This is a genomic window from Lactococcus taiwanensis (assembly GCF_017068355.1).
Classification (GTDB): domain Bacteria; phylum Bacillota; class Bacilli; order Lactobacillales; family Streptococcaceae; genus Lactococcus; species Lactococcus taiwanensis.
The window spans coordinates 1,441,788-1,499,458 of record NZ_CP070872.1; the positions used below are offsets into that span (position 1 = coordinate 1,441,788).

At 38.7% G+C, this 57,671-nt stretch carries 56 protein-coding genes (2 of these 56 cut by a window edge); 10 read left to right on the forward strand and 46 right to left on the reverse strand.

Translation table 11 applies throughout. The annotated features are described in order from the left end of the window. From rimM to JW886_RS07120, 7 genes are all read right to left on the reverse strand, one after another. Positions 1-325, reverse strand: the 5' portion of a protein-coding gene (gene rimM, locus JW886_RS07090; protein ID WP_205871694.1) for a ribosome maturation factor RimM. 191 nt of this gene lie to the left of the window's left edge; 325 of the gene's 516 nt are visible here — the first part of the coding sequence; its start codon is at positions 323-325; its stop codon lies beyond the left edge, outside the window. Positions 326-512: 187 nt separating this feature from the next. Further along, positions 513-1,358: an alpha/beta fold hydrolase gene (locus JW886_RS07095; RefSeq protein ID WP_205871695.1), complete on the reverse strand. Its 846-nt coding sequence runs from the start codon at positions 1,356-1,358 to the stop codon at positions 513-515. An 81-nt stretch (positions 1,359-1,439) separates the two neighbouring features. Further along, the gene (gene hemH, locus JW886_RS07100; protein WP_205871696.1) at positions 1,440-2,384 is read right to left on the reverse strand and encodes a ferrochelatase; all 945 of its coding nucleotides are present in this window, start codon (positions 2,382-2,384) and stop codon (positions 1,440-1,442) included. A 133-nt stretch (positions 2,385-2,517) separates the two neighbouring features. Beyond that, positions 2,518-2,757 (reverse strand): KH domain-containing protein, encoded by a 240-nt coding sequence (locus JW886_RS07105; RefSeq protein ID WP_075525452.1) that lies wholly within the window; start codon positions 2,755-2,757, stop codon positions 2,518-2,520. Positions 2,758-2,855: 98 nt separating this feature from the next. Next, a complete protein-coding gene (rpsP, locus tag JW886_RS07110; RefSeq protein ID WP_075525451.1) occupies positions 2,856-3,128 on the reverse strand; it encodes a 30S ribosomal protein S16 in 273 nt (90 codons plus the stop codon). 124 nt (positions 3,129-3,252) lie between these two features. Further along, positions 3,253-4,488, reverse strand: a complete 1,236-nt coding sequence (locus JW886_RS07115) for a hydroxymethylglutaryl-CoA reductase, degradative (protein WP_205871697.1) — start codon at positions 4,486-4,488, stop codon at positions 3,253-3,255. 73 nt (positions 4,489-4,561) lie between these two features. Next, positions 4,562-5,707: a thiolase family protein gene (locus tag JW886_RS07120; RefSeq protein ID WP_205871698.1), complete on the reverse strand. Its 1,146-nt coding sequence runs from the start codon at positions 5,705-5,707 to the stop codon at positions 4,562-4,564. A gap of 202 nt (positions 5,708-5,909) precedes the next feature. On the opposite strand from JW886_RS07120, the gene JW886_RS07125 reads away from it, so the two are divergent. Beyond that, positions 5,910-7,058 (forward strand): hydroxymethylglutaryl-CoA synthase, encoded by a 1,149-nt coding sequence (locus JW886_RS07125; RefSeq protein ID WP_205871699.1) that lies wholly within the window; start codon positions 5,910-5,912, stop codon positions 7,056-7,058. 69 nt (positions 7,059-7,127) lie between these two features. Here the strand turns inward: JW886_RS07125 and JW886_RS07130 are convergent, their stop codons facing one another. From JW886_RS07130 to JW886_RS07140, 3 genes are all read right to left on the reverse strand, one after another. Then, positions 7,128-7,835, reverse strand: coding sequence for a glucosamine-6-phosphate deaminase (locus JW886_RS07130; RefSeq protein ID WP_075525448.1), 708 nt, complete (start codon positions 7,833-7,835; stop codon positions 7,128-7,130). Positions 7,836-8,073: 238 nt separating this feature from the next. Continuing rightward, positions 8,074-9,354 (reverse strand): 2-hydroxycarboxylate transporter family protein, encoded by a 1,281-nt coding sequence (locus JW886_RS07135; protein ID WP_075525447.1) that lies wholly within the window; start codon positions 9,352-9,354, stop codon positions 8,074-8,076. Between the two features lie 16 nt (positions 9,355-9,370). After that, positions 9,371-10,993, reverse strand: a complete 1,623-nt coding sequence (locus JW886_RS07140; protein WP_205871700.1) for a malolactic enzyme — start codon at positions 10,991-10,993, stop codon at positions 9,371-9,373. Between the two features lie 162 nt (positions 10,994-11,155). Between JW886_RS07140 and JW886_RS07145 the strand changes: the two genes are divergently transcribed. Then, positions 11,156-12,064, forward strand: a complete 909-nt coding sequence (locus JW886_RS07145; protein ID WP_205871701.1) for a LysR family transcriptional regulator — start codon at positions 11,156-11,158, stop codon at positions 12,062-12,064. A 57-nt stretch (positions 12,065-12,121) separates the two neighbouring features. On the opposite strand, the gene JW886_RS07150 is transcribed toward JW886_RS07145, so the two are convergent. Beyond that, positions 12,122-14,560 carry a lectin-like domain-containing protein gene (locus JW886_RS07150; protein WP_205871702.1) on the reverse strand — a complete coding sequence of 813 codons (2,439 nt, stop codon included), beginning with the start codon at positions 14,558-14,560 and terminating at the stop codon, positions 12,122-12,124. Between the two features lie 339 nt (positions 14,561-14,899). Here JW886_RS07150 and queA point away from each other — a divergent pair, with 339 nt between their 5' ends. Together queA and JW886_RS07160 are read left to right on the forward strand one after the other, a co-directional pair. Further along, positions 14,900-15,937, forward strand: a complete 1,038-nt coding sequence (queA, locus tag JW886_RS07155; protein ID WP_075525442.1) for a tRNA preQ1(34) S-adenosylmethionine ribosyltransferase-isomerase QueA — start codon at positions 14,900-14,902, stop codon at positions 15,935-15,937. 57 nt (positions 15,938-15,994) lie between these two features. After that, positions 15,995-16,591 (forward strand): hypothetical protein, encoded by a 597-nt coding sequence (locus JW886_RS07160; protein ID WP_205871703.1) that lies wholly within the window; start codon positions 15,995-15,997, stop codon positions 16,589-16,591. A 36-nt stretch (positions 16,592-16,627) separates the two neighbouring features. Here the strand turns inward: JW886_RS07160 and JW886_RS07165 are convergent, their stop codons facing one another. The 15 genes from JW886_RS07165 to JW886_RS07235 all read right to left on the reverse strand — a co-directional run bounded on the left by JW886_RS07165 (position 16,628) and on the right by JW886_RS07235 (position 30,310). Then, complete coding sequence (locus tag JW886_RS07165) at positions 16,628-16,798, reverse strand: hypothetical protein (RefSeq protein ID WP_075525440.1); 171 nt, start codon at positions 16,796-16,798, stop codon at positions 16,628-16,630. Positions 16,799-16,822: 24 nt separating this feature from the next. After that, complete coding sequence (obgE, locus tag JW886_RS07170; RefSeq protein ID WP_200407172.1) at positions 16,823-18,136, reverse strand: GTPase ObgE; 1,314 nt, start codon at positions 18,134-18,136, stop codon at positions 16,823-16,825. A 276-nt stretch (positions 18,137-18,412) separates the two neighbouring features. Next, positions 18,413-19,543 carry a cell division protein FtsQ/DivIB gene (locus JW886_RS07175; RefSeq protein ID WP_205871704.1) on the reverse strand — a complete coding sequence of 377 codons (1,131 nt, stop codon included), beginning with the start codon at positions 19,541-19,543 and terminating at the stop codon, positions 18,413-18,415. Next, on the reverse strand, positions 19,540-20,613 hold the full coding sequence (gene murG, locus JW886_RS07180; RefSeq protein WP_075525437.1) for an undecaprenyldiphospho-muramoylpentapeptide beta-N-acetylglucosaminyltransferase: 1,074 nt from the start codon (positions 20,611-20,613) through the stop codon (positions 19,540-19,542). Before murG ends, JW886_RS07175 begins: the two co-directional genes overlap by 4 nt. A 138-nt stretch (positions 20,614-20,751) precedes the next feature. Beyond that, on the reverse strand, positions 20,752-22,113 hold the full coding sequence (murD, locus tag JW886_RS07185; protein WP_205871705.1) for a UDP-N-acetylmuramoyl-L-alanine--D-glutamate ligase: 1,362 nt from the start codon (positions 22,111-22,113) through the stop codon (positions 20,752-20,754). Between the two features lie 185 nt (positions 22,114-22,298). After that, positions 22,299-22,640: a P-II family nitrogen regulator gene (locus JW886_RS07190; RefSeq protein ID WP_075525435.1), complete on the reverse strand. Its 342-nt coding sequence runs from the start codon at positions 22,638-22,640 to the stop codon at positions 22,299-22,301. 59 nt (positions 22,641-22,699) lie between these two features. After that, positions 22,700-23,941: an ammonium transporter gene (locus JW886_RS07195; protein ID WP_205871706.1), complete on the reverse strand. Its 1,242-nt coding sequence runs from the start codon at positions 23,939-23,941 to the stop codon at positions 22,700-22,702. A 225-nt stretch (positions 23,942-24,166) separates the two neighbouring features. After that, positions 24,167-25,639: a HAMP domain-containing sensor histidine kinase gene (locus tag JW886_RS07200; RefSeq protein ID WP_075525433.1), complete on the reverse strand. Its 1,473-nt coding sequence runs from the start codon at positions 25,637-25,639 to the stop codon at positions 24,167-24,169. An 11-nt stretch (positions 25,640-25,650) separates the two neighbouring features. Then, positions 25,651-26,343 (reverse strand): response regulator transcription factor, encoded by a 693-nt coding sequence (locus JW886_RS07205; RefSeq protein ID WP_075525432.1) that lies wholly within the window; start codon positions 26,341-26,343, stop codon positions 25,651-25,653. A 159-nt stretch (positions 26,344-26,502) separates the two neighbouring features. Continuing rightward, positions 26,503-27,033, reverse strand: coding sequence for a DUF177 domain-containing protein (locus JW886_RS07210; RefSeq protein ID WP_075525431.1), 531 nt, complete (start codon positions 27,031-27,033; stop codon positions 26,503-26,505). Positions 27,034-27,164: 131 nt separating this feature from the next. Continuing rightward, a complete protein-coding gene (locus JW886_RS07215) occupies positions 27,165-27,410 on the reverse strand; it encodes a type B 50S ribosomal protein L31 (RefSeq protein ID WP_075525430.1) in 246 nt (81 codons plus the stop codon). 139 nt (positions 27,411-27,549) lie between these two features. Beyond that, positions 27,550-28,020 (reverse strand): hypothetical protein, encoded by a 471-nt coding sequence (locus tag JW886_RS07220; protein WP_200407168.1) that lies wholly within the window; start codon positions 28,018-28,020, stop codon positions 27,550-27,552. A gap of 97 nt (positions 28,021-28,117) precedes the next feature. Continuing rightward, positions 28,118-28,318 carry a hypothetical protein gene (locus JW886_RS07225; RefSeq protein WP_205871707.1) on the reverse strand — a complete coding sequence of 67 codons (201 nt, stop codon included), beginning with the start codon at positions 28,316-28,318 and terminating at the stop codon, positions 28,118-28,120. Positions 28,319-28,633: 315 nt separating this feature from the next. Continuing rightward, the gene (locus tag JW886_RS07230) at positions 28,634-29,842 is read right to left on the reverse strand and encodes an amidohydrolase (protein ID WP_205871708.1); all 1,209 of its coding nucleotides are present in this window, start codon (positions 29,840-29,842) and stop codon (positions 28,634-28,636) included. A gap of 267 nt (positions 29,843-30,109) precedes the next feature. Next, the gene (locus JW886_RS07235; RefSeq protein WP_075525426.1) at positions 30,110-30,310 is read right to left on the reverse strand and encodes a cold-shock protein; all 201 of its coding nucleotides are present in this window, start codon (positions 30,308-30,310) and stop codon (positions 30,110-30,112) included. A gap of 362 nt (positions 30,311-30,672) precedes the next feature. Here JW886_RS07235 and JW886_RS07240 point away from each other — a divergent pair, with 362 nt between their 5' ends. Further along, entirely contained in the window at positions 30,673-31,011 is a 339-nt protein-coding gene (locus tag JW886_RS07240; RefSeq protein ID WP_205871709.1) for a YjgN family protein, read from the forward strand. Between the two features lie 50 nt (positions 31,012-31,061). Next, a complete protein-coding gene (locus JW886_RS07245; RefSeq protein WP_231097857.1) occupies positions 31,062-31,778 on the forward strand; it encodes a glycoside hydrolase, family 25 in 717 nt (238 codons plus the stop codon). Between the two features lie 305 nt (positions 31,779-32,083). Here JW886_RS07245 and JW886_RS07250 read toward each other — a convergent pair whose 3' ends face one another. From JW886_RS07250 to JW886_RS07290, 9 genes are all read right to left on the reverse strand, one after another. Beyond that, positions 32,084-33,157: a carbamoyl phosphate synthase small subunit gene (locus tag JW886_RS07250; protein WP_200407165.1), complete on the reverse strand. Its 1,074-nt coding sequence runs from the start codon at positions 33,155-33,157 to the stop codon at positions 32,084-32,086. 63 nt (positions 33,158-33,220) lie between these two features. Continuing rightward, the gene (locus tag JW886_RS07255; RefSeq protein ID WP_075525423.1) at positions 33,221-34,150 is read right to left on the reverse strand and encodes an aspartate carbamoyltransferase catalytic subunit; all 930 of its coding nucleotides are present in this window, start codon (positions 34,148-34,150) and stop codon (positions 33,221-33,223) included. A 183-nt stretch (positions 34,151-34,333) separates the two neighbouring features. Then, a complete protein-coding gene (locus tag JW886_RS07260) occupies positions 34,334-35,626 on the reverse strand; it encodes a uracil-xanthine permease family protein (protein WP_075525422.1) in 1,293 nt (430 codons plus the stop codon). Between the two features lie 48 nt (positions 35,627-35,674). Further along, positions 35,675-36,196, reverse strand: a complete 522-nt coding sequence (gene pyrR, locus JW886_RS07265) for a bifunctional pyr operon transcriptional regulator/uracil phosphoribosyltransferase PyrR (RefSeq protein WP_075525421.1) — start codon at positions 36,194-36,196, stop codon at positions 35,675-35,677. 274 nt (positions 36,197-36,470) lie between these two features. Further along, positions 36,471-36,902, reverse strand: a complete 432-nt coding sequence (gene lpdD, locus JW886_RS07270) for a prenylated flavin chaperone LpdD (RefSeq protein WP_205871710.1) — start codon at positions 36,900-36,902, stop codon at positions 36,471-36,473. Then, positions 36,895-37,467 carry a UbiX family flavin prenyltransferase gene (locus JW886_RS07275; RefSeq protein WP_075525420.1) on the reverse strand — a complete coding sequence of 191 codons (573 nt, stop codon included), beginning with the start codon at positions 37,465-37,467 and terminating at the stop codon, positions 36,895-36,897. The genes lpdD and JW886_RS07275 overlap by 8 nt, the downstream gene beginning before the upstream one ends. 43 nt (positions 37,468-37,510) lie before the next feature. Continuing rightward, positions 37,511-38,986 (reverse strand): UbiD family decarboxylase, encoded by a 1,476-nt coding sequence (locus tag JW886_RS07280; protein WP_075525419.1) that lies wholly within the window; start codon positions 38,984-38,986, stop codon positions 37,511-37,513. A gap of 102 nt (positions 38,987-39,088) precedes the next feature. Further along, positions 39,089-39,961, reverse strand: coding sequence for a LysR family transcriptional regulator (locus tag JW886_RS07285; protein WP_205871711.1), 873 nt, complete (start codon positions 39,959-39,961; stop codon positions 39,089-39,091). A 52-nt stretch (positions 39,962-40,013) separates the two neighbouring features. After that, positions 40,014-40,745 (reverse strand): DUF554 domain-containing protein, encoded by a 732-nt coding sequence (locus JW886_RS07290; protein WP_200407161.1) that lies wholly within the window; start codon positions 40,743-40,745, stop codon positions 40,014-40,016. Positions 40,746-40,908: 163 nt separating this feature from the next. On the opposite strand from JW886_RS07290, the gene JW886_RS07295 reads away from it, so the two are divergent. Then, positions 40,909-41,211 carry an ArsR/SmtB family transcription factor gene (locus tag JW886_RS07295; protein ID WP_075525416.1) on the forward strand — a complete coding sequence of 101 codons (303 nt, stop codon included), beginning with the start codon at positions 40,909-40,911 and terminating at the stop codon, positions 41,209-41,211. Further along, a complete protein-coding gene (locus JW886_RS07300) occupies positions 41,195-42,124 on the forward strand; it encodes a cation diffusion facilitator family transporter (RefSeq protein WP_205871712.1) in 930 nt (309 codons plus the stop codon). Before JW886_RS07295 ends, JW886_RS07300 begins: the two co-directional genes overlap by 17 nt. A gap of 77 nt (positions 42,125-42,201) precedes the next feature. Here the strand turns inward: JW886_RS07300 and JW886_RS07305 are convergent, their stop codons facing one another. From JW886_RS07305 to JW886_RS07350, 10 genes are all read right to left on the reverse strand, one after another. Further along, positions 42,202-43,461 (reverse strand): glutamate-5-semialdehyde dehydrogenase, encoded by a 1,260-nt coding sequence (locus JW886_RS07305; protein ID WP_205871713.1) that lies wholly within the window; start codon positions 43,459-43,461, stop codon positions 42,202-42,204. Positions 43,462-43,472: 11 nt separating this feature from the next. Continuing rightward, the gene (proB, locus tag JW886_RS07310) at positions 43,473-44,279 is read right to left on the reverse strand and encodes a glutamate 5-kinase (RefSeq protein WP_075525414.1); all 807 of its coding nucleotides are present in this window, start codon (positions 44,277-44,279) and stop codon (positions 43,473-43,475) included. Between the two features lie 182 nt (positions 44,280-44,461). Further along, on the reverse strand, positions 44,462-44,818 hold the full coding sequence (locus JW886_RS07315) for a hypothetical protein (protein WP_205871714.1): 357 nt from the start codon (positions 44,816-44,818) through the stop codon (positions 44,462-44,464). A 259-nt stretch (positions 44,819-45,077) separates the two neighbouring features. Continuing rightward, on the reverse strand, positions 45,078-47,375 hold the full coding sequence (locus JW886_RS07320; RefSeq protein WP_205871715.1) for a WxL domain-containing protein: 2,298 nt from the start codon (positions 47,373-47,375) through the stop codon (positions 45,078-45,080). A 131-nt stretch (positions 47,376-47,506) separates the two neighbouring features. After that, the gene (locus tag JW886_RS07325) at positions 47,507-48,223 is read right to left on the reverse strand and encodes a WxL domain-containing protein (protein WP_082272308.1); all 717 of its coding nucleotides are present in this window, start codon (positions 48,221-48,223) and stop codon (positions 47,507-47,509) included. A 176-nt stretch (positions 48,224-48,399) separates the two neighbouring features. Then, on the reverse strand, positions 48,400-49,530 hold the full coding sequence (locus tag JW886_RS07330) for a WxLIP family cell surface protein (RefSeq protein WP_205272169.1): 1,131 nt from the start codon (positions 49,528-49,530) through the stop codon (positions 48,400-48,402). An 18-nt stretch (positions 49,531-49,548) separates the two neighbouring features. Next, positions 49,549-52,923: a WxL domain-containing protein gene (locus JW886_RS07335; RefSeq protein ID WP_205871716.1), complete on the reverse strand. Its 3,375-nt coding sequence runs from the start codon at positions 52,921-52,923 to the stop codon at positions 49,549-49,551. A 678-nt stretch (positions 52,924-53,601) separates the two neighbouring features. Further along, the gene (locus JW886_RS07340; RefSeq protein WP_205272167.1) at positions 53,602-54,441 is read right to left on the reverse strand and encodes an aldo/keto reductase; all 840 of its coding nucleotides are present in this window, start codon (positions 54,439-54,441) and stop codon (positions 53,602-53,604) included. 224 nt (positions 54,442-54,665) lie between these two features. After that, entirely contained in the window at positions 54,666-54,992 is a 327-nt protein-coding gene (locus JW886_RS07345) for an AzlD domain-containing protein (protein ID WP_205871717.1), read from the reverse strand. Next, positions 54,979-55,686, reverse strand: coding sequence for an AzlC family ABC transporter permease (locus tag JW886_RS07350; RefSeq protein ID WP_205871718.1), 708 nt, complete (start codon positions 55,684-55,686; stop codon positions 54,979-54,981). Before JW886_RS07350 ends, JW886_RS07345 begins: the two co-directional genes overlap by 14 nt. 173 nt (positions 55,687-55,859) lie before the next feature. On the opposite strand from JW886_RS07350, the gene JW886_RS07355 reads away from it, so the two are divergent. Both JW886_RS07355 and JW886_RS07360 read left to right on the forward strand, forming a co-directional pair. Beyond that, entirely contained in the window at positions 55,860-56,435 is a 576-nt protein-coding gene (locus JW886_RS07355) for an NADPH-dependent F420 reductase (protein WP_205871719.1), read from the forward strand. 122 nt (positions 56,436-56,557) lie between these two features. Beyond that, positions 56,558-57,061, forward strand: a complete 504-nt coding sequence (locus tag JW886_RS07360; protein WP_205272163.1) for a GNAT family N-acetyltransferase — start codon at positions 56,558-56,560, stop codon at positions 57,059-57,061. Between the two features lie 28 nt (positions 57,062-57,089). On the opposite strand, the gene ffh is transcribed toward JW886_RS07360, so the two are convergent. Then, positions 57,090-57,671, reverse strand: partial view of a signal recognition particle protein gene (ffh, locus tag JW886_RS07365; RefSeq protein ID WP_075525404.1) — the end only. Its footprint extends 975 nt past the window's final position; only the last 582 of its 1,557 coding nucleotides appear in the window; the start codon falls outside the window, past its right edge; its stop codon occupies positions 57,090-57,092.

Genomic DNA, 57,671 nt, shown 5'->3' on the forward strand with positions numbered 1-57,671 from the left:
CACTGCCAATGATTTCATGATAATAAAATTCACCATCTTCTAAATCTTCCTGGTTTTGCTCGGCAATTTTGACTACATAGCCTTTATATTTTTCAACATCATTAATATGATAAAAGCCTTCAAATTTAACAACATAAAAATTCTTTTGAGGGCGCCCAGACTTTACCTTCAACTCTTGAACAAAATTATCCTTATCATCAAAAAGCGCCAAAATTGCCCCTTTTGAAAAGCGTTCTTGAGCAAAATCTGTTGTGGGCATTACACGGACTTCACCTTGAAGTCCTTGCGTGTTAACAATTGTTCCTACCTTGTAAAATTTTTCCATTCTCCAATTATACCATACCTGATAGACCCTGATTTAAATGAAACTATTTTTTAAGTCTTTTTTATATTGGAAAGGATTACGAGAGAATACCGAGAGCAAAATAAATTTATTTTTTGAATCCATTAATAAAAGCGCCCTTCGAAACGAACGACACTTTTATATCTTTTCTTCCACATTACTTTAATATTTATTTTAGAAAAAAATCTTTAGTTTTTTCAATAAAGTCCTCTGCTTCAGTATCTAGATGAAGCGCATGGTAACCCTCTGCAACCTCTATTAATTCAAGATTTTCACCCGCATTGTTTGCAAATGAACGAATCGCAACGGGCGAACAAATCTGATCTGATTCACCACAGAATAATAAAGTGGGTATTTCCAAGTTTGCAGCCTGACTTTGCGCAAAACGGCCTGCTTCCATAATCTGTGAGAAGAGTCGCAAAGAAAGAAGTTCGTGGTATATTCCATCTTTAGTTACCAAATCTACTAAATCATTTCGACGGGAAATTGCTTCAATTTTTAAACCTGTGCGAACTCTAACATTTGGACTTATTTTTCCCAAGAGACCTGCCAATTTCTGAAGGAGTAGAGCTGGTGGATTAGTTAAGGCCAACCAAGGAGATTCAATTACTGCTTTTTGGTAGAGCTTTTGATGTTCAACATTTCTCAAAAGAACATTAAGAGAAATATTTCCACCCATGCTATGTCCAAACAGATAAACTGGTAATTTTGGATACTTTTTACCAATTATTTTTCTTACTTCCAATACATCACTAATTAGGCTCTCGTAAGCTCTAGCTCGTCCTTGAAGCTTTGGTTTAGCAGCTGCCAAAACACCATGTCCTCTCTGATCGTGCATTACGCAAATAAAACCAGCGTTGACTAATTCATTAATTAAATAGAGATAATGACCGGTGTATTCACCAAATCCATGAACTAATTGTACTACTGATTTTGCTTTTTGTTCTGGCTCAAAAATTCCAAGGCGAATTCGGTAATGGTCTTTCATTGAAATAATTTCATACTGTTTTTTCATTGGCTTTCCTTACTATTTTAGCATCTTAAGAACCATTATAACAAATCCTATTTTTCTTTCACATTGCTATTCTTTTATTTCTCAGCTCTTATTTTGGTCGATGATTTCACTTAACACCCTCGTAAAGTCGAAAGAATCATTGAAAGGATGAACAAAATCAAATGTTTCTCCCCCATTTTCAACAAATACTTCTTTATTTTCAATTTCTAATTCAAATAAAGTTTCTAAACAATCTGCAACAAAGGCTGGTGAACAGATCAATACTTTTTTAGCATTTTCTTTGGGAAGTTCAGCAACTCTATCAATAGTCGCAGGTTCTAACCATTTTTCAGGACCAAATTTTGATTGATAAGTATGCTCGTATTCTTCTTCCCTCAAACCAAGTTTACTTACTACCAAACGTGTTGTTTCTTTACACTGCTCTTCATAAGCATCTTTTTTCTTGGTCACGTAGGACATGGGAATTCCATGATAGCTAAGGACCAATTTATCATAGTCCTTTGCTTGCCATTTTTCTCTAATAGACTCTGCCAGTAAATCGCTATAAGATTCTACTTTGTGGAAATCTCTAATCACTTTTATCTTATCATCAATTTTTTTAACTTGTTGAATTACAGGTTCAACTGTTGTTAAAGAATATTGAGGGTAAAGTGGAAGAACAGTAATTTCTTCAACACCAGATTCTTTCATCTCAGCGATGACTTTATCAATGCGTGGCTCTCCGTAAGTCATGGCAAAACGAACATCAAAATCTTCGTGCATATCCTGTAGTTGCTTTGCTTGTGCTACTGTGTAAATCATCAAAGGGGAACCTTCATCTGTCCAGATTTTTTTATACATCTCTGCTGATTTTTGCGGTCTCACTTTTAAAATAATTCCATTTAAAATCGGCAACCAAAGCCATCTTGGTTTTTGTATAACAAGAGGGTCACCTAAAAATTCTTTTAAATAATCCCTCACATCATCTGCTTCACATGAGCGGGGAGTTCCCAAAGCTACTAATAAGATTCCTTTTTTCTTATCCATTATTCCACCTATATAAAAAATCAGTTTATTTATATTTATAACCGATTGTATCTACAATTGTTAATCAATATTTTTCATTCTAACATAATTTTTCATACAATAAAAAAAGCCCACCATGTGAGCTTTTCATTTTTTATTGATCAACAAGCAGACGAACTTTTTTACCTTCTACAGGAACAAAATAAACCACTGTACGAATCGCTTGGATAATCCGCCCTTGACGTCCAATAATCCTTCCAATGTCGCCATCAGCAACTCTGAGGTGATATTCCATGAATTCTTCTCCCTCAATAAGCTCTAATGAAACCTCATCAGGCTCGGTTACCAATGGTTTTACAATTGTCATTACCAGTTCTTTCACATCTTTTTGCATTTCTTACCTCTACTCTAACTTGTTTTAACAAGTCCATCAATCTGTGAGTTGTCTTTTCCTGTACAAAAAGCTGCTAAAAAGCAGCCTTCATAAAATTATTATTTAGAAAGTTTTGATTCGTGGAATTTCTTCATAACGCCTTCTTTTGAAAGGATGTTACGAACTGTATCTGAGGGTTGTGCTCCATTGCTCAACCATTCCAATACGCGTTCTTCTTTCAAAGTTACTTGGTTTTCAGCAACAAGTGGGTTGTAAGTCCCAACTGTTTCGATGAAACGACCATCACGTGGTGAACGTGAATCAGCGATATTAATACGGTAGAATGGTTTTTTCTTAGAACCCATACGAGTCAAACGAATTTTTACAGACATTTTTATATTTCCTTTTCTTATCTTAGTACTCTAACATTATAGCAGACAAAAAGAAGCCTGTCAAGAAAAAATCTTGACAGGGTTATAAAATAGCAAATTATCCTATACGAGTAAATGGGGTAGGTTAGTTTTTTCTTAACTCTTCAAGGATATTCTTTGCCACAGCTTGATTCATGATTTTTTCTTGACGAAGGCGTGCGGTAATTTTAGATACTTCTTCTCCTTTTGCACCTACTGATAATGCAAGTGAGCGCGCCTGTAAGCTCATATGGCCCTGCTGAATCCCTTCTGAGACCAAGGCTCTCAGTGCTGCAAGATTTTGTGCAAGTCCCACAGAAGCAATAATCTGTGCTAAAATTTTGGCCTCTTTAACACCCAAGATTTCTAAAGCAGTTTGCGCCTTTGGAAGAACTTTCACTCCGCCTCCTACTGTTGCTACAGGAAGTGGCACAATCAACTCACCATGTAACTTATCGTTGTGGGTTTGCCATGTACCGAGTCCTTGATAACTTCCATCTTTTGCAGCGTAAGCATGAATCCCCGCAGCAATAGCTCGTGTGTCGTTTCCCGTCGCCAGTACCACAGCATTAATCCCATTCATAATGCCTTTATTGTGTGTTGTGGCACGATAAGTATCTAATTTAGAAAAGCGTGATGCAGCAACAATTTTTTCAGCAACTTCCTGACCTCTTCCCTCTTTTGAGAGATTTGCTACAGGGATATCACAGCTTACTTTCACTAACGATTCCGTAGCATAGTTGGATAAGATACTAAACAAGATCTGCTCTTGGGGAAACCACTCTCGAAAAAGCTGTGACAGCCCTTCTAAAATTGAATTGGTGATGTTAGCTCCCATGGCATCTTTCACATCAATTTTAAAATCGACCGATAAAAATTTTTCTTCTTCAAAGATCCGGGTTGCATAGTGTCTTAAACCACCGCCACGTTTCACGATAGAAGGGTAGGCTTCGATAGCGCACTGAAAGATGCGTGCTTCTTCTTCTTCAAGTTTTTGCAATACTTTTTCAGGTGCTTGTATGTCATAAAAGACAATCTGGCCACGCATGAGCCGTTGTATAGCCTCTGCGGTAAACTCCCCTGCAATTTTTGCTCCATTGCTAGCAGCAGCAACAACAGAGGGTTCTTCTGTCACCATCGGTACTTGGTAAGTGTGCCCATTTACCACAAAGTTTCGTGCAAGGCCCATAGGGAGCTCAAACTCTGAAATCTGATTTTCAATGAGGTTATTCGCAATATCCGCGTCTAAGGCCATATTTTCTAAAATTTCTTGGTGCTTTTTAGAAAGGTTTAGAGTGGCACGGCGTTGGGCTGGGGTCAATTGATAAAATTTCTTTTCCATTTACAAAATGCCCAGAAGTTCTGGGCAATCCTCCATCAAAATACAAGCTCTACTTCTAAGCTTCTTCACAAGATTAATCCCTGTAATTTGGGTTCTGCAATAAGACTGCTAACCCTAAGCCGCCCCCAATACAGAGTGTTGCAATACCATATCGTTTTTCTTCACGTTGTAAGGCGTATCCTAGTGTAGTGAGCAAACGTGAACCACTTGAGCCAATAGCATGTCCAAGGGCAATTGCTCCCCCATAAATATTTACCTTACTCTCATCAAGCTGAAGTTCACGATTAACAGCCACGCTAGATGCCGCAAAAGCTTCATTAATTTCAAAGAGATCGATATCCGCCAATTCAAGACCTGTACGTTTCAAAAGCTTTTGAACTGCTTTTATTGGTGAAACGCCCATAATTGCTGGATCAATTCCTACTTCAGTACTATCAACAAGCTCCGCTAAATAAGGAATATCATGAGCTTGTGCATAGGATTTTGTAGTCAAAATTAAGGCAGAGGCTCCATCATTAACAGGCGAAGAATTACCAGCGGTCACGGTGCCGTTTTCTTTAAAGGCGGTACGAAGTGTTGCTAATTTTTCTAGGCTTGAGGTAGGCCGTGGTGCCTCGTCATCTTTAAACTCCCCAACAGGTACAATCTCCTCTTGAAAAACACCAGCTTGTAGGGCCGCAACAGCTTTTTCTTGTGAATTTTGGGCAAACTGATCTTGATCAGCTCGGCTCACTCCAAATTGTTCGGAGATGGTTTCACCGATGATTCCCATAGAAATACCAGAAAATGCATCAATCAAACCATCTGATAACATGCTGAGGCTTTCTTTGTCAGTTTTTCTATCTTTGAGAATAGGGGCCTGTGACATCGACTCGGTACCACCAGCGATAACTACTTCAGCCTCTCCCAGTTGTAAAAGTTGTTTGGCCAATATAACAGCTTTCATTCCTGAGCCACAGACTTCATTAATCGTAGAAGCTGGCACTTCTGCGGAAAGTCCACTATTAATAGTAATTTGTCGGGCGACATTTTGCCCGTTTCCTGCTTGAAGGACATTTCCGAAAATGACTTGATCAATATCTTCTTTTAGTTGTACATGTTTTTTTAGTAATGCTGAAACGACATGCGTTCCAAGGTCTGCTGCTGTATATTCAGCGAGCGCACCATCGTATTTTCCAACGGGTGTGCGCAAAGCGTCAATGATTACAATTTCTTTCACGAGTAAACCTCCGAAAGCCATTATAGCATATTTTAAAAGACATTTGTCAAAGTCTCTTTACAATAGTAAGATAAATTAGAATCAAACAACAAGGTAGCACAGCTATGATTTCAGCCATTTTTATGATAAAATTGAAGCATTCTGAAAGACATTTTGAAAGGAGTTTCTCATTTTTTTAATTAGATGAGAAAATTTTTATGCTATGAACGTTGGTATTGATAAACTTGCCTTTTTTGTTCCAAACACTTTTGTGGATATGACAGATTTGGCTTTAGCGCGGGACGTGGATCCTGCTAAATTTCATATTGGGATTGGTCAAGACGAGATGGCTGTTAATCCGACTACTCAAGATATTATTACTTTTGCCACAAACGCTGCCGCTCCTCTCTTGAGTGAAGAAGATAAAAAGGCGATTGATATGGTGATTGTTGGTACTGAGTCAAGTGTTGACGAATCAAAAGCATCTGCGGTGGTCGTTCATGATCTGTTGGGAATCCAACCTTTTGCACGCAGCATTGAAATGAAAGAAGCGTGTTATTCTGCAACTGCAGGTTTAGCCTTAGCTTGTGACCATGTCCGTTTAAATCCTGATGTAAAAGTGCTGGTCATCGCTTCAGACATTGCCAAATATGGTTTAAATACTGGTGGGGAACCTACACAAGGCGCTGGGAGCGTTGCCATGGTCGTCAGTGCTAACCCACGTATTTTGAAATTAAATAATGATAACGTTGCGCTCACACAAGACATTTACGACTTTTGGCGTCCATTTGGACAGGCTTATCCTTCTGTCGATGGACAATTTTCAAATGCGACCTATATCAATGCTTTTGCTCAAATCTGGGAAGAATATGAACGCCGTACCTCTTTGAGTTTTGAAGATTTTGCAGCACTCGCTTTCCATACTCCTTACACCAAAATGGGTAAAAAAGCACTCATGCCGATGTTAGAAAAGAAAAAACCTCAAAACGCTGATGAGTTGATGGTACAATTTGAAAATGGCATCGTCTATAACCGCCGTGTAGGGAATCTTTATACAGGTTCTTTATATTTGAGTCTCATCTCACTTTTAGAAAATGGTGAGCTAGCAGCAGGCAACCGAATTGGACTTTTTAGCTATGGCTCTGGCACTGTTGCTGAATTCTTCTCTGGTGAGTTAGTAGAGGGTTATGAGCAACAACTAAGAAAGGTGGAACATCAATCTATGTTGGATGCTCGTAAACGCCTGAATATTGCTGAGTATGAAGTCATGTTTGAAGAAAAGTTAGATTTGAACCACAACAAAACTTTTGATGATCCTACACCTTATTCCGTTTCAGAGATTTTGGATAACCATCGTTTATACAAAAAATGACAATAAAATAAAAATACTGACAGCTCTGTCAGTATTTTTTATAAGAAAAAACCTCCGAAGAGGTCTTTTTTATTTGCTTAATAATGAAGCGGCTGCTTCGTCAGCAATTACTGTCACATTGTCACGTGTTTGAAGAATTGAAGCTGGCAGATCTACTGTTACTTCACCTTCGATCATGCCTTTGACTGCTTCAGCTTTTTCTTTACCGTAAGCCATCAAAACAATATTTTTAGACTTCATAATTGAAGCTAAGCCCATAGAAATGGCTTGGCGTGGAACATCTGCTTCAGATTCAAAGAAACGTGCATTGGCTTTGATTGTGCTTTCTTCGAGGTCTACCACATGTGTGGTGATGTCTGCAGGTGTACCTGGCTCATTGAAACCAATATGTCCATTTTGACCGATACCAAGAATTTGCCAATCGATAGGATGTTCAGCAATAATTTCATCGTAATGTTTCACTTCAGCATCTAAATCCGCAGCTTTTCCGTTTGGTAAGAAGTTTTCTTTAAATGGTTTTTCTTCAAACAAATGTTTGTTCATGAAGTAACGGTAAGATTGGTCATTTGAACCATCAAGCCCTACATACTCATCCAAGTTGACTGAGGTCATATCAGTAAAATCAAGATCTGAATTCACAACTTGATTATAAAATTCAACTGGTGTTGAACCTGTAGCAAGTCCGAGTGTTTTCGCCCCATTTTCAATCGCTTCTTTCAAAAGATCAAAGCCAATTTTTCCGCCTTCAAGTTGGTTTTTAACAACAATAACTTTCATTTTTTTATGCTCCATTCCTAAATTGGTATATATCAATTTATCTACACTTTTATTATAGCACAAAAAAAGCTGATGTCAACACAAAAATACTGACAAAATTCGCTTTTTTTACTGACCAAATGGTCAGTAATTTCTATGTACTCTCAAAAGCTCCAAAATAGAAAAAACCTACTGACATAAGTCAGCAGGTTGGTTATTTTTCAAAAATAAATTTGACATTTTATCACTTTAGAAAAACTCATCCATAGAAGAAACGGATCAATATTCCACCCATAATCAAAACAATAGCTCCACAAAGGCGATTAGCCATTTGCGCAAAGGCAATCATTTCCATACGGTCAGACGCTGATAAGACAGCGATGTTTCCTGTACCACCCATAGAGTTGTTAATCATACCAGCTCCAATGGCTGTTTCAACAGGATACATGCCAAGTACCAAGCCTAAGAACCAGCTTGTCAAGCCCATTGCAACAACACTTGTCAAGCAAAGGACGATGAACTGCCATGTCAAAGCTGACTCTAAAGTTGTTAAGTCAATCAAAGCTAAACCAATCCCAGCTAAAACAGCATGGGTCAGATTTGTCATGATGACTTGATTGAACATTACGACAGAATCTTCCAATTCTTTAGGGACAGCATTGAGTGCTTTGAGCACAAAGACAATAATGATCATAAAGGCATAAGCATGGACATTAGGAACAAATTTGTTAAGAATCATTCCGACCATCAGGAGGGAGAAGGCAAAAAGCATACCCACACCGATTTTTGTAGCGTCAAGCTTAACTTTTGGTTTTTCCAATTCTTCTTTCGTAGCTTCTACTAAGGTACCGTGACCATTGTATTTGCTCTTAGCGAAAATTTTCGCAATAGAAAGCGCACCAATAATCGCGATGATATTACCAAAAGTTACTGCAGGAGCTAATTGAGAGAAAATAGCTGCTTGATTGCCATGCGCTAAACCGTCAGCATAGATTTGAGAAAGGGGTGTAATCCCTGCACCCATACCACCTGACATCATTGGCATTGAAACATACATAACAGAATGGGCAAAACCTTCACCAAGCAGCATTCCCATTCCACCAACAGCAAAGAACCCAACAACCATTGTTACTAATGCAACTGGGATGAATTTAGCTGATGCTTTAACCAGCAAACTTCTGTTCATTCCCAAGATAGAACCACAAATGAGCGCAGCGATGTAGAAATCAAGGAAGCCAAATTGACCACCCATGAAATCTCCTACAGCACTAATTACATTTGAAGGAATAATATGGAAAAAGGATAGAAGTGTAGCACCAATCAGTGTAAAGACTGAACCCCCTCCAAGATAGGAGTTCATAATCGGTAACTTTTCACCAATGAAATAGAGCAAGTGCCCTAAAGCCACCAAAAGTAAAGTAATCCCGACCATATTAAGTGGTAATTTTCCTAATGCAATCGTTACAATAATAACAATCATAAAGAAGGCATAGAGGGGGAGACTAATCCCTGAAATTTTAATATCTTTTAATTTTTTCATTTACTCCGTTAACCTCTTAGTATTTTGGTTCCCATTTAAGATCACGTACAGCTTTAGCCATATCTTGTTCTTCAGCACGAGCCAAACCTTGTTCTTGAGCCATTTTAGCTACAGCTTCAGCCACTTTGATAGAGACTTTAGCAACATATTCAAATGGAGGAAGGACAGGAGCACCTGCAGCACCAGGATCAACCAAACCACTGAGTGAGTGAGCCGCAGCCCCAATCATTTCATCAGTCAATAGTGTTGCTTCAGAAGCCAACATACCAAGACCCAAACCAGGATAAATCAAAGCGTTATTCGCTTGACCAATTTGGTAGTCTACCCCTTTGTATGAAATTGTTCCAGAAGGGACACCAGTTGCAACAAAGGCTTTCCCATCAGACCATTCAATCACTTGTTGCGCAGTCGCTTCAAGTTTTTTGGTTGGGTTTGAAATTGGGAAGATAACTGGACGTTCTGTATTCGCACACATTGCTTCAACAACTTCTTTCGTGAAGGCACCAGCATCTGTTGAAGTCCCAACAAGAATCGTTGCTTTAGACACTTTAATGACATTTTCAAGGTTTGCCATATCGCCAGCATTAGCGAAGTCAGCGCGTTTTTTAGCAAATGGTTTTTGGGCAGGAGTCAAGTCTTCCATATCATCAAACAAAAGACCTTGTTTGTCCATCATGAAGAAGTGTTTGTAAGCTTCTTCTTCTGAAAGGCCTTCGCTGACCATTTCAGCATGAACACGCGCAGCAATCCCAGCACCAGCAGATCCACCACCATAGCAAAGGTAGATTTGGTCGGTCAATTTTTCACCAGTGATGTCAAGTGAACCAAAGATACCACCTAACACAACGATACCAGTTCCTTGAATGTCGTCGTTGAATGTTGGGATAACTTTTTTGTATTTATCAAGAATCGTTGCGGCGTTTGAACGACCGAAATCTTCCCAGTGCAAGTACAATTTAGGGAACATCTCTTCCGCAGTATTTACAAATTGATCAACAAAGTTGTAATAAGTATCACCATAAACACGTTCATGACGATTACCTAAGTACATTGGATCTTCCAAAAGTTCTTTGCGATTTGTTCCTGCATCAATCACGATTGGTAAAACAGAGGCGGGATCGATACCTGCTGCTGCTGTATAAATCATAAGTTTTCCGACAGAAATATCTACACCTTGTGTACCCCAGTCACCAATACCCAAGATTCCTTCAGCATCAGTCACAACAATCAAGCGGATGTTACGATCACCAGCAGCATTTTTCAATGTAGCTTCAATATTTTCTGGATGATTAATGTCCAAATAAGCCGCATATTGTGGATCTACGAAAAGATGGCTGTAGTTTTCAATAGTTTCAGCGATAACTGGATCATAAACAATCGGGTTAAATTCTACGATATGTTGGTTGAACAAATAGTAGAATAATGTACGATTTGTATTGAAAATTTCCATAAGGAAATGACGTTTTTCAAGATCTGATGGTTTTGTAAGGTAATGTTCATAAGCTTGAGCCGCTTGTTCTTCAATTGTTTGAACATAAGGGGGCAAAAGACCAATTAAGCCAAGTTCTTGACGTTCTGCCTCTGTAAAGGCTGTTCCTTTATTCGTAAAAGGGTTATTTAATATTTCATGTGCACGCATGTGTACGTCCTCCAAATAAATGATAATATAAGTTTTCTTACAAGACGTATTTTAATACTTATAAAAAATTATAGTCAAATTATAGTGTTATAATAAATTTCACTTATAACAAAAGTAACTTTTTATGTTAAAATATAAAACATAAAAGGAGCTCTTAAACCAATGAACTTGCATGATTTCGAGTATTTTAACGCCCTCGGGAACCTTCTTTCCTTCACCGCTGTTTCCAACTATTTCGGTGTCAGTCAGCCAACTATTACCTACGCTGTAAAAAGATTGGAACAATATTATAACTGTGATTTAATATATAAGGATCGATCCCATCGTACTGTGGTTTTAACAAATGAAGGAAAAATCCTCAAAACACATATTGAAAATATCTTGGATGAACTGGCACTGACACAACGCGCCATTGAACACTCCAAAAATCGTCAGCTCCATGTGGGCTTCCCTCCTATCATTCGAGCAAAAATCCTTTCCCAACTCTTACAAAAAAAAGAGGCCATTTCTTTTCTTGCTCATTTTGACTTGATTTCAGGTGGTTCTGAAGAATTATTATCGAAACTTCTAAGCGGACACATCGACTTTAGCCTAATTGGTAGTATCACCCCATTGTCATTACCTAATTTAGAAGTCAAGCGCCTTTACAAACGAGAATTTTACATTTTTGTATCTAAGGAGAATCCTTTAGCTAGCCGTAAAGAAATTTCTTTTGAAGAAGCATTAGAATATCCCTTCATTCTTCTCGATGAAAGTTTCGTTCATATGGAAGCCTTTAAAAATCTCAATGATAAATATAAAAGAAAAGCAAAAATTTTGCTAAATTTTTCCGATATCCAAACTATCGGTCAACTGGTCAAATCCGACGTAGGAATCACTTTAATGACCGATTTTCTCCCTTTTTCTGATATGGAAAGTATTGTTAAAATCCCACTTATCCCAGAGGATAAACAAATTTTTTATGTCCAATATGCCTACCTTAAAAATACAATTATCGGTGAGAATTTACAAGCATTGATGGCACTGCTAGATGAGCTAGATGAAGAAGGCTCCTTATCAACGCCTTTGTAAAAGCTATAAAAAAAGAAGTTGAATCAACTTCTTTTTTTTGTGTTCATCACTCCAAGTTTATTGTTTTTTTCTTCGGTTTAAGATAAGAAGCAATGCTCCAACGAGAACAATCATCCCTCCTAAGATTGACAGTAAACGATAACGACTACTCTCTCCTGTACTTGGCAATTGTTCTTTCGTCACACTTTTCGAAGTAACTGGTGTGGTAGAAGCGTGCTGCGTTTGTGAGATTTTAACAGTGGGATATTCCTTCCGGATTTCTGTAGAAGGTGTTGACGTCGAACTCACAGGTACACTCGGTCTTCCGGGGATATTGGGAAGATCAGGGAGTTGCGGTACCGTTGGAATCTGTGGTAAAGTCGGAACCTCAGGTTGATCTGGGAATTGTGGTATAGCTGGAATATCTGGTATAACCGGTGGCACAATAATTGGTGGATTCTTCCGATAGACTACTATTTTTTCAATATTTGGTGTATCAGCTGTAATTCCAGTGATTTCTGAAATCACTTGTTGGCTAGGGGTGTAACCAGTTATTTTTGGTGAGCTTACTGCTGAAAAGCTTGTTCCATTATCTGCTTGCCACGCTCCGTAAGTAAGTTGACCTGTTACCTTATCTGTAGTAACTGTGCGCGTGAAGCTAATCGGAAGTGCTTCATAATCCGTTGCCGCTGGGCTACCATCGTCATAAACATAGTGAATTTTTTCGTTCACTACTTTTTGCTCAGTTGTACTATCAGTAGCATGGGTCAAATGGACCTCGAAAACTTGCGGTGTATCTGTAAATTTAACATCGCCAGCCGCTGTGTAAGCATCAGAAACTTTCTCATAATTCTGTTCCAGATAGCTTTGAATTGTTTGTGCAGTGGTGTAATCTACTGAATCACCTGTTCCACCAGTTAACTCTTTTGTTGTTAAGCGTTCGCCAGTTACATCATCAAAATAATTAACTGTGATGGTCCCTTGATTACGCTTATAAGTGACTGTTTTGACAATGTCTGCTGTATCTGCCGTGATATTTGAAATTTCAGCAATCACTTTAGAATCAGGGGTATAACCTGTCACTGTGGGTGAATTTACGGCTGCAAAGCTTGTTGCTCCATCTGCTTGCCATGCTCCATAAGTGGCTTGCCCCGTCACTTTATCTGTGGTTACTGAACGGCTAAAGGTAATCGGAGTCGCAATATAGTCCACAGGAGCTGTTACTGCATTGTCCTCAATAACATAATGAATAGTTTCATTGACTTCTTTTTGTTCCGTGGTTTGGACCTTTTCATGTGTTAAGTGGACTTCAAAGTGTTGTGGGGCATCTGTAAAATGAGCATCAGCAGGATAATTATCGGAAACTAATTCATACCCTTGATTAAGGTAACTTTGAATAGTGTCCGCGGTGCTATAATTTGCGGGATCGTTAGTGTTACCCGACAAGGGCTTGGTGCTTAAAATTTGTCCTGTTACATCATCATAATAAGTTACATCTATTGTCCCTTGGTTTCGTGTATAGACGTAATTAACCACTTGATCATTGGGGGTATAGCTTCCGGTGGTCGAGGCACCAGTGACTTCTTTAAAAGTATATCCAGGAATTTCTTGTTGTTGTGTTGTATAAGCTGTCGCAATATCACCATTTGTTGTGATAGGATCAGCTATGGGATTTCCTGCTTCATCCACATAATTAGCAGTAACCGTACCTTGGGCAACGGTGTAGCTAAATACGATATTACGTAACTGTTGCAAGTTCCGATAAGCGCCTGTAGAAGCCGCTATAGCAAAGGACATTGAGGTGTTATTGCCAATCCAATCCGATACATTCCGGGACCACGTTTGATTATTGTAAGTCACGGTCATCATTTTAGTCGCTCCAGTATACGTAATTGTAAATGGAATAAAAGTATTATTTGTAGGTTGTGCAATGGCTTGTGAACCAGCTGATTGCGTCACAGCTGTACCTGTTGTTCCGTCTACAAAGGCACCAAAAGATTGACCATTGGCGTATTGTTGGGGGTCAGCTAGTGCGCCAGAGGAAGGTGTACCATTATAGTAAGTGTCTAATTTAAAACCAAAGGCTCCTGTCAAAGAAGCAATCCCAAGACCAGCTCCTGTGCTCCCCACATCATTGGTATTGCCTGGGTGAAACAGGAAGCCGATTCCGTCTGCACCCCCTTGGGCACTGGACTTATCCCCCAAATTTACCAATCCCGTGAAGCTAAAATCTTCTGCCATGTCAATCTTCGTTTTTAAGGTCACATTACCAGATTGATTCACTGTATTTGAAGTAAGGGTTTGAGTATAAGTTGTAGTATCGTAGGCAAAATTTGCTGCTGAGCCATTTCGTTGAAAGTACTCTAAAAAGTTAGTGGGTAATACTGTCACTTCTCTTGTCGTTGCTGCATAAACTTTAGTTCCCCAAAGGGGGGTGGGGGATTGATTGACTAGAATTCCTCCTCCACTTAACAATGAGACTGTCCCAATTGTCAATAAGATCGACTTCTTTTTCATTCGTTTTTTCTCCATTAAACCGTATGTTAAATATTACATCAATTTAATATTATTCTACTACAAACGAAGACATAAAATGGAAATTTTGTACTGAAAAAATTACGTGTTTTATTCTTACGTAATATTAGAAGCGTTTCCAATCTTATTAAGGCTTAGCGAGCACTGCGCTTTTTATATTTTTAAAGCATGGCTGCTATCAAAAAAGATTTCATTGTCTTCGTAAAAAAAGTGCTATAATTAAAGTCGAGTTGTCATTTGAAACAGGAAAATTTTTACCAGACCAACTGCTCAGATGATAAAAATGTAGTAACGAATAAAGAATGGAGTATAAATAAAAAGATGAATATAAATGATTTTGACTTTGATTTACCAGAGGAGCTCATTGCTCAAACCCCTTTAGAAAAACGTTCAGAATCTCGCCTTCTGGTTTTAGATCCTAAGGATCATGGACTTCAAGACAAGCATTTTTATGATATTATTGATGAACTTAATGCAGGAGATGCGCTTGTTTTAAACAATACACGGGTACTGCCTGCGCGTCTTCATGGTGAACGCGCTCATACGGGAGGACATATCGAACTCCTTTTGCTCAAAGACTTGGGCGGAAATCGTTGGGAAACCCTTGCTAAACCTGCGCGTAAAATGAAAGTTGGCGAAGAAGTAACTTTTGGTGATGGGCGCTTGAAAGCTGTCGTGCTTGAGCTTTTAGAACACGGTGGTCGTATTGTAGAGTTCAAGTATGAAGGGATTTTCCTTGAGATACTGGAAAGCCTAGGTGAAATGCCCCTCCCACCCTATATTCACGAGCAACTGGAAGATCAAGAACGTTATCAAACAGTTTACGCGAAAGAAAACGGTTCAGCTGCTGCCCCCACTGCTGGTTTACATTACACCCCTGAGCTTTTGGAAAAAATTGCCGCTAAAGGGGTAAAAATCGTCGAGTTGACCCTTCACGTTGGTTTGGGTACTTTCCGACCGGTCAGTGTTGATAACGTGGATGAGCATCATATGCACAGTGAGTTTTATCGCTTAACCGAAGAAGCTGCTGCTGAATTGCGTGCTGTAAAAGCTGCCGGTGGAAAAATTGTAGCTAGTGGAACAACCTCCATTCGTACTCTAGAAACAATCGGAAGTAAATTCGATGGCGATATTCAAGCTGACTCAGGCTGGACTGATATTTTTATCAAACCAGGCTATGACTGGAAAGTGGTCGATGCTTTTAACACAAATTTCCATTTACCTAAGTCAACATTGGTTATGCTAGTTGCCGCTTTTGCTGGGCGTGATTTTGTTTTAGAAGCTTACCAACATGCGATTGATGAACGCTATCGTTTCTTTAGTTTTGGTGATGCAATGTTCGTTCGAACAAGAAAATAAAAAATTTAGCAAAAAAATTACTGACAAGTCTGTCAGTAATAGGAAAGAATATTTTCTATGAGTTTTCTTAATTTGGTCATGATGCCTGACTTTATCAGCGTCATCTCTGATGGACAAATCACCACAGCAGATAATATGACCCAAAGTCATTTTAAAAAATTTGAAACAAGTCCTGCTGGCTTTGTCGTAGGAATTACAGGATTTGAACAAATCACAAATCGGATTCGTAAAAAATTTTTTTACCAACCCAATTTAACATTTAATCAAGCAAAAGAATTATTACAAAACGAGCTTGACCACCTGAAAACGAAGCAGATAAATTTTGGACAGGATCTTTGTTTCAATGCCTTACTGGCGGGATTTCCTCAGTCACTGACAGGCCCGTCAGAGCCTGAAGCCATTAGTTTTCACATTGCTCAACAATCCATCCAAACCAAAACCTATCATAAAGCAGCTGTGCTTTCGCTTCTGCCCGATGATATTGACTTTAATCCTAATAAAATTATCACAGAGAATCTACCAAAACATAGCCACGCAAGCTTAAGCCTTCACGTTCAAGGCCTTCAACGCAATGCTCTTTATAAGGTTGCGGAGGCCTCTGCCACAGTAAACAAAGTGGTTTTTCAAGAACTGATCAGACCCTCAGCGCACTGATAGAACTGTCAGTAAATATAAAAATAAAAAGACTGCTTAATCAGTCTTTTTTTCATCATTTTTTGTTTGTTGAGCTTTTGACAAAGTTAATTTCCCATGCGGATTATATTTTTTTAATAACGCATCGATACGTTCATCCGTCCAATAGTCCGCTGAAGCAATAAAATTTCCGTCTTTATCTCGGTCACCAATAATCTTAAATCCCATTATTGTTCTCCCAAATTACTTGAATTAATCTACGAATTCAAACTCAAATTTTTGAATGCGTACATAATCGCCATCCTTGGCTCCCATTGAACGAAGGGTTTCATCAACACCCATTGCACGCATTTGGCGAGCAAATTTCATGACTGATTCATCGTGGTCGAAGTTAGTCATGATAAAGAGTTTTTCAATCTTCTCACCAGATAAACGCCAGCCACCATCATCATCACGTGAAACTTTAAATGGTTTTTCTTCTTCTTCAAAGCCGTAATAAGCTGTCTCATCCGCTAATTCATCTTCGTCATAAAGTAAGAATTCTGGTGTTTGTGCAAGTAATTCACTTGTGCGTGCAAGTAAACCTTGAAGTCCTGTTTTAGTCAAACCAGAAACTTCAAAAATTTCAGGCATTTCTTGATCAGGCCCCAGATCGGCAGCCAATTTTTCTTTAAATTCAGCTAAACGTTCGGCAGCTTCTGGCATATCCATTTTGTTGGCAACAATAATTTGTGGACGTTCCATCAAACGTAAATTGTAAGATTCTAATTCATCATTGATTGTTTTGTAATCTTCGTATGGATCGCGGCCTTCCAGTTCTGACATATCAAGAACATGAAGAAGAACGCGTGTACGTTCAATATGGCGCAAGAATTGAATTCCCAGTCCTGCACCAGAATGTGCGCCTTCAATCAATCCTGGCATATCTGCCATAACAAAGCTATCTCCATAACCGACTTGAACCATTCCGATATTAGGAGTGATGGTTGTGAAGTGGTAAGCGCCGATTTTAGGACGCGCATTTGAAACAACGGATAATAACGTTGATTTACCAACAGATGGGAAACCAACTAAACCAACATCTGCTAAAACACGAAGTTCCAAAAGTAGAATTTTATCTTCTCCTGGTTCGCCATTTTCTGCCACCTCAGGTGCTGGGTTACGTGGTGTGGCAAAACGAATATTTCCACGACCACCGCGACCGCCTTTAGCAACTACAAACTCTTGATCTTTTTCAATCAAGTCAACTAAAACATCACCAGTTTCGTTATCTTTAACGGTCGTTCCTTGAGGAACATGAACAATCAAATCTTCGGCTCCACGACCGTGCATTCCTTTGTTCATCCCTTTTTCACCTGGTTTACCACGGAAAATGCGGTTATAACGGAAATCCATCAAAGTTGACATTCCTTCATCAACTTTAAAAATGACAGAGCCACCTTTACCCCCATCACCACCGGCAGGTCCACCATCTGGAACATATTTTTCACGACGAAAAGCAACGGCTCCATCGCCACCTTTACCTGCTTTTACCTCAATTCGTGCTGTATCTAAAAATAAAGACATACAGTTTCTCCTCTAAATTCTCTTTAATATTTCGTCATTTTCTTTATCTGCCTCTCTCAAAAAGGGATAGATTAAGAAAACGGATTGAGCGAGGCTGAAGACAAAACCTTCACTCCCCGTCGCACTGCGCTAATTTCTAATAGATCATACGCTTAGAAATTACTCTAATCCTTACTATTCACAAAAATGCGTGCTCTCTATTATAGCATTTTATCTGTTGTTTTTATAGCCTGCCTTATAATAAAAAGTGATAAAGAAGATTTATCACTTTTACTTTTATTCTGAAGCGGTGGTAGTTGAGGCTTCTGTTGTATCTGTAGAACTTTCTGTTGTTTTCTTCTCTTTTGCTGAAGAGGCAGCTGCTTTTGAAGAGGAAAGTTGGGAGAGATAAGCCTGATAGGCTTCTTTTGGTTTTGTATAGATACTTGCTTCCATATCAACTACTTGTGGCGCTTCAATTTGTTTCGCGATACTCGGATAATAAGGGAGCTTTTCAGACATTTGGCTGAGCGGAACACGCACTTGGTTGCCATCACTCATATCAATCGCAATAAAGTCCGGTGTCGCATCTGTTGGCGTCTTTGTGACCGTGGTCATGAGCGCTCTTAACTCTGGTTTGAGTTTTTCAGAAGCTTTGACAAAAAGCTTCACTTGCTCATCTGAAAAATCCTGTAAAACAGGGAGCTTCTCAAGTTTTGAAGTATCAACAGGTGTCGGAATAACATAACCGTTGCTCAAAACAATATAGTCCTTATCATTGCGTTTCACATAAGCACTATTAGAATACTCCGTTACAACAGCTTCAAAATGGTTGGGAAAACGAAAGGTGATGTTAACCGAAGCAATTCGAGGAAATTCTTTTTCAATCTTTGTTGCAATAAGCTCTTTATTTCTTAAAATACTAAATATGCTATCTCCAGTTTTAAGTTGAGAGGCGACAGCAACTTGCTCTGGTGTCTCGCTTTTGTTGCCGGAAACTGTGAAACTCCCTATCTTGCTTAAAGGTGATACCGCATAGACTGCACCTAAAAAAACAAGCAAAGCAATCACAAAAGCAGGCCACAATTTTTTAAAAACCTGACCTGAACCCGCAAAGAAAGAACGGCGGGGCTTACGTAATTCTTCAACTTCCTCAGCAGTTTGTTCTAATTTTGAAAAAATAATTTCTTCTTGGCTTGCTGATGGTGCAGATGTAACTTCTTCTTCAGACAGGGCTTCATCAGAGCTTTCCGCTTCGTTAGTTTCCGAAGTCGTCGCAGAAGCTTCTTTCTTTTGAAAAGGCGAAGTAAAACGACTCTTCTTCGGCGTATTTTTCTCTTCTTCTAATTTTTTTTCTGCTGCTTTACGGCGCTGATATTCAAGATTTTTTTCTTGCCAAGGGGTTAATTTATTTTCATTTTCACTCATCGACTTATTTCTTTCACAAGTTGGTAAAGGCGTTCACTTGCATCAGGAACACCTGCTTTGCGGCTTGCAGCTTGCATTTTTTGGTAACTTTCATTGTCTTCAAGAATCGCTGATATAGCCTCCACCAAGCGCTCCCCAGTCAGTTCGCCATCAGGAATAATCTGAGCCGCGCCTTGATCAACATATTCTTGCGCATTTTTGGTTTGTTGATCAGCAGTTACGTTAGGGCTTGGGACATAAATTGCTGGTAAACCAAGAGCGGTCACTTCTGCAATGGTGGTTGAGCCAGAACGTCCTAAAAAGAGATGACTCTTACTTAAAAGTTCGGTCATATTATTAATGTAAGGCCGAATATCAAGGTTAGCCGCCGTTTTATATTGCTCAAAAATAGCTTTGTAATCATCATAGTAAATTTCGCCTGACGCATAAACAGTCTTAAAAGGGCGTTTAGCCAGTTCTGGCAATGCTTCAATGAAAGCTTTGTTAAGTTGCAAAGCGCCACGTGAACCACCAAAAATAACAACGGTAGGCTGTTCAAATTTTTCAACTTGCGAAGCGGCATCTGCCACTTCTTGTGCCCGAGGATTTCCTGTAAAAGTCGTTTTTTCAGCAGGGAAGTACTCTTGTGCGGCGTGAAAACCTACAGCAATTTTATCGACACGTTTGGCCAAAAAACGATTGGTAATTCCTGGGAAGGAGTTTCCTTCGTGAATAATTGTTGGAATTTTCAGCTGCGCAGCGGCATAAACCACTGGACCCGCCACATAACCACCGGTTCCCAGCACCACATCAGGTTTAAATGCTCTCATAATTTTTTTAGCATCAGAAACTGACTTTACAAATTTATAAGCTGTTTTGAGATTTTGAGGGCTTAGTGAGCGACGCAATCCTTGAATATCTACCGTTTTCAATTCAATTCCTGCTGCAGGGACAATTTTAGCTTCTAGTCCTTTTTTGGTTCCAATATAGAGAACCTCAGTATCTGGTTCTTCTTGTTTTAAATACTTTAAAAAAGCAAGCGCTGGGTAAATATGGCCGCCTGTACCGCCGCCTGTAATGATGATTCGCATATTTATTTTTCTCCAATAAGGTTGGGGATATTGAGTTTAACTCAAAACTCGTTTTTCTTTAAAAATAGCTTACTGACCACTCTGTCAGTAACTTTTAGTTAAAAGAAAACTATTCTACAACTTTGATTTTCTTAACACTTAAGCCTTTTTACTTTTTATGGCTTCAAAAGTGTTAATGAACAAGTCTCCTCGTTCTTCGAAGGTTTTGTACTGATCCCAACTTGCACAAGCGGGGCTGAGTAAAATCGTATCACCTACTGAAGTTTTCGGGAAGATTTCTTGCAAAGCCGTAGCGACATTTTCGCTCTCCATTACTGTAAGATTAAGCTTTTGAGCGGTTGCTTCAAGTTTCGCTGCAGTTTCGCCAAACACAACCATCCCCTTCAAGCCTTCCAAGTCTTTTTCTAACGCTTCAAAGCCATTGCCACGATCTAGGCCTCCTGCTAAAAGCCAAAGCTTACTGTTGTCAAAGCCTGAAAGTGCTTTTTGCGTGGCCAAGATATTGGTCGCTTTGCTGTCATTATAAACTTTGCGTCCTTGGACTTCGCCGAGGTATTGCAAACGATGTTTAACACCAGCAAAAGTGGTCAAAACTTCCACAATTGCTTCGTTTTTCGTGCCGCGTAATTTTGCAGCAGCGAGCGCTGCTAACGCGTTCTCCAAGTTATGTTCTCCTGGCAAAGCAAGGTCAGCAACTTTCATAATGAGTTCATCATGATAGTAAATATTGCCCTCTTTGGCATAAGCGCCAGCTACCTGCTCTTTGGTTGAAAAAGGCACAACAGTGGCTTTTGTTTGGTCAGCAAGACGACGACACTTTTCCTGATTAAAATTCAAAATTAAATAATCATCAGCCGTCATGTTCTCTTGGATGCGCCATTTTGCTGCTTCATAAGCTTCTTGTGAGCCATGATAATCTAAATGAGCAGAAAAAAGATTAGTGATCATCGCAATTTTTGGACGGAAAGTCTCAATTCCCATCAATTGAAAACTTGAGAGTTCCATGACCAGCGTATCCGTACTGACAGCCTTGTCAGCAACTTCTGAGGCTGGGAAGCCGATGTTACCTGACAATTTAGCAGACTGACCATCAGCATTGAGCATATCAGCAATCAAAGTTGTAGTCGTCGTTTTGCCATTTGTCCCCGTGATCCCAATGATTGGCGCCTCACTGATTAGATAAGCAAGTTCTACCTCAGTGATTACTGGAATATGGAGGGCTTCAGCACGCTCAACCATCGGATTATCATAACGAATACCTGGATTTTTAACCATCAATGCAAAATCTTCATCAAGTAAATCAATCGGATGACTGCCTGTAATAACCTTGATTCCTTCTTCCAAAAGGCGTTGTGCTTCTTTATTTTCAGCAAATGGTTTTCCGTCATTAACCGTAACGATTGCTCCCAATTCATTTAACACCAGCGCCGCAGCCATACCTGAACGAGCCAATCCTAGCACTAAGACTTTTTGATCTTTAAATTTCGTTATTTTTTTCATTTTCTATTCCTTTTTAAGTTGAAAGCTTGCCAGACAAATTGATTAGCTGGTATCTACTGCCAACTTTATCTTATCTATTTTACCCCTAATTGACCTTTTTTTCAACAGTCCTCTTTACTGACAGAGCTGTCAGTAAGATTTTAACTAGGAAATAAAAAAGCTGACCACTGGTCAACTTCTTTTATCTACAACGCTCGGCGATCTTCCTCTCCTGTCCGAATTCGAACCACACGCTCTATCGGTTGGATGAAAATCTTTCCATCTCCCACTTCACCCGTCCTCACCGCTTGAGTGATGACCTCAACAATTTCATCGACATGCTCATCAATAGAGACAATTTCTATTTTTATTTTAGAGAGCAATGTCGTTTCGATACGCTGACCTCGCAAATATTCAGTAAAACCTTTTTGCTCACCGAAACCTAACACTTGCGACACTGTCATTCCATGAACCAGGTCATGATCGCCCAGTGCCTTTTTTAAGTCTTCTAATTTTTCTGTCCGAATAATGGCTTCAATCTTTTTCATTTTTTTCTTCCTTACTTTTACCTAAAAATTTTACTGACCGCGCCGTCAGTAAAATTATCTTATGAATCCAAACCTAAGAAGGTTGGATAAGCAGTTTCTTCGTGTTCACTGTCGTCAAGTCCAATCGCTTCAGCACGGTCAGATACACGAATTGGCATAAACAAGGCAATTACTTTAATAATGATCCAACTCACAAGAGCAGTGAAAATAACGGTGAAGACAACCGCAGATACATTAGCCAAAAGTAATTTCCCAGAGCCATAGATTAAACCAGCGTATCCTTTTTCTGGTGCCAAAGCCGGCGTTGCAAAAATTCCTGTCATAATTCCGCCAAACATCCCGCCAATACCGTGACAACCAAAAGCATCTAAAGCATCATCATATCCCAATTTCTTTTTAACGACAGAAATCATAAAGTATGACAAAGGACTGACCAAAAGACCAATAATCAATGACGACCATAAAGAAACAAAACCAGCGCCTGGAGTAATGGCCACCAAGCCAACTACCGCACCAGAACAAGCACCAACAATTGAAGGTTTACCAATCAATATTTTTTCAACAATCATCCATGAAAACATTGCTGCTGCAGCTGCTGTATTAGTCGTCATAAAAGCGTTAATTGCCACACCATTGGCAGCAAGCGCTGACCCAGCATTAAAGCCGAACCAACCAAACCATAGGAGACCAGCGCCCAAAACAACAAAAGGAATATTATGTGGACGATAATCTAAACGTTCGTAATCTCGACGTTTTCCAAGCACTAACGCAAGTACAAGTCCTGTCACCCCACTTGAAATATGAACAACATCTCCACCTGCAAAGTCAATCGCATGTATTTGAGCCAAAAATCCACCGCCCCAAACCATATGAGCCAAAGGATAATAAACTAAAATTAACCAAGCAGTCATAAAAATCAAAATTGGTGTAAATCTCATTCTTCCAACAACAGATCCCGTAATTAGAGCTACTGTGATAATTGAGAACATCATTTGAAAACCAGAAAAAAGGCCATCTGGAATATGATTAGCAGGAAAAAGTGAATTTTTAGCCATATCCACGCCATTCATAAACAAATGGTTGAAATTACCAACCCAACTATTACTTCCTGAAAATGAAAATGAAAAGCCGATAATTACCCATAAAATAGAAGCCAGAGCCATTGGTGCGAGCGACATCATCATGGTGTTTAACACGTTTTTTCGGCGTCCAAGTCCGCCATAGAAAAATGCTAATGCAGGCGTCATCAAAAATACCAATGCCGCACAAATTAAAATAAATGCCGTTGAGCCTGTGTCCATAAAAATACTCTCCTTAAAAGAACGCCAAAATAAATTTATCCAATTTATTCAGAATTTATAATGATGTAATAAAATATAACATAAAATTCCAGAAAAGGCAATTTTATTTATCTGTTCATGTTAGATAACCTGACACAGGCAAGAAAAAAAAGAGTTACCCTAACGATAACTCTTTAATCTACACGTTCTCCTAAAACCAAACAATGCTCCTACTTTTCTAGCAGATTACATTATTTTAGGAAATCTTAAAGTAAAGGTGGAACCCTTACCAAGTTCAGAAGAAACTTCAACCGCCCCTTGATAATTTTCAGCTAAGCGAGCCAAGATTGATAAGCCAAGACCCGTACCACCAATCTCCCTATTGCGCGCCTTATCCGCTCTAAAGAAACGTTCAAAAAGATGTTCAATATCTTCTTTGGCAATCCCAATCCCTTGATCAGTTACGCTGGTGATCACGTAGTCCTCATCTTCCGTAAGTTTGATCACTACATTCTTACGATCATCAGGCGAGTACTTCACAGCATTATCCAACAAGATTCTTAAGCCCTGTTCATAATGATTTTCAGAGATTCGTGCATGAGTGGGGTAAACCAATTGATTATCAAATAAGATTTCAAAATCTTCATGTAACAACTGAAAATTTTTCACAGCCTGCTGACAAACTTTACTTACATCACTGTCCAACTCACTGCTAGACAAGTCCACATTTTCAAGGCGTGCTAAAGCCAACATTTCTTCTAACATTTTCTTCATCCGTTGCACTTCATCCAAACTCGCTTGAAGTGACTCATCTAGGATCTCAGGATCATTTTTTCCCCAACGATTTAGCAAATTAATATGACCATCTAACACAGCTAGTGGCGTTCTAAGTTCATGGGAAACATCCGAAACGAAGCGTTTTTGTTGCTCCAGATAATCTTTCATCTTCTGCATCATATCGTTATAAACATTTGCTAACTCCTCAATCTCGTCTCCACTCGTTATAAGAATCGGCTCGAATTCATTTTTAGGATTATTCGCCATCTTTTGCATTCCCTGATGGAGTTTTTCAAGAGGTTTCATAAAATAATTCGCCATGAAATAGCCAATGATTTGCGCAATAATTAAAGCCACGATTTCCAAAATAAGCAGTGCAATCAAAAGAAGATTAGAAATCCGGTGATAGGTGGTTGTATCATAGAAGGCCTGAAGATAACCCACTACTTTACCAGTAGATTTTGATATAATGCGTCGCTCCACCAAAAATCCTGGGTGGGAACCTTCCACCTCTTTAATTTCATTATCCTTCAGATTTTGTTTTTCAAAAATATGTCGATTTGTAGCATATAACAGCTGGCCATTAACATCGTAGATATAGAAAGCCTTGCGTGTTCCCACAAGGCTTGTCAGAGTCATCCCCGTATCATCTCCTTGAATCTGTGCCGTATATTCAAAAAAATTATTTAAATTATCGGCATCTAAAGGAACTTTGGACTCTTCCAAAATCTGGTCTACGCTATCCATTGACTTCAGTAAAATACGCTGCTCTTCTCTGATGAATGAGCTGATGGTCAGCTGATAAGTCAGAGTAGCAAATAAAGTAAAGGTGATAAAACAAAAAACGGTATTAGCAAAAGCCCACCTAAGCATAATACTTCGCTTAGCCGCGCTTTCCTTTACCGTTTTCTTTTTAGTATCAAAAGTGAATATTTTTTTCATCATAACTACGATTACTTACGCTCACGCATTACATATCCTAAGCCACGCACAGTTTGAATATAACTATCTTGACCTTCCACATCAATTTTATTACGGAGGTAACGAATATAAACATCAACGACATTTGTTTCCGTTCCTTCTTCATAACCCCAAACTTGCGATACCAAGTGCTCACGAGTTACTACGTCACCAACATTTTGCATCAGCGTCAAAAGGAGATCATATTCGCGACGTGTCAAGTCTATAACTTTTTTTCCACGGTGAACCGTACGATTTGTTTTATCAATCACAAGATCACGGAAAGAAGTATTTTCAGCTCGCTCTACTGCTTGGCTATGCTCTTCTCGACGGAAGAAAGCCCGCACACGCGCCAACAGTTCTTCAATTGCAAAAGGTTTTGTAATATAGTCATCCGCTCCAATATCAAGACCAGCCACGCGGTCCATAGTTGAGTCACGTGCTGTCATCATGATAATTGGGGTGTCTTTTTCCTTACGCAAACGACGAGCGACTTCAAATCCATCCAACTCTGGCAACATCAGGTCAAGTAAAATCAAGTCATAATCTTTAGAAATGGCTTCTTCAAGTCCCGCACGCCCATTATCTTTGATTTCCGTTGCATACCCTTCATGCTCTAATTCAAGAGAGACGAAGCGTGCTAAATTCTTTTCGTCCTCAATAATTAAAATCTTTTTTGATGCCATATTTCTCTCCTTTGTTAAAAACACTGTCTATTTTCTATCTTATAATCCTATTATAATATAAATTTAATTTATCTACAACCTTTTTGCTATATTTTTTGCTATAACAACGGTTACATCAGCTACCCACACCTTGTCATCTATAAATGAGATTACTCTCATCTAATCAAACAAACCATCCAAACCAGAAAATGGCGATTTTTTCTCTACTTTTTTCTCTTCTTGTTGCCTTTGATAGTCTTCCTCAGTAAGGACTGACCAAAATTTACCCGCAGGAAGTGCTTCATTTTCTTCATTTTCTGCCAAAATCTGGAGAGGAATTTCTAATAAAATGTTATCTACTACCGATTCATCTAAATCGATTAGCTCTTTTTCTAACACTATGATTAAATCATTCTCAAGCAACTCTGGATTTTGAGCCAAATGATCTTGAGTCGTAAAGATTTCACTAACTACTACATCCAGAGGATAGTCTACAGGTTTAAGACTGCGCGACGAAGGCAACGTCAGCACTGTCTTTAGATGATAGTTTAGGTAAAATAACCCATCATCATAACTTACTTCTCCTTGAGTTTCTACTGCTGTACTATCCAATACTTCAGTAGACCGTGTTGCAAGTACCTCTTGTAATTTTAGTTTTTCTATAAACTCAATCTGTTTTTTCTTTGTTAATTCATTTAAAGACCATTTCATTCTTAATACTCTCCCATCTTTTAATCACTTTTTTCTATATTTTATCTTATTTTTCCACTTTATCATAATAAAAAGCCGCCAAAAGACAGCTTCCTTTTGCAAAAATAAAAATGGTCGAATGACCATTCTTATTATTGTTTGCCGTATTTCTTTTCGAATTTGGCAATACGTCCGTCTGCTGCTTGGAATTTTTGACGGCCAGTGTAGAATGGGTGTGAATCAGAAGAGATTTCAACACGGATCATTGGATATGTGTTACCGTCTTCCCATTCGATTGTTTCTTTAGAACCTTTAGTTGAACCAGTCAAAAATTTGAAACCAGTTGAAGTGTCCATGAAGACTACTGGTTGATACTTTGGATGGATGTTTTGTTTCATCGTTAGAATTTCCTTTCTGCCTTGGACTGTTTGCCAGACCAAAGTTGTACGAATACTTAAATATTCTATCAAAATAAGGATTAAATTTCAAGTTTTAATTTTATTTTGTCAAGAAAAAAACTTTACAAAGAAAAAATTTTTAGGAATGAACTTTAAAGTATTTCGTTTTATATAATTTACCCGTTGTATCAATGACATAAAATGCAACCTGGTTAGCGGAATACGTAAGATCTTGTAGTCTTTCCGCCCACTCTTCTTGCGCTACAAAATAGGTCGCATCCTCCTGGGGTTGAATGAGAACAGGCAATTTTGAACTTTCTTGTTCTAAATCTCGCGGAACTAAAAATGGAATGCTCCTTCTTCTCTTGAAAAAATTACTTCTCTGATAAACTCCAATTTCATAAATTTTAACAGGAATTACACCAGTATTCGTTACATCAATACACCAAATCGGAAACTTTTCGCCAGAAAGTATTTTATAAGATACCCAATAATCTATCCGCAGCTTTTTTTTGTAATCTTTTCTGGTGAGATAAAGAGAAATAATCACAGCTCCCATCGTTCCTATAGCAGTAAGCGCATCCCAAACATTTCCAAAATCAACTATCATTTGCACTCCATTAGCTTTTTTATTTATTTTATCATATGAAGTGACGTGTTCGGAAATGTTATGGGGAGGTAATAAAAAGAACCACTAAAAAATCCTTTTAAGGAGTAGAAAATTCCTTCCGATTGCGTAATTTGCAAAATAGATAGTAAACCACGCCACCAATAAAAGAAAGGGCTAGCCATAAACTGATAATTGTACCAATAACTAACAATGAGCCGACTATCGGATATGTTGCATTCCGTACCTCACTGAATCCCTGATCAAACTGCTCTGGATGAAAGAGCGCATTTTTAGTCACTCTAAATACCAAAATTAAACCGATGATTTGCATTGATCTGCTGAGACAGTGCTTAAAGCTTCCTTTATTATGCATTAGTTTCCTCTTAAAACGTGTATTTTATTTATTATTCTAACATAATCTCCTAACTCGAGGCAAGCCTTTGTCGCTTACTAAATTGTAAGTTAGTCGGCACATTTCTTTGTTAAAATTGCTCCTCTTCTTACTTATAATCAATGGCCACCTTCTATATCATGGAAGAGTGGTCAAGTAGCAATGCGCCACAAGAGGCAAAGCATCGACTTTGTGGAGATAAACGCAAAGAAGAGCGTTTTTTTAAACTTGAGATGGATCATCTTGATTTTCAAACAAATCGTGTAAAGTAACTACACCTACAGCTTGTGCTGCAATAAGCAAACTCTTTTCATTGAGTTTAAAACGCGGACTATGATGAGGATAGTCTCCTTCTTCGTCTGGATGTGCCCCAATATAAAAAAAGTTACTAGGCACTACCTGTCCATAATACGAAAAATCTTCAGAAGGAGTTTGTGGTCCCAGGTCCACTACTTCTGTGACGTCTGCTAACTCCTCTTTTTTAAGAACCTCAACAAGAAATTCTGTCAATTTTTTATCGTTATAAAGGACAGGATAGTTATTATCGTACTCTACTTTTGTTGAAACCCCAAAAGTCAGCTCCAGTCCTTTTGCCATCTGCCTAATTTGGCGCTCAATCATTTCTCGCGTAGATTCTTTCATTACCCGAACATCTCCTTTTAATATCACGCTATCTTTAATCGCATTAAACGTTCCTACTCCATCAAAAGAGCCAATAGTTAAGGTCGCTGTATCAAAAGGATCCACCCGCCTTGAAACGACAGTTTGAAGCTGCGTTACGAAATAACATCCCGCAATGATAGCATCATTACTAAGTTGAGGAATTGCAGCATGCCCTCCCCGACCCTGTAGCTCAATCGTAAAGTTAGACCGCCCTGTTTGGGTTTCGGCGGAATGAAAAGCAATCGTTCCAGTTTCCATCCCTGTCATGACGTGGACGCCAAAAACATGATCAACTCCCTCTAGAGCACCATCTTCAATCATCCCCTTTGCTCCTCCAGGAGCGACTTCCTCCGCAGGCTGATGAATAATTCGGATGGATCCAGGAAGTTGCTCTTTTAGCTGAATTAATGCCTTTGCCAGAATCATTATGTAAGCTGTATGCGCATCATGACCACAAGCGTGCATCACGCCAGGATTTTGCGATTTAAAAGAAAGATCATTTTCTTCATAAACCGCCAACGCATCAAAATCAGCCCTTAAAGCAACTTTTATGCCTGGTTTGCCCCCTATTATATCTACAACAAAACCATACCCTTCTCCTTTTTGTGTTAGGGTACAATCTAAAGTTTTATAAAATTCTTGGATGTATTTTGAAGTTTCCTTTTCCTGAAAGGAAATCTCAGGATGCTGATGAAAATAGCGCCTTAGATTAATCATATCCTGCTCATTGCTTTTTAGAGTTTCAAGCAATTCTTGAATGATTTGCATACCACCCCTCCCTTCTATCCTCTTTATCTAATATCTTAACACAGTTCTAGCTCTTAAGTTTTTCTTAGACCCAAGAGAACTATTAAAACTTTCTTTCATAAAGTCCTCGTTTATTTTTATAAATAAAAGAATACTTTTTAACCTTTATATCAAACAAGACACTATTTATCTTACTCACTAAGTAAAATGATTTTCCTTGATTTCAAAATCGATACAAAAAAGCCAAGACAATCGTCTCGGCCTTCTATCTAACTCTTAGATAAGTCTTTATGCTTTTGTGATGTTAACTGCTTGAGGTCCGCGTTGACCTTCTCCAACATCAAATTCCACTTTTTGACCTTCGTCAAGTGTCTTGAAACCATCAGTTTGAATTTCTGAGAAGTGAGCGAATAAATCTTTACCATTTTCATCAGTAATAAAACCGAATCCTTTAGTAGCGTTAAACCATTTTACTGTTCCATTTGCCATAATGTTTATTTCCTTTCGACAAAATTGTAAATTTTATTTTGCGAAAAGTGAATCTAAAAAACATTTAACTCATGACAAAATCTACCCTCTCATAGTAACATTAACCTCTCCTATTGTCAAATTTACTCCTTGATTAATAAAAAATACTCTACAAAGCAAGTACCAGAGAATATTAAAACTTTTTTATAATAATGGTATAATTATAAATGAGAAATTCGCCAAAATGTGTGAAAAATTAATAGATTGTGTTAAAACTTCTAATTCTCTAAGGAAAACTACTCGTAGTAAAGCATCTAATAGATTTTTTTAACAAATTAACGAGCAATATCTTGATTCTCGTTAAAAGCTAGTAGGAGAATTTTATGAATAGTGGATATGGGCCCGAAACTAAATGGGGTCGACAATCCTTTTTTGATGGGGGATTACTAAGTTTTATCGGATGGACTATACTAGGAGCAGTCATCACTGTCATAACCTTCGGTATATGTTACCCTTGGGCTTTGTGTATGGTTTATGGTTGGAAAATTAATCATACAGTTATTAATGGTTACCGGATGAGATTTGATGGCTCAGCCATTGGACTCTTTGGAAACTGGATAAAGTGGTTGCTTCTTTCTGTCATTACTATAGGAATTTATGGATTTTGGGTATCTATCAAACTTGAAGACTGGAAAGTAAAACATACAGCATTCATTAACTAATTAACAATGAGCAAAACTTGATCCTCATTAAAAGCTAGTAGGAGAATTTTATGAAAAAATTTTTGGTATTCCTAGGAGCATTCTTGTCGCTAGGCGTAGCTGGAGCAATTACTGCCCCTCAAACCTATGCAGCTACGAGTTCACCTGTTTATCGTTTGTACAACCATAACACAGGTGAGCATTTTTACACATTAAGCCAAGCAGAAAAGAACAATCTACAAAATGTAGGTTGGAGCTATGAAGGAATTGGTTGGCAAGCTGCCAAGCAAGGTAAACCGGTCTATCGTGTCTATAATCCTCAAGCAGCAGGTGGAGATCATTATTATACTTTAAGTAAATATGAAGCGCAAACTCTTGTAAATAAGGGATGGCGTTGGGATAATGGTGGGAAAGCTGCCTTTTATTCTGGGGGTAAGGTGAATCTTTACGTTGCGTATAACCCTCACGCGCAGTCTGGTTCTCATAATTATACGACTAATTCCTTTGAACAAAATAGTCTTCTAAAAGGGGGCTGGAAGTATGGTGCGGTAGCATGGAAAGTCCAAGGTGGCGGTTCTTCTGCTAGCGGAAGTAACTCCTCAAATGGTAATTACACGACTTCTGGAGGTTGGACCATAGCTGCAAATGGTTACTGTTTCGTTTCAGACTCTAATCTTTATTATTCGAAAGTCAAAAATCCTAAAAATTATCGCTACATGACTCGAGCACAAGCGAACAGTAAGGGATATCATTTAGCTCCAAAAGGTAACGGATACGCGCAACCGTAAATCTATACTTTTATTAAAATAAATAATCCGCCCAAAGTTTAGTGAAACGCAGGCGGATTTATTTTATATTCAACATCAAGTTTTTAAACAAAGTGCTTTTATTTTTTTAAAATCAAATGAAGAGGCAATAAGGAAACAATAGCTTCTAAGGGAGATCACCATGTTAATAACAAAGTGAAAAAAACATTCTCGAGGCACTTAATAGCTGATAAAAAAGAACCTGCTCTGAAAACAGGTTCTTATTTTTGCTACTTTTTCTGATTTTAGGAAAGCTCAACATCAACAAAGTGAGTCCTAACAATACTTTATTTTTTAAAATTATCCATCAAATCCATAAAATCATCAAAAAGATAGCTTGCGTCGTGTGGTCCTGGAGCAGCATCTGGGTGAAATTGTACAGAAAAAGCGGGATAATGGCGATGGCGCACTCCTTCAATGGATTGATCATTAATTTCGATATGAGTAATCATCAAATCCTCGGGTAAATCCTCTGAGGAAACCGCATAGCCATGGTTTTGAGAGGTGAAATCCACACGACCCGTTGCGATTTCTCTAACCGCATGGTTAAAGCCTCGGTGTCCAAATTTCATCTTGTATGTTGTGGCGCCATTAGCTAAGCTAAAGAGTTGGTGGCCTAAACAAATCCCAAATAGGGGAACCTTCCCTTGAATCTCTTGGATCATGGCGATGGCCTCGGGTACATCAGTAGGATCCCCTGGACCATTGGTCAGCATCACTCCATCTGGTGACATACCCAGAATCTCTTGGGCTGGAGTGTTATAAGGAACTACAGTAAGGTCACAATTTCTTTGAGAGAGTTCTCGTAAAATACTGTGTTTGAGTCCAAAGTCAACGACTACAACTTTTTTTCCTGAATTTGGTGAAGAATAGGCGGTGACTGTACTACTTGTTTCTACTTGATTAGTAGGAAGAACAGTTGCTTGAAGTTGACTCATTTGGTGTTCTACGCCATCAAGTGGTTGTACTAATGAGGCTTTCATCGTGCCATGCTCGCGCACAATTTTTGTAATAGCACGCGTATCAACCCCTGTAATTCCTGGAATATTTTTTGATTTTAAAAAGTCATCTAAAGACATTTTCATCCGCCAATTTGAAGGGCGGCGTGCGGCTTCTCTCACTACAACTGCTTTACAGGTTGGATGAATAGATTCGTAATCATCCCTGTTAATTCCATAATTGCCAATCATTGGATAGGTAAAAGTCAAGATTTGCCCATTATAGGATTGGTCAGTAATCGATTCTTGGTAACCAGTCATCCCCGTATTGAAGACCAATTCACCCGTCACATCAAGTGTTGCACCAATCGCTTCCCCTTCAAATATGGTCCCATCTTCTAAGATTAAGAGTCTTTTATTCATTTTTCTCCCTTTTCTTTTTCGGCCCACTACATTATTTTAAAGCATAATCTCAAACAATGCGTGCTATGCTTTTTTTCCGGCAATAATAGCTTCTAAAATGGCCATGCGAGTATAAACGCCGTTGCTCATTTGTTGAACAATACGACTTTGAGGACACTCCACAAGTGCATCTGCAATTTCTACATCGCGGTTAACGGGAGCTGGGTGCATGATAATAGCTGTTGGTTTCAAGGCGGCTGCACGATCTTGCGTCAGACCAAATTGACTGTGATAAACAGCTTTTGAAAAACTTTCGCTGCTGTCATGACGTTCATGTTGAACACGTAAGAGCATATGAACATCTAACTCTGGAAGAATCCGGTCAATATTAGCATAGCGGCCATATTGATCGAATTCTTCACTGTACCAAGCAGCAGGTCCTGTAAAGTAAAGCTTCGCGCCGAGTTTTTTGAGCATCATCATATTTGATTTAGCAACGCGTGAGTGTGTCAGGTCTCCAGAAATGGCAATGTTTAATCCTTCAAATTTGCCAAACTCCTCATAAATGGTCATCAGATCAAGAAGGCATTGGCTTGGATGCTGTCCTGATCCATCACCTCCATTAACAATAGCACAATGGATATTTTCAGAATTAACCAATTCTTCATAGTAATGCTCCACTCCTGAGCGGATGACACAGATTTCCACACCAAGAGCATCAAGGGTCAAAATCGTGTCATAAAGCGTCTCCCCTTTACTGATAGAACTGGCTTGTGCATCAAACTCAAGAACATCAAGTCCCAATTTTCGTTCAGCGATATGAAAACTGTGGTGCGTTCTTGTGCTATTTTCAAAGAAAAGATTGGAAGCAAAAGTCTGTTTTTCTAATTCAAAAACTGCTGTCCCTGCTTTAAAAGCAGAAGCTCTTTTGATTAAACCCATCACTTCTTCTTGAGTGAGTGCTTCCATGCTTGTGAGATTTGACAATTGGACTAAACCATTTTTAACTGACATTTTAGGTCTCCTTTACCCTAACCGTGTGCTCTCTGTCACATCGATTTTTTGACAATATCATTACTGACAATTCTGTCAGTATACTGATGAACATTTTTTTCTGATGTCTTAAACGCTTCTTTAGTTACACCAAAATTTTTTTAATCATGAATTTACTGACACGTCGGTCAGTAAATCAAAACTTTAAACTTCCTGCGTTTCTTTTGGCAAGACAAGATTTAAAACAATCCCAAGAATTGTCGCGATGGCTACTGATGAAATTTGTAAATTTTGAGTGATATTAATAATCATTCCGCCAATCCCGATAACAAGGACAACTGAACTGATTAGTAAGTTTCGTTTAATATCAAAATTAACTTTATTTTCAACCAAAATTTTCAAACCAGAAGCTGCAATTACTCCAAAAAGGGCAATTGATGCACCACCAATCACGGGTGCTGGAATGGATTGTAAAAGCGCCGTGATTTTCCCAATGAAGGAGACAATGACAGCAAGTACTGCGGCACCGGCAATAACATAAATCGAATGAATTTTTGTAATTGCCATAACTCCAATATTTTCACCGTATGAGGTTACAGGCGGTGCCCCCAAGAAACCTGCAATAATCTGAGCAGCTCCATCTCCAGCCAAAGTTTTTTCAAGACCTGGTTCTTTAAAGTAATCTTTTTTCGTTAATGAGTTCAAAACCATAATGTGGCCAAAATGCTCCGTCATTGTGACAAAAGCAATCGGTGCCATGGTCAAAATTGCTGACGGATAGAAGGCCCATTTGTAATTGGCAAATGGAATTTCCATTGGCGGAATGGTCAGCCATTTAGCATGTGAGATTCCAGTGAATGAAACAATATTCATCCCTGTAATCTTACCAATAATCAATGCTGCAACATAACCTGTGATGATTCCAAGTAAAATGGGAACAACTGACAGAAATCCTTTGCCATAAATACTGTAAATGACAATAGATAACACAGTGATGAGGGCAATAATGATATAAGCTAAACTGTATCCTTTTAGATTTGCAACGTCCGTGTACATGGCATCATTAATTGCGGTTGGCGCCAGCGATAAGCCAATGACCATAACGATGGGCCCAACGACGATTGGCGGTAAAACTTTGTCAATCCAGCCTTTACCTGCAAATTTTACAATTAAAGCGACAATCAGATAAACCAATCCACCGGTCATTGCCCCTTGAGCAATGGCTGGCATTCCACCATTTTTCATCAGTAAGGTCATCGCACCAATATAGGCAAAGCTTGAACCCATGTAAGCTGGCACTTTAAATTTTGTAACACTCATGTGTGCAAGTGTACCAAGTCCAGAACTCAAGAGGGCAATCGCTGGGTTAATCCCAACTAAAATTGGAACTAATACGGTTGAGCCAAACATGGCAAATAAATGTTGAAACGAGAGTCCAAACCACTGACTTGGGGCTGGTTTCTCATCTACCTTTAAGATAATATCATTATCGTTCACTGTTTTCTCCTTGCTATCCGTCTACTGACAGGCTGGTCAGTGCGTTTTTTAATCTTCACGTTTGATTAAAATACTATCTGCACCATCATGTTCGTTCATCTGAACAATAATGGCTTCGCCACGAGCTGTTGGGATATTTTTACCAACATAGTCTGCACGAATCGGCAATTCACGATGTCCCCGGTCTACAAGCACGGCCAATTGAACGCGCGCTGGGCGACCAAGTTTGACTAAGCCATCAATGGCTGCACGGATTGTCCGCCCAGTGTAGAGCACATCATCAACCAAAATTACATCTTTATCAGTGATATCCATGTCAATTTCTGTCGTATCTTCCTGAGCTTGTTTATCATCACGAAATGGACGAGTATCTAGCTCTCCAAATGGAATTTCCAAGCCTTCAAGTTGTTGCAAGCGTTCTTGAATGCGTTTAGCTAAATAAACGCCACGGGTTTTGATTCCAATAAGGACTAATTTGTCTAATTCTTTATTACGCTCAATGATTTCATAGGTAATCCGTGTAATTGCACGTTTCATCGTGATTTCATCAATAATCTCTTTCTTAGCCATCCCGGCTCCTTTCTTCTGACAGCTCTGTCAGTAACTGACAGAACACTATTAATTATGTGGTCTTGCTTCAAAAGTGTTTTGGCTGACTTCTCCATAGGCAAGCTGCTCATCAAGCATAAAAAAATCCTGCATTCCAAGAGAATGCAGGTATAGTATCAGAAAGTGGATAGTCTCCACCATTAAATTACATGTTTATTTCTGACCTTGCCTGCCTCTCTGGACACTCTTAAAGGTTAGAACGATTATAGCAAAGATTTCAAAATTTGTCAAAAATTTATTTTTCAGAGCACTGCTCTTTCGGAGGAAGCTTTTGATAGAGCGGAGCACTTCCTCCATACTCGTACGCTTGAAGATATGTCCTGAGCTGCATCCCAAGTTTCTTACTTAACTCCAGACAAACTTGGATTCCTTCCCAAGAAATACCATCAAAATGAACGCCCGCAGTTATCGTTGCACTTCCCTGCAAAACGTCTTGCAAAATATGGGCCACATTCTCTCCTAAAGCACCATCTTTATGACGGCGCCCATCATGGCTTGGAAAGGTATGCGTTGTTAATTTTTCGCTAGCAGTCAGCATAGTAACCGCACCAACATGGGGGTGAGTTCCTCCTTCAATACTTATCACAACATCAGTGCCGATCACCCTAAGGTTAGCTGTGAGGATAAAATCATCCTCACTTGCTTCAAACTGTTTCATTTCAGGCATCTTCTGTCCACCTTCTTGATAAATGATTTTCAATTTCTAACTGATCCATAATCTTCATAACAGTATGGTTAACAATGTCCTCAATCGTTTCAGGATGATTGTAAAAAGCAGGCATTGGAGGAATAATACGAACCCCCATTTGTGATAGTTTTAATAAATTTTCCAAATGAAGTGTAGAAAGTGGTGTTTCTCTTGGAACAAGGAGCAGTTTTCTTCCTTCCTTTAAACAAACATCCGCACTTCTTGCAATCAAATTATCTGAATAACCATGCGCAATCGCAGCAACAGTTTTCATACTGCTAGGTACTACTACCATCCCATCATGGAGAAAACTTCCGCTCGCAATACTAGCTCCCATATCGCGTGCATTGTAATATACATCAAACAAAGCCTTAACTTCAACTTTTTTCAAATTTGTTTCAAGTCGAATATTTTCATAAGCCCAGTCACTCACTGTTCCATGAACCTCAACTTCAGGTATTTCTTTTAATACTTGAAGCAAGCGAATCGCATAAATAGATCCCGAGGCACCTGAAACACCAATAACTATCTTCTTTTTTTTCATTCTTTTACCTTAAGAGAAAGCCTATCGCTCTGCTCTCCCCCACTTATTTCAAGTATTTTTCCCAGTCCTCAACTTTCATGAAAGGGGCACGCTTAAAGACCTCTTTCATATCATAAGGATATGTTCCATCCAAAATTGTTTTTGAACTCATTCCACGCACCCGAATAGATTTCGGATCGTACTCTGGACGCTCTGAAGGATCTAGTGGGTGATTACGCATTCCTGGAATGACGATTACATCTTGATCCCCTTGGAAACGAGTATTAAGTGTCCATACGACATCATTCATGTCAAAAATATCCACATCTTCATCCACTAAAATAACCGTTTTTAATTCTTTAAAAGCAGAGAGGGCTAGAATAGCCGCTTGACGTTGTATTCCTTCATCATTAACAGAGAATTTTTTAACTTGCATGATGGTCATTAACTTCCCACCGCCTGCTGGTGGATTGTAAACATTCAAAACATGACCTGGGATTGCTTTATCCGTCAGCTCTAAAATTGAGGCTTCGGTAGGGATACCAGCCATAGAAACGTGTTCTTCTGATGGACCGATGGTTGTTTGCATGATAGGACGATCTTTTCGATGCGTTACAGCTTTTACTTTTAAAACATTAACCGCAGGATTGGCTGCCCCGTTGTATCCTGGAAACTCTGGCATCGCATAGCCTGTATTTGTATTAATATCCTCTTGCATGGTGGTGTTGGGTAAAATCTCTGCTTCAATGACATATTCTGCGCGAGCAAGTCCCACTTCATTCACAGCCACACCATCTACGGTTTGAACAGGTTCTTGCCGTAGAGCTCCAGCACACCACAACTCATTGTAACCAAGTGGAGTTGTTGGTGGTTCAAAAGTTGCTCCGATATAGATAGCGGGATCCAAACCAATATTAATTGTTACTGGCATGGGCTCATTTTTAGCCTCAAACATTTTTTGAAAGGCCCCAATATGTCGTCCACCAGGCATAATATACATCCCGATGGTATCCTTGTCTTCCAAAACCATCCGGTGAATGGTAACGTCAGACATTGTCTTTTCTGGGTCTGAGCCAAGTACCAGCCCCATCGTAATGTAAGGACCAGCATCATCAGGCGTATTTGTAGGTGCCGGAATCAATTTTCGAATATCAAAATCAGCATCTGTCGCCAAATGAACAACCTCTTGGACAGGAGCCTCGTTTTTCGAAACCTTAACGGGTTTAACAGGATTTTCAACCGCTTCTTTTAAATGACGTCCTAACGTTTTCCAATCACTGTGAAGGATTTGTCCTACTCGGCGACGACTAGCCATGGTACCGATAGAAACACGGGCACCTGGAAAACCTTTGATTTTATTGAACATCATCGCAGGTCCTTCTTTTGTTGGACGTTCAACTGTCCCCCCTGCTCCAATATACCGAAAGACGCCTGATAACTCTGCTTCAGGATCAACTTCCACATCTGTTTCATGATATTGATCTGGAATTTCTTTTAATTCATCAAGGACTTTGCGCAAGTCCCAAGGTTGATTGCTCATTTGAACCCTCCATTTATTTTGATAACTTTATTTTAAGGGCTTTATGAAGGGAAATCAATTCAATTTTGGGAAGGCCTTATTCCATTTTGGAATAGTTGAGATTTAGTGGGTTTGAATATAGTCCCAAAATGTTTTAAGCACCGCAACTTCTTGATTTTTCTTTGCAATGAAAGATAAATGGCTTGTTTTATTAGGAGTGAGCGGACGGAGTACAACTTTATCACTAAGTTGGTGCTCAACACTTTTTCTCATCAATATACTTACTCCCATCTCTTTTTCCACCATTTTCATGAGAATTTCCACTCGAACGCCGGTATAGGCGACCTCGGGTTCAAAATGAGCTTGGTGGCAAAGTTCTTCGACTTTCTGGTAGATCAAAGAACTTTCATTTTGAAGCAAAAAAGGCATCCCTTGAAGCTCTTCAATTTTAATTTCCTCATGCTCAGCAAGGGGGTGAGTTTTAGGAAGGATAACAGCAAATTCATCCGCTTCTGTTTTCAAAAGCCACCTATCTTTTGGCGCAGACTCCCAAGTCCTTGCAAAAGCAACTGCGTTGTTTTCCTGTTCTAAACAGTATTCGATAGCATTGGCTTCTGTTTCCTTTAATTCTACATCAATTTCAGGATGAGCTTTAATAAATGCTGAAATTTTTCCAAAACCTTGATAATCAGGTGCCGTAGGAATAAAAAAGATTGTCAAGTGCTGTTCTTGTTGCTTTTTATAGCCTTTGAGTACTTTTTGAAGCTCCTGATAATCTTTTAAAAGGCGTTGAGCATAACCTAAGGCTAGGTTTCCTTCTTCTGAAATCGTAATTTTTCGATGAGCACGATCAAATAAACGCACACCAAGCTCTTTTTCCAAGGCAATAATTCCTTTCGAGACATTCCCTTGCGTAGTAAAGAGCCGTTCTGCGGTTTCTGTATAATCCAAAGTCTTTGCTAAATCAACAAAAAATTCTATTTTTCTTATATCCATATGCCTATTATAGCTTAAAATTTTTATAAAAAAAATGAGCTTACACTCATTTCTATTTTAAAATCACATTAATCACATTTGTCCACAACCAGCTCAATGGAAAGACCAAGATGAGCGCTGGAAGCATATCAGCCAAGGGAAACATCTTGAGTTTTAACATTCTAAATCCTGTTGCCAACATCAACACCCCACCAGCTGCCTTGAAGTCAAAGATCATCGTTGGAGTAGTCAAAGGATAAATCCAGCTTCCTGCAAAAAACAGAATCATGAAGAAAATAAATTGGGGAATTGCAATAAAGCCTGCTACATAGCCGAGTTCAATAGCAAAGAACATTGCTGTGAAAAAGTCAAGAATGGCCTTAGCCACTAGTATTGAAGAATCTCCAGTGAAACCATTGAGAATCGATCCAAAAATACCTGTTCCCGAAGCACAAAAGAGGACTGTAATTGTGACAAGCTGAGCTTTGAAATCCTCCTCATTTAAAGTAGAACCGCTATTGGGCATGATTTTTGAAATCAAACCTTGCATAGCCATTGCCCCTTTATCAACTAGATGCCCCAAATGGATAATTACTCCGAGTAATGTTCCTAAAATTACAGCAAAAATAACTGCCGCCATGTTTTTCATTGGAGCGATAGCATAAGTTCCCATGACGAGAGAGGAGACTCCAAAAATCATGTTCATCTTGACTTTAAAATCATCTGGAATATATTTTCCAATCCCACCCCCAATTAATCCACCGAGTAAAACGGCAAGCGCATCAATAATGATACCTGTTGGCATAATAAGCCCCTTTCGAATATTTATTAATAAACGTTATTTAACAACGTTTAAATTGTAGCAATTTTATTGAACGCTATCAATTCAATTTTTCCTCCTTTTTATTCCTTTCTGGAATAGTTAATTCTCGCTTGACAAACATATTATAATATTATAATATGTTTATATGATGAATGAAAAAGCACTTGCTGATTTTTTTAAACTTTTCTCAAATGAAGGGCGCCTGAAGATAATTTCCAGCCTCGCCTCTGATAATTTGACGGTAAATGAAATAGTCCAGCAGACAGAACTCTCACAATCTTTGGTGAGTCAACAGTTAAAACTACTTAAAAGTGCCCGTATTCTAACTAATGAAAAACAAGGAAAGACTGTCACTTATTGTCTATATGACCGTCATATTCTTCATCTTTTAAAAGATGTTGCCGAGCATTTAAACGAGCAAGGAGGAGAAAGTGAGAAAGAAATTTAAATCCGTTAAACCAGAAGAACCCCAGAATGAAACACTTGAACATCTGGTTTCGCAAAATGTAACGATTGTTTTTATCCTGAATTTTTTCTTTGCTATCCTCGAATTTATCTTCGGTTTTTTGTTTAATTCGACGGCTATCCTGTCTGATGCAGTTCATGATACGGGGGATGCTGTAGCAATCGGTCTGGCGTGGTTTTTCCAAAAATTTTCAAAACGAGCAGAGGATCGTCACTTTTCATTTGGTTATCAGCGCTTTAGTCTTCTAGGCGCCAGCCTAACGAGTGTCATCTTGATCACCGGAAGTTTTATCGTCCTTTTTGAATCTGTTCCTCGCTTTTTTGAACCTCAACCCGTCAAAGCGACGGGGATGTTAGGACTCGCTATTTTCGCCATTGTAGCGAATGGTTTTGGAGCTTGGTTATTAGCCAGAGGCTCCTCACGCAACGAAAGCATTCTTAATCTTCATGCGTTAGAGGATGTACTAGGTTGGTTAGGCGTTTTGATTGTCTCTATTGTCCTCCATTTTGTTGACTGGTATTGGCTTGATCCGTTGCTCTCAATTGCAATTGCACTTTTCATTTTGACGAAGGCCATCCCTAAATTTTGGGGGACGCTGCGTATTTTATTAGAATCTGTTCCTGAAGATATTGATTACAGTCGTTTGTTGATTGAACTGGAACAATTACCAGAAGTTCGCGCAGTAACACAACTTATCATTTGGTCAATCGATGGCGAACAAAATGCTGCGATGATCCATATCCTCATCCCTGATGACGTCGAATTTACTGCCGCAAAAATCGCAGTACGCCAAGTTCTGGAAAGCAATAAAGTCTGTCAGTCAGCTATTGAGCTTGACGAAACAACATCTGAACATTTGACCCACCTCAAATATGAAAAAGGCTCAGTTCTTTAAGCTACAAAGTTACTGACAGCTCTGTCAGTAAAAAAAACTCACTTTCTAGTCGAAGTGAGTTTTTGTTTTAAGAAAATTTAACGAACTTGTCCCGTTCCATCGATGTAAAATTTTGTTGAAGTCAGGGCCTCAAGTCCCATCGGACCTCGTGCATGCAATTTCTGAGTGGAAATTCCGATTTCTGCACCAAGTCCAAAAACAAAACCATCCGTAAAACGTGTTGAGGCATTCACATAAACTGCTGCTGCATCAATTTCATCCTGAAACTTTTGGGCATTAAAGTAATCTCGAGTGACGATTGCTTCTGAGTGTCGACTTGAATATCGATTAATATGTTCAATAGCTTCTTCTAAAGTATCGACCGTTTTGACAGATAAAATATAATCAAGAAATTCTGTACCATAATCTTCGTCAGTAGCTGGCACAATATTCTGAGGATTTTTCACTGCTGACAGGGCGGTCAGTGCCCGCTCATCAGCCCGAAACTCTGTGGGATGAACTTGCCTGATCGCTTCGTATAATTTGGGTAGAAATTCATTCAAAACTTGACGATGGATCACCAGACTTTCTGCCGCATTGCAGACGCTCGGACGTTGTGTTTTTGCATTAATAACAATATTAACAGCCATCTCCAGATCAGCAGATTCATCCACATAGATGCTACAATTTCCAACTCCAGTCTCAATTACAGGGACTGTGGCTTTCGCCTTGACCGTATTAATTAAGCGGGCTGAGCCTCGCGGAATGAGCACATCAAGAAATTGGTCCGCTTGCATCATTTTTTCAGCTTCTGCATGACTTGTATCAGCTAAAAGTTCTACTGACGAAGCTGTCAGTCCACTTTTAATAAGATTTTCCTTAATAATCTCAACCAAAACAAGATTCGTGTGAAGGGCATCAGAACCACCTCGCAAAAGAACTGCATTCCCTGTTTTAAAACAAAGCGAAAAAGCATCAATGGTGACGTTCGGACGACTCTCAAAAATCATGCCGACTGCTCCCAGAGGCACGCGCTTCTGTATGATTTTTAAATCTTCTAAATTTGTGAAACCTTGCATCACTTGCCCGATTGGATCTGGCAGATCAGCTACTTGACGTAAACCTATCGCCATAGCCTCAATTCGTTTGTGATCTAAACGTAACCGATCTACCATAATCTCTGAGATGCCATGCTCTTTTGCGCGCGCTAAATCTTTTTGATTTTCACCTAAAATCCGTACTTCATTAGCAAGCAAAGCTTCTGCTAATTGGCGCAAAAAATTATTTTTATCAGCAGTAGGTAACTTCGCAAGGCGCTTGCTTGCTTCTTTTACTTTTGCCCCAAGTTCTTCTATCATCTTCGTACCTTTTATACCTTTTGTGAAAAATAAGTCCCAATCTCTTTGCCAGCTACGATCTCACGAATTTCTCGGATACGTGCCCCATTAGTCAAAACCATTTCTTGGCCATTGTCAAATAAGATTTGCGCAGCAGCAAGCTTTGATGTCATTCCCCCTGTGCCAAAGCGACTACCAGCTCCACCTGCCATCTGACGTAATTCATCAGTAATGTCATGAATTTCCTTAAAAATTGTCGCATCATCATAGATGTTGGGATTTTTATTGAACAAACCATCAATGTCCGAAAGCATAATTAACAAATCAGCACCCACCAATTTAGAAACAATGGCGCCCAACTTATCATTATCACCAAACTTTGTCTGATGATCCATCTCATCCACTGCAATGGCATCATTTTCATTAATAATAGGAATAATATCCAGTTCTAATAAAGCATTTAAAGCATTTTGAGCATTCTCACGGCTCGTCGGGAAGTCAGTAACATCACGTGTCAGAAGTAACTGTGATACTTTTTGAGAATAACGATGAAACATCTGTGTGTATAAACTCATCAGTTCTACTTGCCCAATGCTGGCTAAAGCTTGCTGTTGTGCAATCACTGTTGGCCGCTTCTCCATCCCCAAGACATTTAAGCCAACACCGACGGCACCAGAAGTCACTAGAATCACTTCATATCCTTGATTATTCAAGTCGGCTAGGACAAATGCAAGTTCATCAATATTCGATAAATTAATTTTTCCATTCGGCAAAATGAGCGAACTCGTCCCAATTTTAACTACGATACGCCGAGCTTTCAAAATATTTCTTCTTGTCATAATGACCTAGTATACCACACTCTACCACTAATGTTCAATATGGATTTTAGAGAAACATTTTCACTCTCTTTGTCCTCCTCTAAAAAAATAGAATCAGCAACATTAGCTGCTAGTGAAAAGCAACCATTCATGAGCAAACCTATTGCTATGTCCTGAGTTTATACCAATAAATCTGTTTTCTCTTATTTTTTTGAATAAAAACCCACACTAGCTTTAACATGCGTTATAGAATTTGATTTTTGATTTCTCCCCTGTGGATTATTATGATTAAGTACGATTTTCAAATCCTGTTTTAACTCATTACTTGCCTGGGCAACATCTTTTGCCGTATACGAATTTTTATCTTTTAAAGCTGTTGCAGTTACCGCAGTTGATTTATGCTCAAGAAATGTTTCCAATTGTTGCGCGTTTGCCTTGTCTTCTAATACTTGTTCGCTGTAAGCGTGCTTGTTATAGATAGCTAAAGATATACTGATAACGAGAAATCCCACTACCGTCAAACTGATAAAATATTTTTTATTGTGTGTCCCTAAATTCATTGCATCCTCTTGTATTTCAAAGTGGTTAGCTTTTTACAGAAATAACTGCTTCTATCCAAGCTTCCCTCTACGTTATATTGTTATTCTACATCAAAAAAAAATGTCCTGCAACACGTTATCGTTTTCACAAGCAAAATACTTGCAAGCTTTTGTTTTTTATGAAAGCTGTAAAATATCATGTTAACTACAAGCTTAGGCTAAAAATTAATTCTTAAATTGAATAAAAAAGAACTCTAATAGAGTTCTTTTTTATTTCCCCTTAAGATGGCACATCATTAATCGACCATTCAATGGTTGCTTCATATGCTTTATTTACAGAAAGTGAAGCACCGTTTGTTGCTAACGAAACATTAGAGAAATCGAGGTTCCAAGTCCCCTGCCCTGTTTCTTTCGGGGCATAAAAAATTGACACCGGTCCTGCTCCTTCATCCAAAGTGAAATTTTTACTTGTACTAGGTGCACTCGCGCTGTTCCCCTCCTCAGGTGTAATGCTTCCAGTGGTAAAGTCAAGAGTGGCGCCTGATAAAGTTGAAGCATCTTCAGCGGTAAATTGTTGTGTCATTTGAGCTGTGACAGACCACCCCTCATTCGTGTAAGTGTCATCTGTGACCTGTAAGACATCATTTGGAATCATCTCGTAAATCCCATCAGCTTGTAATTCCTGAAAACCAAAATCAAGGATAGGAACCTGATTAACCAGAACAGAAGCGGGAGGAGCCTCTACATTAAAAATAAAATTAAGCGTTGAAACTTGATAATATTTGTTAGCTTCTTGTGCAAGCGCTACAGTAAGACTACTATAAGACTTCCCGTCGGGACCCGTCACACTCTGTACCGTCGTCCCCTTTGGAACTTCTGGCAAACTTTTGCTCACATCATTAATAACACCACCTGTGACGCCTTCCTCGCTAAAAGCAGAAGGCAAATTTGGTACATTTGATTTTGTTTCATCTATATAGTGATAAGAAAAGGTTACTTTAGCTTTCTTAGCCTTAAAGTACAGACCAAAGTAATTCGCCCAGCTATTTTCAGTAAGATCGGTATAGTCAGGATTTGCTGCTAATGCGGCAGCCAAATCAGAGTAAGTTTTTCCCGCTACCCCGTCTGGTCCAACAACATGATCAAGTTCGTAACCATCAGGCACTTTTATGTCGGGTACCTCATCAATAGTTGAATCATAATAACCTTGTACCGTTTGTGTTTCAGAAAGTTCAGGAGCGATACCATTCATCACGGATTGAGAAGCGCTTGGTAACCCTCCAAGCAAGCCAGTCACCTCATCCTTCACTTGTCCAGTTCCGGGAGTTTCACTCAAATAGTAACTTTTAAAGGTTGCCGTTTCTTGGTCCGGTGTGTAATAAACATTAATAACGTTATCCACCTCAGTAGTGGAATCATCATTTAGGACCTTCAAAGACTCTCCTTTTGAAAAAGTATAGTGACTAATTTGAGGAGCACCATAGGTGTAATCGTCGGTGCTGTTAGCATCACCATTAGTGACACCTATAGTGTCACCCGTATTTGCTATAACCGTTGACTCACTAATATTCTTGATCGGCTGATTCGTCGTTTCATCAATATATTTTATGGTAACATTTTCGGTCCCACGAGTAGCACTAAAGGATGCTGCGGATGTCGCATTCCCTTCTTGAATAACCCCTGTATTAGTTCCAGTAATTGCCAATGTTCCAAATGTCATATTGCGGGATAAGGTAGCACTCCGTGATATTCCTGCATTATTATAAGTACCATTATTATTATAGTCTGCATCAGGTATTGATTGTAAGTTTAAATCTCCCGTATAAGTTCCATCACCGTTATCGATCACATTGTTCCAGGTCAAACGAAGAGTCTCAGCCCCTTTATAAGCAGTGGAGGTCAATACCCCACCAAGAATACCATTACCTTTTAAAGCAAGTGGAGCCGAAAATTGTTTCCATGAAACACTTGAAGTCGTTGAATATTCTAATTTACCTTCCTCATCCGTCTTACGTATTTCTGCGGTATTTTGACCAACATTTGTACTCGCAGTTCCATCAAATCCCCCATTATAATAAAGATCACGCCCTAGGAAGTAGGAATCTTTTAATCCCTGTATACCAAGATATTGACCTGTAGCACTCGGCGCGTTACTTTTTATCTGTTCAGTGCTCGCAGGCGTAAGAAAGAAACCGGCCGCATCACCATATAGCCACTGCAATGCGTTATCATAATAGAAAGGGGTGCTGATGCTTACCGGTTTAGAAAAATCAATGGTTGCATCTAAGACATGATAAACCCAAGAATTTTTTTTGGTATTAGCTAACCAGAAATAGTTATTCCCCGAAGGATCCCACTTATACCAGCTTCCATCTCCAGCGAGCGGAATCCAGCTATCTACATTTTGTTGAAAACTACTATCAAGTTCATGATTACCTGTATCCAAACTTTGTCCAGGAGATAAATTTCCTGAAATAGCAGTTGCTGCCTCTACTTCACTTGACTTAAAATGGCTTGCTAGAAAACCAGATATGACTACACTCGCAGCTATCAAACTAAATTTAAATCTTTTATTCATTCTTTGCCTCTACTGCTCTCTTTAGTTGGCTTTCCTTTTTTGAAAAAGGGAGGATCCATCCCCTTTTTCAAAAAAGGAAATAACTGGTTATATCCAAATTATTTCACTTCAAAATTATTTTTTATTACACCTTATGCTTCAGGAACAACGCTAAGAGAATATTCTAAAGTTGTTGTATAAGTTCCCGCCTTAGCAGATCCTGCAGGGACACTCAATGAAATAGGACCGCCTGTTTCATTACCTGTATAGTCATCTGCTGTACCGTATTTTGTAGCATATGTTCCGTAACTACCTTGGCTATTTGAAGTCATAACCGTTTCAGGAGTTCCGACTGCTAAATTTAAAATATTATTAGATGTAGGCATGTAAGCACTTGTTCCTGATGTTTCTGCAGTATAGACTGGTGTTGCAGAATTAAAGCTTAATTGCGCACCGCTCAACTCATTTGTACCATTTGTGAATTGTCCGAGTTGAGTTACAGTAACTGCCCATGTTCCTTCACCACGGAGGTCATGCATTGCTACGAAATCAGCATTGCCTGTATTTTCATCTTTTGAGGCATAATATGTCGAACTAGAAGTTGAAATTTCATGAGAACCAAAATCTAAATTTGAAGCATAATCCAAAGCAATAGTTCCTTCAACACCAGGGATATTTGGGTCTACTTCCCCACCAGGATTTTCTGGGTCAATAACTCCTGGGTTAGAAGTTTCTGGCGCTTGAGTAAAGCTTACAGTTCCCTCAGAATCATAAGTGTTTTGATCAATACTATCTGCTGATACAGAAGCAGCTCCAAGTAATGCAAAGGCAGACAATGTCATTGTTGAATAAGTAATAAGTTTTTTCATGATATTAAGTTCCTTTCTTAAGAACAATTGTTTTTATTTTTAAGTATTTTTGGGTTCAAATCCAAATACTCTGCAACACGATGGGCGAATTACCCTGACGATTTTATAAATTTAAATTGTCGGTACTTTCTCCATTCTGTTTAAAATTTATATTCTCAATTTATTTAAAATTGTGATTATCCTTTTTTAGTTTCTTCCTTATCTTCCTTTTTTCTTTTTTTGAAAAGAAGAAAAATTAAAATAATAAGTAAGATGATAATGATGATACCAATGATAATAAGCCAATTGAAGTTTTGTTTTTCAACTGTTGGATCAGTCTTATTCAATTTTTCGGCTTCTGAACTTGTCACCTCAAAGTCCTTATCAAATTCCCACTTGTACTTATATTTCACCTTATTGCCATCAACAGTTGTTTCATATTTTCCATCTGTTGATTTTTCACCATAGGCAATGAGATGTAAATGATACTTACCAGGTTTTAAGGCTGCTGATGAGCCACCATTTAAATCACCTTGTTTAGAAACAGGGATAGCTAGATCAAAGTTTGAGTTTGGTGCCATCTGCATCGCAGAGTTATTGTAAGTATAGCTTAGTTGAGAATCTGTCTTCGAAGTTACTGTTGAGCTGACGTTAAGTTGACTTAAATACGCAGGAGCCGAATTACTAAGATTGGCTTGGATCACATTTCTGCTATTGACTTGAGAGGCTTTTACTGTATTGAGGGCCAAAGATGGCGCTACACTTTCTTCACTTTGCCGCATGACCAATGCAATAACATAACGATATTCATTCTTCACTGTAACGGAAGTCTTTTTTGAAGAATTAGCTTGATCTGTTTCACTTTCCACTTGTTTGAACGTGAATCCACCCGCCATCACACCTTTGAAGCTTTCTTCAGGCATCTTCACTTTAGCTTTAACTTCCACCGTTGAATCGGCAGGTATTTTAACTTGTTTATCTATTGTGACGTAATCTGAGATATCACGGACCAGTGATTTATCTTTAGGTTTAGTACTAGGAACATATACCGCAAGTCCTGAATCGGCAGTAGTGGCATTCGAAAACGTTGTATCAACAGTAATTGCTTTTGAAGTCGTATTGGATAATTTGATTGTCAGATCTTGACTCTCTCCTGGCTTCATAAGGAGATCAAAGTACCCAGAATTTTTTGAAATTTGATTTTCTGGTAAATTAGGAACGACATTAAAGTTGGCCCCATCAGCAAGAGCAACTCTTGTTCCAAAAGCGACTATCAACAGTGTCATTAGAAATAAATATATTTTATATTTGTTGTATGGTTTACTCATTTTTTCCTTCTTTATCGATTAATTTGGCACGACATTGAGTGAGTACTCTAACGTACTTTGATAATCCCCAACCTGTGCAGCACCTGCTGGAACACTTAATGAAATTGGACCACCCTCTTCATTACCTAAATAATCACTTTTTGTACCATATTTTGTAGCATATGTCCCATAGCTCCCTGCTTCATTAGAGGACATAACCAGAGAAGGTGACCCAATCATAAGATTTGTAATATTAACGGCACTCGGCATATCTGCACCAACACCTGTCTCAATTCCCGTATTCACTGCAATAGCTTTTTCAAAGCTGATTTGTGCACCACTAAGCTCTACTGCTTTTTGATTAGTAAATTGATTGCTTTGCGTTACTGTGATCGACCATTCGCCTGCTCCTCTAAGGTCATGCATCGCTACAAAATCAGCTCCTCCAGTCGTCTTATCTGTTGAGGCATAATAAGTCGAATCTGTGGTAGAAATCTTATGTGATCCAAAATCCAAATCAGAAGCATAGTCTAAAGCGATAGAACCAGCGACACCTGGGATTTCAGGCTCCACACCCCCACCAGGATTTTCAGGATCTACAACTCCGGGATTAGTTGTCTCATCACCAGGAATAAAGGTAATCATACCCGTTGAATCAACACGGTTCCCTCCTTCAGTTCCGGAGACAGTGACAATTTCTGAGAGTGAGGTCTTATCCTCTTTTCCTTCTTGATGTCCTATTACTTTGGCTTGCACCTCATCGCCTTTTGCCAGTTGAAGCGCTTTGGTAGTAAAAGTACCGTTTTCGAGCAAGGTTGCTTGGCCTTTCGAATTACCGTTGACGAAAATTTCCACCTCATAATTTCGATCGAAATCTTTATTCTGATTACCGATATTACCACTAATTGTAACTTTTCCAGCTGTAAGCTCATGGATAGTTGCTTGTTCAACCTTCCAGTCCTCATAGGCTACTTTATACACAACAACCACTTCATCAGAAGTTTCAGACTTGTCTTCTTTCCCTGTTTGATGTCCAGTTACCTTAGCGGTTACCTTATCACCTTCGGATAAGGTTAACTTATCCGAGGTAAATGTACCATCGGCTTCCACTTTAGCTTGGCCTTTAGAACTTCCATTCACAAAAACTTCAACGGTATAATTACGGTCATAGTCCTTATCTTGGTTACCAATATTCCCCGTAATTACAGTATCCGTGGTATCCAAATCATCAACGGTTGGTTTCTCAACTTTCCAACCCTTATAATTTGTAGCATCTCCGACTGTAGCTTGCGTTTCTTCACTAACCTTATCTTCGCGTTTGTCTTGATGACCAATCACTTTTGCAGTGATAACTTGTCCTTCTTGCAAGTGCACATCATCTAGCTTGAATGTCCCATCTTCCGCTGGTGTCACATAAATAGGATCTTCATCATCAACAGATAAAGCCACTTCATAGGTTCGACCGGCATCTGTATTTTGCTTTCCGATATTTCCAGTAATCACTGTATCGGTATCTTTCATAGGGTCTAAGGTAGGACTTGCTACTGACCAGTCTTCATAACCAGTAGTTTCAGCAACTGTGAGAGTAGAAGTAGCTTGCTTATCAGGGTAAGTGGCCGTGACGTTGCCTTTTTCATCTGTATCATCAGGTTGGTGGCCAATCACTACTGCCTTAATCTTATCCCCATAAGCCAAAGCACGTTCTTGATCAGTATCTAATTCTGACAGGGCGTAGCTAAAGTAATAAGTCTTCAAAGCTACGTCTATATTCTTTTGATCAATGATCAGTTCATCACCAAGATAAACTTCTAAGTCATAGTTACGTCCAACTGCACGGTTTTGAATAGGAACATATCCCGAAATCGCCGTTCCTCCCTCATATAATGGACCATTAATTACCGCATCTTGAACTTGCCAGTTATCATAAGTTTCATCGGCTTGGGTAATAACCGTGGTGCTAATTGAGCTGCTATCTTTATCTTCTTCTCCGTCCTGTGAGCCTACAATCTTGGCTTTGACCACATCACCTTTTACCAAACCACTAAGATACGGAACATTGACATCCATATCATCTTTCACTGGTTTGTTATAAACTTCTTCATCATTTACGGTGACAATTAATTTATAAGTTCGACCAAGTTGTTGATTTTGTACAGGAGTATGAAGCGCTATAATCAAGTCATCCTCATAAAGAATAGGCATTGTAGGTTCTTCTACTTTCCAATCTTTCCAAGAGATGATGTTAGTTGCATCAGTCGGATAAGCAATTGTAGAGTATTTGGTTGGTTTAACTCCACTACTATTTTCTTCGCTTTCACGTCCCCGTACTCGTGCTGTGACCACATCACCTTCATTCAGATAACTCCCGAAATCAAAGTCCCAGTCACCTTTTTTAATGGTTTCACCTCGCGCATTGGTTCCACCGTCTGCAGTTGCCATTTGAACGTATTTATAAGGAATACCATTTACAGAAAGTTCAATATCATAATCTGTAGGGTGCTCATTACTTTCATCTTGGAGACCATTCCCATAAAAGTAAGAATTTTTCTCGGTCAAGTAATAGAGTGTTGTAGGCTCAACAGGGTTTTCAATCCAGGAATCTTCAATCCCATCACTTGCCACCGATCCAACAACCTTACTCGTGAATCCTAGCGCTGCTGAGTTCGCATCTGTTTTAGTTTGAATACTATAGTTGTCTTTTCTTTCAATCAGTTTTCCTGTATCTTTTGACCATTGACCTAAGTCGATGTACATATCCACTTCCATATCTACACCGGAAGCAAGCTGTACTGTATATTGAGAGGTTTTAAAGTAAATACAGCCTGCCTTACTATCGTAATTCATTGTATCACCAGTGTAAATCCAACTGCCTTTACCCCACAGTTCCGTAGCAATATCATACTCTTTTGTCCCATTAAGAGGCCAAACTGCATCTTTAGTTCGATAAGCTTTGCCATGAATATATTGTTTATAATTATCTGTACTAAAGAATTCCTTTGCAATCTCAGGATCAATCGTTATTTCTTGACGATATGCTTGCAGTACTCCGGTACCATTACCATGAGCTTTCGTATGAATATGAAGTACATCACTATCTGCTTCTAATTCACTGTAACTATCTTTAAATGTTGAGACTGCAATAGCTGGACTAATTCCTGAAAAGTCATTCTGACTAGATGACGTTTCACTACTACTTAAACTAGAGACTTCTGAGGTAGCAGTAGCATCAGACGACTTATCCTCGAAACTAGAAAAGCCCCCTATAGGAACAACAACAGGTTGTAAGGTTTTTTGTGTCGTTTTGGTACCTGCTTCGTCTTCACTCGCTGCTTTAACAACGGTATATCCAACCGCGCCTAATAGGCCTGGGATAAGCAACACACCAGCAAGTTGTTGTTTTATAACTTTTCTCATTTCTCTAGCCCTTCCTCATTTCAAAAAGATGTCAAATTTATTTACCTTATTTACCATTTAGCTTTATTAGTAAGCAAATTTTATTTTTTAAAAATGGTTAATTCGAATTTTCATTGGCTGAACGCCTTAACAGTAACTTATTCTAAAGGATAATTTTATGCTATTCAAAAAAGTTGTTTGGTTTTAAAATTCAGAAATATATCTCAAATAAAGTTATTAAGATACCATAAAGTAATTCTAGTAATTTTTCTGCCAATTTAAACATCCAAAACCCTTATTTATCAAGCTTTTCTTAACACCGTTACAGCTTCACATTAAAAAATGTAATATATTACGTATATGTTTTTTTTGCATATTCTCAATAGAGCTGGAATTTGTACTTGGGTAGGCGCATATTCAATCTTTTAACCTGAGCTAAATTACCAAAAATGAGAATTTTTTAGAGGGCTATAAGCGATGTAAAGAAGTATTTTTAGTGCTAAAATTGAAGGGGAGAGTCTCATTTGTACGAATCCTAAAATTTTGTGCTTCTGAATTAATCATATCTCGGAGCTTTTAAAAATCGGTACACTAAAACGCCTTATTCTTTTTGAGAATAAGGCGTTTTATTTGATTTTATATGTAAGTTTTATTTTAGAACGAAAAGACTAAAACTTCCAAAAATCGGAGAGTAAGTCTTTATTCAAATTCTTCATACTCATTTGGGTCTTGATTGTCAATGCGCCCATCTGATTTTTCTAAAGAATTGATTTGTTCGATTTCTTCTTGGGTCAGCTCAAAGTCAAAAATATTAAGATTCTCACGTTGGTGGATAAAATCCCTTGACTTAGGAATAGGAAGAATTCCCCGGTCTATATGCCAGCGTAATACAATCTGACCAGAGGTTTTTTTGTACTTTGTAGCGAGCTCTGTAATAATAGGTTCTTGCAAAGCATCGTTCCCCCGTCCCATGGGGCTCCAAGCTTCAGTGAGAATGCCTCGTTTTTTATTTTCCTCTAGCATTCGCTTTTGTACCCAGTAAGGGTGAATTTCGATTTGATTGACAGCAGGAGTAACCCCAGTTTTATCAATAATTTTATCTAAATGTTCTGGTTCGAAATTAGAAACCCCAATGGAACGAATAAGACCCAGCTTTTGTGCTCTGATAAGGGCTTCCCACGCTTCTACATAAAGGCCACGCTTTGGCAAAGGCCAGTGAATGAGGTACAAATCAAAGTACTCTAATCCCATGCGAAACAATGATTCTTGTATCATTGACAGTGCATCTTCATAGTGATGATATTTTCCTGGTAATTTTGTTGTTACGAAAAATTCGGAACGTGGTATACCCGAACGTCTGATTGCTTCTCCCACTACTCCTTCGCTGTCATAGTTTGTGGAGGTATCTAATAGGCGATAACCGCTTTGGATGGCCGTAAGAACTTGATCCAAACCGCTGCCTCCTCGAATCTGATAAGTCCCTAAACCAATAGTTGGTATTTCATGTCCGTCATTCATTGTCAATAATGGTGCTTTCATTGATAAAACCTCCTCGTATTTGAACTTTTCGGTGAGCGCGTTTACGCTTCTATACATTTTTCATTCTAACATAAGATAATGGCTCAATAAAATTTCCTGTTCGTTAACCTATAAACCCCTACTTTTAAAACCCATAGCTTTACTGACAGCTCGGTCAGTAAAGCTACGGGTTTCACTATCCTCATAATTTGATCCTTCCATTCTAAATGAAGACAGCAAAATTCTTAAAAGACGAGCTGAATTAAAGCTAGAGAAAAAATACCAACAAGTACGATAACTAGTAAGTTCTTAGTCAAAATGGCTGCCAAAAGCGTGGGAAGTGACGCCCCAAAATTATCCCAATTAATCATCGGAAGATGTCCCAAATCTTGTATAAATAGATTTGAAATCCATAGCGCAGACATAATCACGATAGGAACAAAGCTTAGATATTCCACAAGCAGTTTTGGTAATGTCATTTTCTTTAATAATAAAAAAGGAAGGACACGAGACAACCAAGTGACAAGACCACAACCAGCGATCGTCAACAAAATATATTCAAAAGAAGACACGTTTCCCCCCCACACCTAAAGCACATGCCACCAAAGTAACCACCAATACAAGTAGATTTTCTGGAATAAAAATAAGTCCCAGGTAGAACAAAATAAACGTTATTCCAATCATCAATAGCTGCAAAGCTCTTCCTAAAGTTTTATCACTTATCAACTGAAGATACATCAATCCGATAAACATTGCAATAACTGCAAAGCCTAAGCCAAGTTTTCGGGGATCGGTAAGTAGACGTCCTAAAAGTGCTCCCATTACACTTGCTAAAGCCCAGATAGTATAGGCAATCAAGTTGGCAGCATTAAACCAAGAGAAACTAAGTTTTCCCGCTGTATAATTTCGCTTATTCATTCCTAAAGCAAAACTTTCATCCGTTAGTAGAGTTCCCAAAACAATATTTTTTAGCAATTTCTCTTCTTTAAAAAAAGAAGCCGTAGTCATGCTCATAAGTATCATCCTTGAATTAACTAAAAAAACGCTCAACATAATAGATAATATCGGACTATGCGTTGCTAACATCGTTATCATAATAAATTGTGCTGATCCCGCGTAGACAATTGCTGACAACAAAAAAATGAGTCCAACGCTAAAACCAGCGCTGTGCCCAATCATCCCAAAAGCTATACCAATCCCAATATAGCCAAATACAGTTGGTAAAGTATCGATTAAACCTTGTTTAAATGTTAATTCTGAATTCATCCTACCCTAATTTTTCTAAAAATATAATATCTTTTTATTATCCCACATTCTATTCCTTCTTGTCAATTGACTACAAAATGATAATCCGTAGAATTAATACGAGCCTTTTTGATATCCCTCGAATTTTTCTAATGTTATAATAAAGGTATTAGAAAAATATAAAGGAGACTCATATGGCAAAAATCACTATTTTTGGACAAGGTAACATGGGACGTGCAATTGGGGGATTATTCTCTGAAGGTGACAACACCGTAAGCTACCTCGTTTCAGACTCACCACATGATCAACTTGGTGAAATTATTGTTCTTGCTGTTCCTTACACAGCGATAGCGCATATTCTTAGCGATTATAAAGATGAATTTAAAGGAAAAATAATCGTTGATCTTACGAATCCAGTTGATTTCACGACTTTTGACGAACTTGTAGTCCCTGCTGATCGTTCTGCTGCAGCTCTTATTGCTGAACAAGTTCCTGAGGCAGATGTGATAAAAGCTTTTAATACCAACTTTGCTGCCACACTTTCTTCAAAAAAAGTGGCTAATAATTTGAAAACAACTGTTCTTATGGCAGGTAATAGCGCTGAGGCTAAACATAAACTCGTTGACACATTAAAAACTAGTGGTATAGAAATGATGGATGCGGGCAATCTAAAACGAGCTCGTGAGCTAGAAGCGATTGGATTTTTGCAAATTTCCTTAGCGAATTCGGAAAAAATATCTTGGAATGAAGGATTTGGACTCTTCAAATAAGATATCATAAGCTTAAGTTAAGAAAGTTCTTCTAATCTATTAATAGAAGGCTTTTTAATATTGAGAGGCTTTTATTTAATTATGAGTTACTTTTAAAAACGATAAAGAACAGGAAAAATAAATTGGAAATTAGAGCATTAGAACGTACTGATTTAAAAAATATTCACATTATCAATAATAAAGCAGAAACAATGCGCCTGTGGTTTGAAGAACCTTATGAATCCTTGGATGAATTAACAAGCCTTTATGATAAACACATTCACGATAATGAAGAACGTCGCTTCGTCATTGATATAGAAGGTCAATTTGCTGGCATTGTCGAGCTTATGGCTATTGATTATATTCATCGTACTTGCGAAATTCAAATTGTCATTATGAGCCAATTTTCTGGTCAGGGATATGCTCAAAAGGCCCTCAAAAAAGGAGTTGATTACGCATTTAATACTTTGAATATGCATAAGGTTTATCTCTGGGTCGATGTCGATAACGCTCCAGCAGTTCATATTTACAAAAAATTAGGTTTTGAAATTGAAGGTACAATTAAAGAACAATTTTTTGCAGGGGGAAAATATCACGATAGCTATTTTATGGGAATATTGAAATCAGAATATTTAAAGGCAAAATAAAAAACAGGTAAATCACCTGTTTTTTTATTTATTTTTTCTTTTTGCCTTTTTTCATCTTTTTTTGAGCACGTTTCATAGCTTGCTTCATCGCAAATTCAGTCGCCTTACCTTTGAGACCTCCTCCAAACATGGAACTCATATCAGGTGTACTACCATTATTCGAACCCATCATTCCTTGTAAATCGCCAAGTGAAGACATATCAGGCATGTTTGAATTCATACCTGGCATGTTGGGCATTTTTCCGCCAGCGCCACCCATCATTTTTTGCATCATCGCATTCATATCACCATTCATGATGCCTTGCATCATTTCTTTAGATTGATTAAACTGCTTGATGAATTTGTTAACTTCGATAAAAGTATTTCCAGAACCTGCAGCAATACGACGTCTGCGCGCTGGTGAAAGTTCTACTTCCAGATGTCTTTCTTGGGGTGTCATAGACAAGACCATTGCTCTTTTTCTGGCAATATCTTTTGGATCAACTTTTACTTGATCTAAACCTGGCATCTGAGACATTCCTGGAATCATCTTCATGATATCTTCCATAGGGCCCATATTTGTCACTTGATCTAACTGTTCCACAAAATCTTCGTAGTCAAACCGATTTTC

What these genes read in the sequence shown, in the direction of transcription:
- JW886_RS07315 (WP_205871714.1), bottom strand. Translation starts at nt 44,818, where the DNA reads ATGAATTTAGGGACACACAATAAAAAATATTTTATCAGTTTGACGGTA.
- lpdD (WP_205871710.1), bottom strand. Translation starts at nt 36,902, where the DNA reads ATGCCTGAAATGAAACAGTTTGAAGCAAGTGAGGATGATTTTATCCTC.
- JW886_RS07305 (WP_205871713.1), bottom strand. Translation starts at nt 43,461, where the DNA reads ATGATAGAAGAACTTGGGGCAAAAGTAAAAGAAGCAAGCAAGCGCCTT.
- JW886_RS07175 (WP_205871704.1), bottom strand. Translation starts at nt 19,543, where the DNA reads ATGAGTGAAAATGAAAATAAATTAACCCCTTGGCAAGAAAAAAATCTT.
- JW886_RS07215 (WP_075525430.1), bottom strand. Translation starts at nt 27,410, where the DNA reads ATGAAACAAAACATCCATCCAAAGTATCAACCAGTAGTCTTCATGGAC.
- JW886_RS07115 (WP_205871697.1), bottom strand. Translation starts at nt 4,488, where the DNA reads ATGGAAAAGAAATTTTATCAATTGACCCCAGCCCAACGCCGTGCCACT.
- JW886_RS07240 (WP_205871709.1), top strand. Translation starts at nt 30,673, where the DNA reads ATGAATAGTGGATATGGGCCCGAAACTAAATGGGGTCGACAATCCTTT.
- JW886_RS07220 (WP_200407168.1), bottom strand. Translation starts at nt 28,020, where the DNA reads ATGATAGTTGATTTTGGAAATGTTTGGGATGCGCTTACTGCTATAGGA.
- JW886_RS07195 (WP_205871706.1), bottom strand. Translation starts at nt 23,941, where the DNA reads ATGGACACAGGCTCAACGGCATTTATTTTAATTTGTGCGGCATTGGTA.
- JW886_RS07245 (WP_231097857.1), top strand. Translation starts at nt 31,062, where the DNA reads ATGAAAAAATTTTTGGTATTCCTAGGAGCATTCTTGTCGCTAGGCGTA.
- JW886_RS07135 (WP_075525447.1), bottom strand. Translation starts at nt 9,354, where the DNA reads ATGAAAAAATTAAAAGATATTAAAATTTCAGGGATTAGTCTCCCCCTC.
- JW886_RS07330 (WP_205272169.1), bottom strand. Translation starts at nt 49,530, where the DNA reads ATGAGTAAACCATACAACAAATATAAAATATATTTATTTCTAATGACA.
- JW886_RS07335 (WP_205871716.1), bottom strand. Translation starts at nt 52,923, where the DNA reads ATGAGAAAAGTTATAAAACAACAACTTGCTGGTGTGTTGCTTATCCCA.
- JW886_RS07320 (WP_205871715.1), bottom strand. Translation starts at nt 47,375, where the DNA reads ATGAATAAAAGATTTAAATTTAGTTTGATAGCTGCGAGTGTAGTCATA.
- JW886_RS07205 (WP_075525432.1), bottom strand. Translation starts at nt 26,343, where the DNA reads ATGGCATCAAAAAAGATTTTAATTATTGAGGACGAAAAGAATTTAGCA.
- JW886_RS07210 (WP_075525431.1), bottom strand. Translation starts at nt 27,033, where the DNA reads ATGAAATGGTCTTTAAATGAATTAACAAAGAAAAAACAGATTGAGTTT.
- JW886_RS07340 (WP_205272167.1), bottom strand. Translation starts at nt 54,441, where the DNA reads ATGAAAGCACCATTATTGACAATGAATGACGGACATGAAATACCAACT.
- JW886_RS07190 (WP_075525435.1), bottom strand. Translation starts at nt 22,640, where the DNA reads ATGAAAAAGATTGAAGCCATTATTCGGACAGAAAAATTAGAAGACTTA.
- hemH (WP_205871696.1), bottom strand. Translation starts at nt 2,384, where the DNA reads ATGGATAAGAAAAAAGGAATCTTATTAGTAGCTTTGGGAACTCCCCGC.
- JW886_RS07355 (WP_205871719.1), top strand. Translation starts at nt 55,860, where the DNA reads ATGGCAAAAATCACTATTTTTGGACAAGGTAACATGGGACGTGCAATT.
- JW886_RS07325 (WP_082272308.1), bottom strand. Translation starts at nt 48,223, where the DNA reads ATGAAAAAACTTATTACTTATTCAACAATGACATTGTCTGCCTTTGCA.
- JW886_RS07150 (WP_205871702.1), bottom strand. Translation starts at nt 14,560, where the DNA reads ATGAAAAAGAAGTCGATCTTATTGACAATTGGGACAGTCTCATTGTTA.
- murD (WP_205871705.1), bottom strand. Translation starts at nt 22,113, where the DNA reads ATGAAAAAAATAACGAAATTTAAAGATCAAAAAGTCTTAGTGCTAGGA.
- JW886_RS07125 (WP_205871699.1), top strand. Translation starts at nt 5,910, where the DNA reads ATGAACGTTGGTATTGATAAACTTGCCTTTTTTGTTCCAAACACTTTT.
- JW886_RS07160 (WP_205871703.1), top strand. Translation starts at nt 15,995, where the DNA reads ATGAGTTTTCTTAATTTGGTCATGATGCCTGACTTTATCAGCGTCATC.
- JW886_RS07285 (WP_205871711.1), bottom strand. Translation starts at nt 39,961, where the DNA reads ATGGATATAAGAAAAATAGAATTTTTTGTTGATTTAGCAAAGACTTTG.
- JW886_RS07130 (WP_075525448.1), bottom strand. Translation starts at nt 7,835, where the DNA reads ATGAAAGTTATTGTTGTTAAAAACCAACTTGAAGGCGGAAAAATTGGC.
- JW886_RS07140 (WP_205871700.1), bottom strand. Translation starts at nt 10,993, where the DNA reads ATGCGTGCACATGAAATATTAAATAACCCTTTTACGAATAAAGGAACA.
- proB (WP_075525414.1), bottom strand. Translation starts at nt 44,279, where the DNA reads ATGACAAGAAGAAATATTTTGAAAGCTCGGCGTATCGTAGTTAAAATT.
- JW886_RS07095 (WP_205871695.1), bottom strand. Translation starts at nt 1,358, where the DNA reads ATGAAAAAACAGTATGAAATTATTTCAATGAAAGACCATTACCGAATT.
- JW886_RS07105 (WP_075525452.1), bottom strand. Translation starts at nt 2,757, where the DNA reads ATGCAAAAAGATGTGAAAGAACTGGTAATGACAATTGTAAAACCATTG.
- JW886_RS07230 (WP_205871708.1), bottom strand. Translation starts at nt 29,842, where the DNA reads ATGCAAATCATTCAAGAATTGCTTGAAACTCTAAAAAGCAATGAGCAG.
- JW886_RS07200 (WP_075525433.1), bottom strand. Translation starts at nt 25,639, where the DNA reads ATGAAAAAAATATTCACTTTTGATACTAAAAAGAAAACGGTAAAGGAA.
- JW886_RS07250 (WP_200407165.1), bottom strand. Translation starts at nt 33,157, where the DNA reads ATGAATAAAAGACTCTTAATCTTAGAAGATGGGACCATATTTGAAGGG.
- JW886_RS07350 (WP_205871718.1), bottom strand. Translation starts at nt 55,686, where the DNA reads ATGAATTCAGAATTAACATTTAAACAAGGTTTAATCGATACTTTACCA.
- JW886_RS07290 (WP_200407161.1), bottom strand. Translation starts at nt 40,745, where the DNA reads ATGCCAACAGGTATCATTATTGATGCGCTTGCCGTTTTACTCGGTGGA.
- murG (WP_075525437.1), bottom strand. Translation starts at nt 20,613, where the DNA reads ATGCGAATCATCATTACAGGCGGCGGTACAGGCGGCCATATTTACCCA.
- obgE (WP_200407172.1), bottom strand. Translation starts at nt 18,136, where the DNA reads ATGTCTTTATTTTTAGATACAGCACGAATTGAGGTAAAAGCAGGTAAA.
- pyrR (WP_075525421.1), bottom strand. Translation starts at nt 36,196, where the DNA reads ATGGCTAAGAAAGAGATTATTGATGAAATCACGATGAAACGTGCAATT.
- JW886_RS07275 (WP_075525420.1), bottom strand. Translation starts at nt 37,467, where the DNA reads ATGAAAAAAAAGAAGATAGTTATTGGTGTTTCAGGTGCCTCGGGATCT.
- JW886_RS07165 (WP_075525440.1), bottom strand. Translation starts at nt 16,798, where the DNA reads ATGGGATTTAAGATTATTGGTGACCGAGATAAAGACGGAAATTTTATT.
- JW886_RS07295 (WP_075525416.1), top strand. Translation starts at nt 40,909, where the DNA reads ATGATGAATGAAAAAGCACTTGCTGATTTTTTTAAACTTTTCTCAAAT.
- JW886_RS07235 (WP_075525426.1), bottom strand. Translation starts at nt 30,310, where the DNA reads ATGGCAAATGGAACAGTAAAATGGTTTAACGCTACTAAAGGATTCGGT.
- rpsP (WP_075525451.1), bottom strand. Translation starts at nt 3,128, where the DNA reads ATGTCTGTAAAAATTCGTTTGACTCGTATGGGTTCTAAGAAAAAACCA.
- JW886_RS07280 (WP_075525419.1), bottom strand. Translation starts at nt 38,986, where the DNA reads ATGAGCAATCAACCTTGGGACTTGCGCAAAGTCCTTGATGAATTAAAA.
- queA (WP_075525442.1), top strand. Translation starts at nt 14,900, where the DNA reads ATGAATATAAATGATTTTGACTTTGATTTACCAGAGGAGCTCATTGCT.
- JW886_RS07145 (WP_205871701.1), top strand. Translation starts at nt 11,156, where the DNA reads ATGAACTTGCATGATTTCGAGTATTTTAACGCCCTCGGGAACCTTCTT.
- JW886_RS07255 (WP_075525423.1), bottom strand. Translation starts at nt 34,150, where the DNA reads ATGTCAGTTAAAAATGGTTTAGTCCAATTGTCAAATCTCACAAGCATG.